The following is a 57,108-nucleotide window of genomic DNA, read 5'->3' as shown; positions in this document are numbered from 1 at the left end:
TCGCCTACCTGACCTGCAATTTCTCGCGCCCCAACGGCGACCGCGCAGCCGTCCTGACGCACGACGACGTCATCACGCTGTTCCATGAAACCGGCCACGCGCTGCACGCCCTGCTGTCCGAAGTGGACGAGCCCGGCGCGGCGGCCTTCGCCAGCGTGGAGTGGGACGCCATCGAGCTGCCCTCGCAGTTCATGGAGAATTTCTGCTGGGAATGGGCGGTGGTGCAGAAGCTGTCTGCCCACGTCGACACGGGCGAACCCCTGCCGCGCGCGCTCTACGACCGCCTGATCGCCGCCCGCAACTACCAGAGCGGCATGCAGACCGTGCGCCAGATCGAATTCGCGCTGTTCGACATGCTGATGCACGACCGCGCCAAGGGCGCCTCCGTTGCAGAAGTGCTGGCCCTGCTGCAGGAAGTGCGCCAGGAAGTAGCCGTGCTGTTCCCGCCGGCCTGGCATCGCCTGCCGCACGCCTTCTCGCACCTGTTCGCGGGCGGTTACGGCGCGGGCTACTACAGCTACAAGTGGGCGGAAGTGCTATCGGCCGACGCCTACGAAGCCTTCGAGGAAGCGGCCGCCAAGCAGGCCGGCAACGCGTTGGGCACGCTGGATCCCGAGACCGGCGCGCGTTTCCGCCGCGAAGTGCTGGCGGTGGGCGGTTCGCGCCCGGCGGCTGAATCCTTTGCCGCCTTCCGCGGACGCGCCCCGCGCATCGACGCCCTGCTGCGCCACAGCGGCATGACGCCCGCCTGAGCGCGCCCGGCAGCGCCCTGGACGGCCCGCCCTGGCGGGCCGTTTTCTATTGGACGCCGGGATCGCTGACCGGCCGGCGCGCCGACATCACCAGCCAGCGGCCATGCACGGACTGGTCCGAACCGGCCTGCTTCCAATACCGCCGGCTCTCTTCGTCTTGCGCCTGCCTGAGCCGGCGCCCGTAGTACAGCCGCGACGGCACCGCCAGCACATGCTCCGCCATGCGCTTGGGCTTGTTCTCGTCCACGTCGTGCAAAGTGATGTCCGTAAAGCCGTAGTGCTTCAGCAGCAGGTGCAGCTGCGGAAAGCTCCAGGGGAAGTAGGTGACGTAATCCTCGCCGCGCTGCCGGCCCACCATGGGCCGGAACCCTGAATGGAAGCCACGCAGCAGGAACTGCAGGCGCGAACGGAAGTACCAGGTGTTGGGCGTGGTGACGATCAGCGTGCCGCCCGGCCGCAACGCGCGATAAAAGCTCTGCACCAGCACACCGGGGTTGGTCAGCAGGTGGATCGCCTCGCAACAGACCACGGCGTCATACGGTGCGGGAACCGCCAACGGCGTTTCCAGGTCGTGCTCCGTCACGTGGCGGTAGCCGCCATCCGCCGAGGGAAACTCCCACAGGCCGACGCCGTCGATATCGACCTGCCGCCCGCTGACTGCGGGCAGCATATCGCCCAGCCAGCCCAGTCCGCAGGGCGCGTCCAGCACTGAATCCGCCAGGCGGCTGCGCAGGATGTCGAGCACGACGGGGTAGTACGGATAATAGGGGTAGCCCAAGGAATTCTTGGCCGGCATGTCCATGTGTGGCGCCTCTAGACTCTGAAATCTGACTTGGACCTGAATGTAGCGGGAGCCATGGCCCTCAATCAGGCGATTTCGCCACTTCCAAACAATAAACAGACAAAGCTTTACAAGTGGCCGGGCCGCTCCTGGCTCCTGCGCTTGCGCCAGCACAAGCCGCCCTCAGGTTCCCTCCCCTTGCGCGCTCTGCCCTGCCCGCGCCTTGCGGGTAGAATCAAAAGGTTTACCTCCTACCGGCCCTTGGACTCATGCGACACCTCATTTCCGGCCGCGCCCTGCGCAGCCTGCTGTTGACCCTGTGCGTGTTTCTCGCTGCCTGCGGCGACAGGAACGTCGATTGGACCCTGTACAACGTCAAGGGTCACCTGCCCGACCTGAAGTTCTCGCTGCCCGGCGCGGGCGGCAAGACGGTCAGCAGCGACGACCTGAAGGGCAAGACGGTGCTGCTGTTCTTCGGCTACGCCAGTTGCCCGGACGTCTGCCCCACCACCATGGCGCAATTGACGGCCGTGCTGCAGAACCTGGGCGACAAGGCCCGCGACGTGCGCATCCTGTTCGTCAGCGTGGACCCGCACCGCGACACGCCGGACATCCTGCAGGCCTACGTCAACGCCTTCAACAACAGCGCCATCGGCGTGACCGGCGATGAAAAGCAGATCGCGGACCTGGCGCGCCGCTACCGCGTGGCCTACCAGATCGAGAAGCCGCGTCCTGGCGACGACGCCGATATGTACGAAGTCACGCACAGCCGCGGCGTGTATATATTCGACAAGGATGGCAAGGCGCGATTGCTGGCTTCGGATACCGACAGCATCGAGGCCATGACCAAGGACGTGCGCCAGCTGATCGACCTGACGTCCTGAGCGCCAGCGCCGCGGAATGTTGCCCGCGCGCGCCATACACCAGTTGTTACAGCCGCTGTGCGCGGGGCGTGAGTATTATCTAGCCACACTGCCCCCTTTTACTTCCAGCAAGGAGTACGCGCATGAGCATCATCATCATGATCATCGTCGGGTTCGTCGTGGGCCTGATCGCCCGCGCCATCATGCCCGGAGACCAGAACATGGGGATCATCATGACCACCATCCTGGGTATCGTCGGCGCGGTCGTCGCCGGCTTCCTGGGCCAGTCCCTGGGCTGGTACGCCCCGGGCGAACCCGCAGGCTGGATCGGGTCCGTCGTCGGCGCGATCGTCGTGCTGTTCGTGGTGGGCCTGATCGCCAAGAAACGCGCCTGACGCCCTGCTGGATCAGGAATGAAAACGGGCCGATCTTTCGATCGGCCCGTTTTTTTGCCCGCCCTTACTGCTGCTGGGCTTGGGCGGTTGCCGTGCGTTCGGTCCAGCCGCCGCCCAGCACCTTGTACAAGGTGACCAGGTTGGACAGCCTGGCCCGGCGCGTGTCGACCAAGGCCTGCTGCGCGGTGTACAGCGAGCGCTGCGAATCCAGCACGCTCAGGTAGTCGTCGATGCCCTGGCGGAAACGCTGGTCCGAGGCGTCGTAGGCGCGCTGGTTGGCGGCCACCAGGAGTTGCTGCGCCTGGATCTGCTCGTCCAGCGTGCCGCGGCCGGCCAGGGCGTCCGCCACTTCGCGGAAACCGGTCTGGATCGACTTCTCGTACTGCGCGACCTGGATGTTCTTCTGCACCTTGGCCAGGTCCAGGCCGGCGAGCAGCGAGCCGCCGGCGAAGATCGGCACGGTGATCTGGGGCACGAAGCTCCAGGCGCCTGAACCGCCTTCGAACAGGCCGCCCAGGCTGGCGCTGGCGGTGCCGGCCGAACCGGTCAGGCTGATGGTCGGGAAGAACGCCGCGCGCGCCGCGCCGATGTTGGCGTTGGCGCCCTTCAACTGGTGCTCGGCCGCGCGGATGTCCGGGCGGCGCGCCAGCAGGTCCGACGGCAGGCCGGCGGGCATGGTGGTCGGCAGCATGGCGTCGTCAAGCTTGACCGCGTTGTCCAGTGCCGCCGTGATCTCGGGCGACAGCGGCTGGCCCACCAGCAGGACCAGCGCATTGCGGTCCTGCGCGGCCTGGCGCGTGTACTGCGACTGGTTGCGCTCTGCCGTGCGCAGCGACACTTCCGCCTGGCTCAGGTCCAGCGCCGTGGACAGGCCCTGGTCGTAGCTCTGCTGCGTGAGCTTGAAGGAATCCTGCTGGCTCTTGAGCGTGTCGCGCGTCAGGCTCAGGAGCTCCTGGTCGGCGCGCAGGGTCAGGTAGGCGTTGGCCACTTCGGCGATCAGCGTCAGCTGGGTCGCCGTGCGGGTTTCATCCAGCGCCAGATAGGATTCCAGCGCCTTGTCGCTCAGGCTGCGGATGCGTCCGAACAAGTCCAGCTCCCAAGCCGACATGGCGGCGCCGACCTGGTAGCTGTGGCTGGTGGTGGCGCGCCCGCTGGGCGACAGGTCGGCCGGCGAACGCTGCGCCGTTTCCTGGCCGGCGATGCCGACGCTGGGCATCAGGTCGGCGCGCTGGATGCGGTACTGGGCCCGCGCCGCTTCGACGTTCAGGGCCGCCACGCGCAGGTCGCGGTTGTTCGCCAGCGACTGTTCGATCAGTTGTTGCAGCAGCGGATCCGAGCCGAAGAAATCGCGCCAGCCGATGTCGGCGGTCATCAGGCCGCCCGCGTCGGCGGGTTGGGCCGCCTGGTAGGACGGTCCCGTCGGATAGGCCGCGTCGACCGGCGCGTCCGGCCGCTCGTAGGTAGGGGCCAGCGAGCAGCCCGCCAGGGCCGCCGCCAGGGAAACAGACAGCAAGGTTCTCATCGGGAATGTCATTGCGGTTGGCCCTCCGTCGACACGTCCTGCGCACCGTTGGCGCTGGTGTCGTGCTTGTCGACGTTTTCGCTCATGCGCTTGACCTTGAAGACGCGCAGCATGATCACGAAGAAGGCCGGAACGAAGAAGATGGCCAGGAAGGTGCCGGTCAGCATGCCGCCGATCACGCCCGTGCCGATGGCGTTCTGGCTGCCCGAACCCGCGCCCGACGAGATCGCCAGCGGGGTCACGCCCAGGATGAACGCCAGCGACGTCATCAGGATGGGGCGCAGACGTTGCCGCGCGGCGTGAATGGCCGACTCGGTCAGGCTGGCGCCCGCCTCGTAGTGCTCCTTGGCGAACTCCACGATCAGGATGGCGTTCTTGGCCGCCAGCCCGATGGTAGTCAAGAGGCCCACCTGGAAGTACACGTCGTTGGACAGGCCCCGCGCCAGGGTGGCGAGCAAAGCCCCGATGATCCCCAGCGGCACCACCAGCATCACCGCCGACGGAATCGTCCAGCTTTCGTACAGCGCCGCCAGGCACAGGAACACCACGATCAGCGAAATGGCGTACAGCGCGGGCGCCTGGGCGCCGGACAAGCGTTCTTCGAACGACAGGCCGGTCCACTCAAAGCCCACACCCACCGGCAGCTTGGCCGCCAGGCGTTCCATTTCCTCCATCGCCGCGCCCGAGCTGTAGCCCGGCGCCGCCTGGCCCTGGATGTTGTACGACGGCACGCCGTTGTAGCGGTTCAGCTTCTGCGGACCGTAGCTCCAGGTGGCCTTGGCGAACGCCGAGAACGGCACCATGTCGCCCGCGTTGTTACGCACGTACCACTTGTTCAAGTCTTCCGGCAGCATGCGCGAGGAAGCCTCGCCCTGCGCGAACACCTTCTTCACGCGGCCTCGGTCGATGAAGTCGTTGACGTACGACGAACCCCAGGCGGTGGCCAGCGTGCTGTTGATGTCCGAGACGGCCACGCCCAAGGCACGGGCCTTTTCGCGGTCGATGTCCAGCTGGTACTGCGGCGCGTCTTCGATGCCGTTGGGGCGCACGCCCCGCAGGACCGGACTCTTGCCCGCTTCGCCCAGCAGCTGGTTGCGCGCGGCAAGCAGCTTCTCGTGGCCCACGCCGGCACGGTCCATCAGTTGGAAGTCGAAGCCGGTGACGTTGCCCAGTTCCATCACGGACGGCGGCGGCACCACGAACAGTTGCGCGCGGCGTTCGGTCTTGGCGAAGTGCGCGTTGGCGCGCCCCGCCACGGCGCCGGCCTTGAGGCGGGCGTCGCCGCGTTCTTCCCAGTCGCGCAGCTTGATGAACAGGATGGACGCGTTCTGGCCGCGGCCGCCGAAGTTGAAGCCGTTGACCGCGAACACCGAGGTGACGGCGTCCTTTTCTTCGGTCAGCAGATACTTGGTGGCCTCGTCGATGACGGCCTTGGTGCTTTCAGCCGTGGCGCCGGCAGGCGTCTGGATCTGGGCGAACAGGATGCCCTGGTCCTCGTCCGGCAGGAACGCGGTCGGGATGCGGGTGAACATCCAGCCCATGGCGATGACCAACGCCAGGTACACCACCATCAGACGCTTGGTGCGGTTCAGGCCGCGCGCGACGGTGTTGGCATAGCCGTGGCTGCTGCGGTCGAACATGCGGTTGAACCAGCCGAAGAAACCCTTCTTGGAGCCGTGATGGCCCTTGGGAATGGGCTTGAGCAAGGTCGCGCACAAGGCCGGCGTGAACACGATGGCCACGATCACGGACAGCACCATGGACGACACGATGGTGATCGAGAACTGACGATAGATCACGCCCGTGGAACCGCCGAAGAAGGCCATGGGAATGAACACGGCCGCCAGCACCATGGCGATGCCGATCAGGGCGCCGGTGATCTGCGACATGGACTTGCGGGTGGCCTGCTTGGGTGTCAGGCCCTCTTCGGCCATCACGCGCTCGACGTTTTCCACCACCACGATGGCGTCGTCGACCAACAGGCCGATGGCCAGCACCATGCCGAACATGGTCAGCGTATTGATGGAATAGCCGAACGCGGCCAGCACGCCGAACGTGCCCAGCAGCACCACCGGCACCGCCAGCGTGGGGATGATGGTGGCGCGGAAGTTCTGCAGGAACAGGTACATCACCAGGAACACCAGGATGATGGCCTCAACCAGCGTCTTGAACACCTCGTGGATCGACAGGCTGACGAACGGCGTGGTGTCGTACGGATAGACGACGTCCATGCCCGGCGGGAAGTAAGGCTTGAGGTTGTTGATGGTGTCGCGCACCGCCTGCGCCGTATCCAGCGCGTTGGCGCCCGGCGCCAGCTTGACCGCCAGGCCCGAGGCCGGCTTGCCGTTGTAGAAGCTGTCGATGGCGTAGGTCTGCCCGCCCAGCTCGATGCTGGACACGTCGCCCAGGCGCACCTGGGAACCGTCCGCGTTGACCTTGAGCAGGATGCGGCTGAAGTCTTCCGGCGTCGACAGGCGCGACGGCCCGATGATGGTGGCGTTCAGTTGCTGGCCGCGCACCGACGGCAGGCCGCCCAGCTGGCCGGACGACACCTGCACGTTCTGTTCCTTGATCGCCGCAACGACGTCGACCGTGGTCAGGCCGTAGTTGACGAGCTTGGCCGGATCCAGCCAGATGCGCATCGCATACTGCGAGCCGAACAGCTGGAAGTCGCCCACGCCCTGCGTGCGGCTGATGGGATCCTGGACGTAGGACGCGACGTAGTCGGCCAGGTCGTCCTTGGTCATCGAGCCGTCGGTGGACACGAAGCCCGCCACGATCAGGAAGTTCTTGGTCGCCTTGGTGACGCGGATGCCCTGCTGCTGCACTTCCTGCGGCAGGAGCGGCTGCGCCAGCGACAGCTTGTTCTGCACCTGGACCTGCGCGGTGTCAGGATTGGTGCCCTGCGTGAAGGTCAGGGTGATGGACATGCTGCCGTCGGAGTTGCTTTCCGAGGAGATGTACTGCAGGCCGTCCAGGCCGTTCATTTGCTGCTCGATCACCTGCACCACGGTGTCCTGCACGGTCTGCGCGGACGCGCCCGGGTAGGTCACCGCGATGCCGATGGCCGGCGGCGCGATGTTGGGGTACTGGGAAACCGGCAGCTTCAGGATGGACAGCGCGCCGGCCATCATCAGCACGATCGCGATCACCCATGCGAAGACCGGTCTATCGATAAAAAACTTTGCCATGCAAGGCTCCTGACTACTGCTGCTTGGCCGCCGCGGCGGCTGCTTGCGGCTGCGGCGCAGCAGCGCTGGCTTCGGTGGCGACGACTTCCGCGCCCGGGCGCACCATCTGCAAGCCTTCGACGATGACCTTGTCGCCGGCGGCCAGGCCGTCGGTGACCAGCCACTTGTCGCCAATGGCGCGGTCGGTCTTCAGTTCACGCAATTCGACCTGGTTCTTGGCGTTGACCACCAGCGCCGTCGGAACGCCGCGCTGATTGCGAGTCACGCCGCGCTGCGGCACCAGCAGGCCGTCGGCGGCCACGCCGTCGGCCAGGCGGGCGCGCACGAACATGCCCGGCAGCAGGCGGCGGTCCGGGTTGGCGAACACCGCGCGCAAGGTGACCGAACCCGTGCCCTGGTCCACCGTGACTTCCGAGAACTGCAACTTGCCCGGCTGGCTGTACTGCGAGCCGTCTTCCAGGGTCAGGGTCACCAGCGCGGCCTGCTCGCCGTCGGCCTTTTTCAGCAGGCCACTGGCCAGCGCGTTCTGCAGGCGCAGCAGCTGGACGCTGGATTGGGTCACGTCGACGTAGATGGGATCAATTTGCTGCACCGCGGCCAAAGCCGTGGTCTGGTTGGCCGTGACCAGCGCGCCTTCGGTCACCGCCGAACGGCCGATGATGCCGTCGATGGGCGACAGCACCTTGGTGTAGACCAGGTTGATGCGGGCCGTGTCCAGCGCCGCCTTGGCCGACAGCACGTCGGCGGCAGCCTGGTCGCGCGAGGCGACGGCATTGTCATAAGTCTGCTGGCTGACCGCGCGGGTGGCGACCAGCGGCTTGTAGCGTTCGGCCAGCAGCGCGGCCGTCTTCTGCTGCGCCTGGGCGCGCGCCAGGGCGGCCTTCTGGCTGTCGAGGCTGGCCTGATAGAGGGCGGGATCGATCTGATAGAGCTGCTGCCCTGCCTTGACTTCGCCTCCTTCGGTGAACAGGCGCTTCTGGACGATGCCGTTGACCTGGGGACGCACTTCGGCCACGCGGAAAGGCGAGGTGCGGCCGGGCAGTTCGGTGGTCAGCGAAACGGGCTGCGTGGCGAGCGTCACGACCGTTACCTGGGGCTTGCCCGCCTGGGGAGCGTCTTGCTTCTTGCCGCAAGCGGCCAGCGTGAGAGCCGATGCCGTCAGCGTGACGACCGCCGCGCTGCGCCACATAGCGCTTTTCTTATCCATAGATTGCATTCCCGATTTCAACAAAAAAAAGGCCCGCCCCGGATCGCATGTATGCGTTCCGCGCGCATCGATTGGGTGGATTTGCCTCGAACACGCAGGCTGGGCTTTGTCGCATTGCTGCATTGCAGAACCCGCATTCTGCGTTATCCCGCCCGAGAAACAAAGAGGCATGTTGAGAAAACATCATTCCATTTATGGGACAATAGTCCGACCACTGAATATGACAAAACCCGCCATGAAACGTTTGCAAGGCATGGAACTTTTTGTCGAGGTCGCCAAAACGCGCAGTTTCAGCCGCGCGGCCGCGATGCTCGGCATGCCAAAGTCGACACTGTCCCGCCAGGTGGCTGAACTGGAGCGCTCCGTCGGCTTGCGGCTGCTGAGCCGTACCACTCGTAAGGTCGAACTGACCGACGCCGGGCGGCTGTACTTCGAACGCTGCCAGCGCATCGTGGCCGAGGCGCAGATCGCCCATGAGGAACTGCAGAAGCTGGTCGATACGCCGACCGGGCCGCTACGGGTGAACATGCCTGCGGATTTCGGCACGGACTTCCTGGCTGAATCGTTCATGGAATTTTCCCGCCGCTACCCCGACGTCACGTTTTTCCTTGATCTGGCCAATCCGGACCATGCGCAGCGCGTGTTCCAGACCTGCGATATTTCAATCGAAATCGGCGAACTGCCCGATTCGTCACAGATTGCGAGGCTGCTGGGCATGCTGCCCGCCCATCTGTACGCCTCGCGCGAATACCTGGAGAAGCACGGCGAACCGCAGCATCCCAGCGACCTGACCCGGCACGAGTGCATCGAGTTCCGCGCCAAGGGCGCCGGACAAGTGACTCCCTGGCCCTTGACCGACGGTCGCCAGCACATCGAATTCACGCCAGGTAACCGCTTTTCCGTCAACGGCGTGGCCATGGCCCGGCGACTGGCCATGCTGGGCGCGGGCATTGTGGTGCTGGTGGGCGGCCAACAGGCAGAACAGCAGTCCGGCCAGTTGCAACTCGTGCTGCCCGACTGGCAGCTGGGTCCGCTCCCGGTCTACGCGGTGACGGAAACAAGGCTGCTGCCCGCCAAGACCAGGATCTTCATCGAGTTCCTGATGGAGCGGCTGGGCGGCAGCGGGCAGGCGAAGGATACTCCGGCTTTCATGAAATAAGCCGGAGTCGGAAACAGACTGAAAAACCTGGGAATCGCCGACAACAGATGTCGGCTACACCGGCCAATCAGGGCCGGATCGGCAATTCAAAAGCGTTCGTCTTCGCGCAGGTAACGCCACTGCCCGAGCGGCAGGTCGCCCAGCGACACCCGCCCGATGCGCACGCGCTTCAGGCCTATCACTTTCAGGCCGACCAGCTCGCACATGCGGCGGATCTGGCGCTTCTTGCCTTCGCGCAGCACGAAACGCAGTTGGTCGCTGTTCTGCCAGCGCACCTGGGCCGGCTTGAGCGCCTTGCCGTCCAGGGACAGGCCGTGGTTCAGCAACGCCAGCCCGCTGTCGGACAGATTGCCCTGCACCCGCACCAGGTATTCCTTGTCCACGCTGGAATCTTCGCCGATCAGGTGCTTGGCGACGCGGCCGTCCTGCGTCAACACCAGCAGGCCTTGCGAGTCGATGTCCAGGCGGCCGGCCACGGCCAGTCCATCCAGGTGCGCCCGCTCGAAACGCTGTGGCGCGCGGTCGCCGGCGTAGCGGGAGCGGGAGTCGATCAGGGCCACGGCGGGCGTATAGCCCTTTTCGGCCTGGCCCGACACGTAGCCCACGGGCTTGTTGATCAGGATGGTGACGCGCGAGGTCTGGCGCGCCTGCGCGGCGCGCTCCAGCGTGATGACCTGGTCAGGGTAGGCCCGGGCGCCCAGTTCGGACACCACCACGCCGTCGACCCGGACCCAGCCGCGCTCGATATAAGTGTCGGCCTCGCGGCGCGAACACAGGCCACGCTCGGACATGAGCTTGGAGATACGTACTTTTTCCATGGCCGGTATTGTATGCGGACGCCATCCGGCCCCAGCGCCTCAGGCCGCGGGGCCGTAGTCCGACGGCGCTTCAGTACATTCTGCCGTTCTGGGACGGCCCCGTGCGCGGCATGCCCAAGCCGACCTTTTCCATGGCTTCGCTGGCCTCCACTATCATCGCGGCCACTTCCGCCACGCTGACGCGCAAGCCCGTCGCCCGGGTCCGCATATGCTCGTAGGCGGCGCGCTCGTCCAGGCGCTGATGGTCCATCAGCACCCGGATGGCCTTCTCGATGACGCGCCGCGCCTTGATCGTGTTTTCCAGCTTGATGATCTTGGACTGCTGGCGGCTCTGGAACTGCTTGGCCGAACGCGCCAGCACCAGCGTGCTGAGCACGCCCGCAGAGCGGAACGGCCGAGTCAGCACGCCGTGCGCGTTGGCCTTGAGCAATTGCTTCAGCGTGGTCGGGGTTTCGTACTCCGACAAGGCGATCAAGGTGGCCTCGACCTCGCTCGCCGACCAGGCGGCGCTGTTGCGGCCGCATTGCGACACCTGAAAGAAGATGACGTCCACCCCGGCGGGCGGGCCATCCGGAAACGGCCACAGCAGATGGATGCGGCAACCGATGCGCTTGAGCTGTTCGACCAGCAGATCGCGGTCCTCGCCGGGCGGATACACCACGGCGACGGCCACACTGCGCAGGTCCTCGTAGAGGCGGCGTAAGCTATGGTCCATGGCTATTTCAACCAAAATTCATCCAATCCGAATGCAGTGAGGTAAGGGTCCGGCTTTACCGGTTCGCCGCTTTCCCAGACGATGTCGAAGCGTCCGTCCTCGCGGCACACGCCTATGCGAGGCGTCAGCACGCTGTGATTGTTTTCAGCCAGCACGGACATCTGCCCGTCCGGCGCGTCGAACCGCACCTGGTGCACCGCCCGCACCAGCTTGTGGGTGTCCATGCTGCCCACGTGTTGCAGGGCGCGCGCGAACAGGTGCATCTGGCTATAGCTGGTTTCGGCATAGACGCTGGCCGGATGCTCGCCAAAGCGTTCGCGCCAGCGCTCCAGGAAATGCGCGTTGGCGGCCGTGTCCACCGTGTTGAAGTAGGTGGCCGCAGTGATGTGGCCCACGCAGCGCTGCGGCCCGATCTCCGCCACCTCCGATTCCGCCATCGTCAGGCTGGCGATCGGAATATGAACGGTTGCGGGTCCCTCTTCCTGGCAGATCTCGTGGTAGCGCTGGTAGAAGCGTTGCGCATCCGAGCCGATGAGGGTGGAAAACACCACGTCCGGCTGGATACGGCGGATGTCGGCGACGACCTCGTTGATCTCGCAGTCGTCGCAGCCCAACGGCAGATAGGTCTCGTCCAGGATCTCGCCGCCTTGCTCCTCGACCGTCTCGCGCATGATGCGATTGGTCTCGCGCGGATAGATGTAGTCCGCGCCCACCAAAAAAATGCGCGAGCCGCAGTTCTGGATCAGGTAGGCCGCCAGCTGCATGCTGCCCTGGTTGGGCGCCGCGCCGGTGTAGATGACGTTGGGCGAATATTCGAAGCCTTCATAGACCGAGCCGTACCACAGCAGGGAATTGCTGCGTTCAACCACCGGCAGCATGGCCTTGCGGCAGTGCGAGGTGCAGCCGCCGAAGATCACGCTGACCTCGTCGTCCAGCAGCAGGCGCGCCGCCAGGCGGCGGTACTCCTCGGCGTCGCTGCGCGGGTCGTACGCCACCGGCGCCAGCGGCCGGCCCAACACGCCGCCGAGTTCGTTGATTTCTTCCACCGCCAGCACCGTGCCGTAGAAATGCTGCGATTCCGTGGTGCCGGTAACGCCGCTGCGCGAATAGAGCACGCCGATGCGCCAGCCCGGCCGCTCCGCGTCCTTGTCCTGGGGCGAGGTCATGATGGGATCCTTGAGCGAGTATTGCGCATATGCATCCTTCCGAATTCGTACCAGGCGGCGTTCATACTTTCAGATGAGAAATGATATTGCCGGCGGCCTCGGGCGCGCCAGCCTCGCCTTCGTCTACGATGGTGCCCTGCTTGAGCACCAGATAGCGGTCGGCCACGTCCAGCGCGAAAGCCACGTTCTGCTCGACGATGAACATCGTCGTGCCGCGCCGTTCGCGCTCCCTGTTCAGCGCGTGGCCCAGGCGCTCGATCACCGAGGGTTGCAGTCCTTCCGTGATCTCGTCCAGCAGCAGAAGCGCAGGCCGCTGCATCAGTCCACGGGCCACCAGCAGCATTTTCTGCTCTCCCCCCGACAAGGTCCCGGCGGGCTGGCGCAGCCGGGTCGCGAATACGGGGAATAGCTCGGTAATCTCGGCGAAGCGCTCATCGAACAGCTGCTCGCGCGGCAGGCCCAGGCGCAGGTTGTCGCGGATCGCCAGGTCCGGAAACAGCGGCTGTTCCTGGGCCGCGTAGGCGACGCCGCAGCGCGCCACTTCGTGCGGCCGCAGCCGGGTGGCATCCACCCCGCCCAGGCTGACGCGGCCACGCTGCTTGGGCAGATAGCCCATGACGGTCTTAAGCAAGGTGCTCTTGCCCATGCCGTTCTTGCCCACCAGCGCCACGCAGGCGCCGCGCTCGACCGCGACTGACACGTCGTGCAGCACCATGGCCCTCTTGTAGCCGCTGGACACGCCTTCCAGGCCCAATGCCGGCGCGATGCTCGTCATTGCGTTGCTCCTTGCGCGGCCGGCGCGTTGCCGGCGTAGATGGCGCGCACCAGTTCGGATTCGACGACTTCGCGGAAACCGTCGTCCATGACGATACGCCCCTGATGCAGGACCACGATGCGCGTCGCGATCTCCTTGATGAAATCCAGGTCATGCTCCACCAGCAGACAGCACAGTCCATAGCGGTGCGCCAGCGACGACAGCACGTGGCCGATCTGCAGGCGCTCGGCCTTGCTCAGCCCGGCCGTGGGCTCGTCCAGCAGCACGATGCCCGGTTCCAACGCCAGCACCATCGCCAGTTCCAGCGCCTGCTGCTGTCCGTGCGACAGGTCGCGCGCCACGCTGTCCAGGCATTGGTCCAGGCCAGTCACGCGCAGCGCCTCCAGCACGTAGGGCGGCAGGTCCAGCCTGGGCGATCGGCGCCACCATGACGGCCGTTCGCGCAGCGTGGTCGCGATGCGCAGGCTTTCGGCCACCGTCAACGTGTCAAACACATTGGCGTTCTGGAACTTGCGGCCCAGCCCATGGCGCACGCACTGCTCGGGCCCGTCGTCCAGCACCTCGTGGCCATAGAGCTCCAGCCTGCCCAGGGAACGTTCGCCGCCGTCGGCAATGCAGCGCATCAACGTGGTCTTGCCCGCGCCGTTGGGGCCGATCAGCCCGACCAATTCGCCGCCGCAGGCCTTCAGGTCTATGCTCTCCAGCACCTTGAGGCTGCCGAAGTGCTTGGATACGCCTGTCAGGCTCAAGGCCCAGGCCGCGCCGCCCGAATGCCGCGGCGGCACGGCGCGCACGTCCAGCGTGGGCGTTGGCGCCCTTGCGGCGCGTCGGCGCCATGGCGCCGTCAACAGAGGCAGGAACCCGCCCGGCAGCAGCAGGATGACCAGGACGAAGGTCACGCCCAGCAGCAGTTGCCAGACGAACGGCATGCTCCCGCTGAGATAGGAACCGGCAACATTGATGAGGATAGCCCCCAGCAGCGGCCCCCAGATGGTGCCGCGCCCGCCCAACGCTACCCAGACGATCAGTTCCGTGCCGAAGACAAAGCCCGTGAGCTCCGGCGCCACCACGCCACTGAATGCGCCATAACCGAAGCCCGCCAGGCTGGCCACCGCGCCACAGGCCACCAGCAGCGCCATGCGCCATTGCGCGGTGTTCAGTCCCAGATAGCTGCAGCGCGCCTCGTTGTCGCGCAACGCGACCAGGATGCGGCCGCCGTCGCTGCGCACCGCCACCCAGGCCATGAGCGCCACCGCCGACAGGCCGCCCGCCGCGATCACGTACCAGGTTTCCAGCGACAGGTCGGCAGTTTCGTAACCCGTCAGGCCGGAAGACGATCCGGTGAAGGTGCCGCCGGACAGCACCAGCTGCGTCAGCACGATGGGCAACACCAGCGAGATCACCGTGGCGAAGAATGGCGAAGCCCCGCGGTAGAACGACAGCCATCCGGTCGCCAGCGCCAGCAGCGCCGCGCCGCCCGCCGTCGCCAGCGCGGCCGCCGCCGCTATCGCCGGCGAGAATCCGTAGTGCGTGAAGGCCAGGCCAGCGGCATAGGCCCCCACTCCGAAAAAGGCGGACTGGCCAAAGGTCAGGTAGCCGGTGTAGCCCCACAGCACATCCACGGTGACCGCCGCCATGGCGAAGAATGCCGCCTTGATCAATACATTCAACAGATAGGTGTCGAACAGCCAGGGACCCGCTACCGTCAGGACCAGGCACAATGCGGCCAGGCCCAGCAGGCTGCGGCTGCGCGCAGCCCGCACGGAGGCCTCGACGGCGCCCCCGGCCGGCGTCTGTTGAGTCAATGCGCGATCAGTCATGGGCGAATCCTTGAGGGCATAGCCGTAGCGTGAGCGCGGCCAGCACGGCAATGGTCACGCCGCCCAGGATCGGGCTGAGATAGACGCTCACCAACACCTGACAGGCGCCGTAGACCAGGCAGGTCAGCAGCAGCGCGGTAATCGAATGGCCAGCCACCATGACCAGCATGAAGGCGCTGACCAGCCACGGCAGCCCCATGTTTGGATCGACGCTGGACAAGGGCGTAATCAGCGCGCCGGCCAGCGCGCCCAGGCCCGCGCCCAGGCCGAAGGTGGTGAAGCGGATGCGCTCGGCGTTGATGCCCAGGCCGCGCGCCAAGTCCTCGTTCATGATCACCGCGCGGGTCCGCACGCCAAACGGCGTGCCGCTCAGCAGCCAGGTCATGGCGGCGTACATCAACAGCGCCGCAGGCACCAGGAACAGCCGGTACGCCGAATATTCCGTGCCCAGGAAGGACACCGCGCCATGTATGGGCGCATCCGCGAACTTCGCCTCGCGCCCGAACGCCATGGTGATGAGCTGACCGATCACGATGCCCAGCCCCCAGGTGGCCAGGATGGCGTCCAGCGGCCGCTTGTACAGCGGCCGCATGATCAGACGTTCCACGCCCATGCCCACCAGCACGCCGACCGCCAGCGCGAACGGCAGCGCCAGCCAGGGATTCAGCCCCAGTTGCGTCACCACCAGGCTGCCATAGCTGCCCAACGTCAGAATCGCGCCGTGCGCGAAGTTGACGATTTTCATCACCCCAAAGATGATCATCAGCCCGGCCGTCACGATGAACAGCATGGCGGCCGTGCTCAGGATGTCCAGCAGCAAACCCATTTCGCTCTCCGGCGCCGCCGGCATGACCGGCGGCGCGTGTCATGGCATGTCGGTCACTTCAGCGCCGGGCATTGCGCGCCCGGATCGACCTTGTCGAAGGTCCGCAGTATCTTGATGGAACCGTCCTGCTGCACCTGGCCCAGGCGCATGGTCAGCGCCGCGTGGCGCTGGCGGTCCATGGTCACGGGGCCGCGCGGGCCGTCGAACGTGACCTCGCTCAGAGCCTGCACCACCTTGGGCGCATCGGCGCCGCCGGCCATTTCGACCGCCGCCTTGTACAGGTAGAAGGCTTCATACTGCGGCACGGAGAATTCATTGGCGGTCTTGGCGTCGTTGCCAAACTTCGCCTTCAGCGCCTCCAGGAATTTGCGGTTCTGCGGCGTGTCGATGCTGGTCAGGTACGAAGCCGACATGTACATGCCCACCGCCGCGTCGCCCATAATCCTGGCCGTGCCCTCGTCTATCGCCAGATTGCCGTAGGGCATGGACAGGCCTGCCGCCTTGATCTGCTTGGCCAGACTCACGTTGGGTCCGCCGCCCGCCGTCGAGCTGATCAGCGCATCCGGGTTGACCCTGCGTATCTTGGAGACCACCGGCGTCCAGTCGGAGCCGTCGATGGGCAGGTATTCCTCGCCCAGCACGCGCCCGCCCTGGTTCTCGATGTACTGCCGGGTGAACTTCAGCATGCCGCGGCCGAACGCGTAGTCGCTGCCCACCAGGAAGAAGGTCTTGGCCTTGCGGTCCTGCCTGAAGTGATCCACCACGGGTGCGATCTGCTGCTCCGGCACCCAGCCGTTCGCATGGAGCCAGCGGTTGCACGCCCGACCTTCGTAGAAGGAGGTGTAGATGTAGGGCACCTTGCCGCGCGACACGATGGGCAGCGCGGCATTGCGCGCCGCGCTGGTTTCCATGGCGATGATGGCGGCGACCTTTTTCTGGAACACCAGCGTGTCATAGGCTTTCTGGGCCCCCACCGCTCCCGAGGCGTCATCGGCAATCTCCAGCACGATCCGGCGGCCCAGGATGCCGCCAGCCGCGTTGATCTCTTCGACGGCCAGCTGCGAGGCCTGAATCACGCCGGGCGCGACCACGCTGTTGGCGCCGGACAAGCCGACAGGCACGCCTATGCGCAGCGGTTCGGCAGCATGCGCGCCAGCGACTACGACCAGCAACGCGACAAACGACAGACGGATCCGGCCGCTATCAAGTAGGCTCTTCATGGGTTTTTCCTCAAGACGGAAACGGCGGTGGATCGTCATTCAGCGTTGCCGCAAACCTGCCGTGGCGCCCGACTGCTCGTCATAGATATCGGGGCGCCTGTCGCGCAGCAAGTGGTTGAAATCATTCAATTGGCGCGCGCGGCGCGTAGCCTTCACGTCTATGGGCGCCAGCAACACTTCCTCCTGGTCGACGCTGGCCGGCCCGGCGGCAGTCCAGCCTTGCGAATTCACGATCACGCTGCGGCCCACGAAGGTCTGCCCGCGCTCGGTGCCGATGCGGTCGGCGCACACCACTGTCAGGCCGTTGCTGTGGGCGCCGCCCATGGTCAGCGCATGGGCTATGACCGCTCCGTCGCGCGTCTGGCCCGGCATCGGCACCCAATTGGTCGGCACCGCCACGATATCCGCCCCGCGCAGCGCCAGCCGCCGGTAGACCTCGGGAAACCAGCCGTCGTAGCAGATCGCCACGCCGATGCGGCCCAGCTCGGTGTCGAACACCTGCAATCCCAGGTCGCCGGCCTCGAAGTACAGGTTCTCGTCGCCCCACAGATGCAGCTTGCGGTAGGTGCCCAGATAGCCGTCCGGCCCCGTGACCAGGGCGGAGTTGTAGAGCCGCCCGCCCGCCCGCTCGGAGATGCCCGCCACCAGATAGATGCCCAGGCGCTGCGCCAACGCGATCCATGCCTGCGAGCTGCGGCCTTCCGGCACCGGTTCGGCCAGGGCGTACGCTTCCTCGCGGCTTTCGAACATATAGCCCGTGTTGGCCAGTTCAGGCAGCACCACCAGCTGCGCGCCCTGGGCCGCGGCCATCTCCACCAGTTCGATGGAACGCGCAAGGTTGGCAGCCACCGCGCCGATCGCGGGCTCCATCTGCACGCTGGCCACCCAGGTCGCGGAGGCGGATAAACGATACCGATCCGACGCTTGCATGCGAGCTCCATACTCAGAAATTGAAAACAAAAAAGCCCCCGACCACGCATTGCGTGCAAGTCGGGGGCTTCCATAGCCAGACGATCAATTCAGACAGCAATTATTGCTGCGGGGTACTGCAAGCTGCTCAGGTCAATGTTGACCTTTCGCAAATAATAGGGAGGCGTCGCCTCCCAAAACAATCAGGGTTTTCCCGGATATAAAATCAGGGACCGGCCCGCCCTGAGCGGGCTCCCTAGGCGGGTCATCGGGGCGCTGCGTCAATGCGACGCAGCGGACTGTCCCGCGCGGCTTGGCATAATACGCGACCATGACCAAACCCGCAACGCATCACCCTCCTCTTGCCGCAGGCTGGCTGGCCAGCGCGCCCCCCATCCTGCCCCCTGCCCCGCGCCATTGGCTGTTCCGCCCGGGCGCGCTGACCGCCGGCTTGCGCCAGGTCGGCCAGGTGCGCCTGCGCGTGCTGGCCGAATACGCGGATGGCGCGCCGCTGGACGAAGCCCGGGCGATGGGCATCGCGCCCGGCACGCCGGTATGGATCCGCGAGGTGCTGATGTCGGTGAATGGCGTGGACAGCGTGCCCGCCCGCAGCCTGACGCCGCTGCGCGCGTCCCACGGCGCCTGGCAAGGCATGCGCCGCCTCCTGACCCGCCCGCTGGCGGACATGCTCTATCACGACAGCACGGTCGTGCGCTCGCCGTTCGCCTGCCGCCGCCTGGCCTCGCCGGTGCCGTTCCATGCGACCGCGCTGGGCGTGTTGCCCGCCGGACCGCACGACCGCGATGCGGGCCGCATCTGGGCGCGCCGCTCCGTGTTCTGGCGCCAGGGCCAGCCGCTGCTGGTGGCCGAGTGTTTCCTGCCCGCGTTCTGGGAGCTGGTGTCCGATCAGCCGGTGCCGCCGCTGGTGCCGCACCAACGCACGCCGCGCTGAGGAGCCGGCCTCAGCCTTCGTAGCGGCGCCCGCGCTCCAGCAGCTCGGGCGTGCCGATCACGGCGTTCAAGCCGTCGAAATCCAGCATGCCCTCGCGCCATGGCGCAGTGGTGCCGTGCGCGCGCAGACTGGCGTAATAGCCTTGCAGCGTGTGCGCCACGGCGCGCGCCGTGCCGCCCGGGAAGATCACGATGCGGAATCCCAGCGCGGTCAGGGCATCGGCGCTTTGCACCGGGGTCTTGCCTCCCTCCACCATGTTGGCGAGCAACGGCACGCGGTGCGCGAAGCGGCGGCAGGCCGCCTGCATCTGTTCAGGTGTGCGCAGCGCCTCGATGAAGAGCGCGTCGGCGCCGGCCTCCAGATACGTTTCCGCCCGGTCCAGCGCGGCCTCCAACCCTTCCACTGCCAGGGCGTCGGTACGCGCCAGGATCAGCGTCGACGCCTCGGTCCTGGCATCCACCGCGGCGCGCAGCTTGCCGCGCATCTCGGCAGCGGGGATCACGGTCTTGCCGTCCAGGTGGCCGCAGCGCTTGGGAAAGGTCTGGTCCTCCAGCTGGATCATGGCGGCGCCGGCGCGCTCCAGGCCGCGCACGGTGCGCTGCGTGTTCAAGGCGTTGCCGAAGCCTGTGTCGGCGTCCACGATAACGGGCGTGGCCACCCGTTCGGTGATGCGGGCCAGCGTGTCCTCGACTTCGCTGTACGTGGTGAGGCCAATGTCCGAGCGGCCCAGCCGCGTGTATGCGATCGAGGCCCCGGACAGGTACAGCGCGCCGAAACCCGCCTGCTCGGCGATCAGGGCGGACAAGGCGTCGTAGACACCAGGAGCCAGCACGGCGCCGGCGGCCAGCTGTGTTTTCAGGTTTTGCTTCATATCGATTCCTATGCGAGTTCGCGCCCGAGCAGTCCGGCGGCGGTCGCCGCGGCGATATGGCCCCCGGCCACCGCGCTGAGCAGACCGTTGCCGGAGAGATAGCCGGACACGTCGTTGCCCGATACGCCACGGGCCGCGCCGCCCGCGGCCAGCAGGTTGGGCAAGGCACTGCCCGCCTGGTCCAGCACGCGGCAATGCGCGTCGATGTCCAGGCCGCCTTGCGTATGGAACAGCGCGCCGGTCACCTTGACGGCGTGGTACGGCGCGTGCAGCGCGCGCTCGAAACGCCGGCCATGCGCATCGACGGCGCCGGGCGCCACGCTCGCGAGCGTTCCGCGCAGCGTGTCTTCGTCGCAGCCGATCAGGGCCGCCAGCGCCGCGAGGTCCGCGCAGGTCTTGAGCGCCTGTCCTGCTTCGGCCTGGACGAAGTCCGGAAAGCCGCGCGCCAGCGCCAGCGTGCGGTCGTCGAATACGTTCCAGGCCACGCCGCCGGGCTGCGCCAGCACATGGACCGCAGCTTCGGAGTAGCCGTGGGTTTCGTCGTGGAACCGGCGTCCCGCAGCATTGACCTGCACACCGCCATCCATCATCACGGCCCAGGAAATCAACGCGCCTTGCGGCGTGGCCCAGGAGCCGTGGCCCTGATAGCCGCCCAGGTCCGCCAGCCGCGCGCCCAATTGCGCGCCCCACGCGATGGCGCTGCCGTCGTTGCCGACATGGCCGCCATAGACGGCCTCGCGCATGGCCGGCAGGTATTCGCGCACCATCGCCGCATTGCCGCCAAACCCGTTGCAGGCCAGGATCAACACGTCGCAGCCGATCACGTCGATGGATCCGTCCGGCCGTTCGCAGCCTACCGCCGTGACGCGGCCGTCATCGTCCGTCCAGATCTGCCGTGCCAGGGCGCGGGTCAGCAGATAGGCGCCGGCCTCGGTGGCGGCGCGCTCCAGCGCGGCGACCAGGGCTGCGCCGGTGCGCTCGGGCAAGGTGTGCATGCGGCGGGCGGTATGGCCCGGGTACAGAAAGCCATCCAGCACCTCGAACCCGAGACCGTGGCGCGCCAGGTTGTCGACGGCGGCCGCGGACGCGCCCGCGTAGGCGGCAACCAGATGCGGCGCGGCCGTGCCGCCAGTCTTGGACTGAATGTCCGCCGCAAAGCGTTGCGCGTCGTCCTCGATGCCGGCGGCCCGTTGCGCGGCCGATCCGGCCGCCGGAATGAAGCCGGAAGACAGCGCGCTGGAGCCGCTGGGCGCGGCATCTCGCTCGATCAGCACGGTCTCGATGCCGGCGTCGGCCAGACGCAGCGCAGCGGTCAGGCCGCAGGCGCCCGCGCCGATGATGGCCACCGGCACATGCATCGCATCCGCGCCTGGCGCGGCGCCGCGCAGGACCTGGGGCGCGCTCACGAGGCCAGCCTGTCCAGGAAGTCGCGGCAGGACAGCACATCCGCCACGGTGCGCAGGTCCGCCAGCGCGGCATCGTGCATGGCCGGCGTGGGCGCGGCGCAGCCGTCGGCCAGCACCGCCACGTGGTAGTCGCGCATGTGGGCATCGCGCGCCGTGCTGGCGACGCCGCCGTTGGTGACGATACCGGCGATCACCACGCTGGAAATGCCCGCGCGCCGCAGCACCCAATCCAGCTGGGTGTTGAAGAAGGCCGAGTACGCCACCTTCCAGACCGACACGTCCACCAGGCCGTCCAGTTCGGCCACGTTGGCCTGTCCCTGCGAGCCGGCGACGAAATCGCCCTTGCGCAGGAACGGACGCAGCTGCCTCAGGTGAGGCGAGATCATGGGTTCGCCGTGCGCGTCCGGCCACAGGGTGAACTGGCTGGCCGCCACGAAGCCGCCCTGCTTCTTGAGCGCGCGAGCCACCGGCGCCACGCGGGCGGGCAAGGCGCGCGCCTGCGGGCTGACCGCGCCGCCGCGGTCGTAGGCGCCGCCTGGCGCGAGGAAATCGTTCTGCAGGTCGATGATGACCAGCGCGGTGCTGCGAGGATCAAAAGCGGACATGATGCGCTCCTATGCGGCCTGGCGGGCGATCAGCAGATTGCCCAGGGAATCGACCTGGCCGGCAAAGCCGGGCTCGATCCAGATCGTGGTGTCCGGCTGTTCCAGAATGGCGGGCCCCGCCACTTCGGCGCCCACCGGCAGGTCCAGCCGCGCATAGCGCACGGCGTCATGCCATTGCCCGCCATGGAAGACGGCCTGCGTGCCCAGCGCATCCGGCATCACGGTGCTGGTGGGCGCCAGCAACGCCAGATCGAACTTGGGCCGCTGGCCGATGCGTGCATAGCGCAGGTTCAGGATGCGCACCGCAATGCCTTCCAGGCTGCGGCCGAAGGCGGCGCGGTAGGCGCGCTCGAACGCAGCGCCTATGCCTGCGCGGTTCAGTTCACCTCGACCGATTTCGACCCGCACGGTGTGGCTCTGGCCCACGTACAGCATGTCCAGTTCGATGCTCTCGCGGATGCCCTCGAAGCCCACGCCGGCGGAATCCAGCCTTTCCTGGCAGGCCAGCGCCAGGCCGTCGATGCGTGCCAGCAGGTCGTCGGCGTCCAAGGCCGCCAGCGCCACGTTCAGGGTCTGCACGCCATCATGCCGCATGTCGGCCATGACGCAACCCAGGGCCGAAGTCACGCCGGGGTAACGCGGCACGATGCCGCGGACCGCGTCCACCTCATTCATCATGGCGCAGACGTGCAGCGCGCCGCCGCCGCCGAACGGCATGTAGGCGAACTTGCGCGGATCGTGGCCGCGCTCGATCGACACAACGCGAATCGCGCCCGCCATCTTGGCATTGGCCACGGTCAGGATCGCCTCGGCCGCGGCATGCACGTCCAGCCCCAGCGGCCTGGCCACGTGTTCTTCGATGGCGGCCCGCGCCAGCGCCACGTCCATGGTGGCGAGCAGCCCGCCGCCCAGCGGCCGCTCGGCCGCGATGCGGCCCAGCAGCACGTTGGCGTCGGTCACGGTGGGCCGGGTATTGCCCCGGCCGTAGCAGGCCGGTCCGGGCACGCTGCCGGCGGACTCGGGGCCCACCTGCAACAGGCCGCCCGCGTCCACGCTGGCGATCGAACCGCCGCCCGCGCCTATGGTTTCGATCTGGATCATGGGCGCGCGCACCACCATGCCAAAGTCGATGGCGGTCTGCGCCGACAACGAAGCTTCGCCGTCCGCCACCAGCGACACGTCGAAGGACGTGCCGCCCATGTCGCCGCTGACCACATTGGGAAAGCCGGCGGCGCGCGCGATGGCGGCGCAGGCGATGACACCCGCGGCCGGGCCGGACAGCGCGGTGCGCACCGGCACATCGCAGGCCGTCTGGCGCGACATCACGCCGCCGTTGCTCTGCACCACCAGCAGTTCGCCGCCGAAGCCGTTGTCCTTCAGGTCCGATTCCAGCCGGGTCAGGTAGCTACCGACCACAGGCTGCAGCGCGGCATTGAGCACGGCCGTGGAGCAGCGCTCGAACTCACGGATCTCGGGCAGCACCTCGGTGGCGGCAGTCACATTGCCGTTGGGCCACAGCGCGCGCACGCAGGCCGCGGCCTGGGCCTCGTTCGCCGGATTGGCGTAGGCATTGACGAAGAACAGGCAGACCGCCTCGCAGCCCTGCTCCAGCAACTGCCGGGCCGCCGCCTCGACCTGGGTCAGGTCCACGGGCGTATGCACGGTGCCATCCGCCAGCACCCGCTCCTCGACCTCCAGGCGCAGGTCGCGCGGAACGATGGGTTCGTAATTGCCGCGCAGGCCCCAGGTCTGGGGCCGGTCGCGCCGGCGCATTTCCAGGACATCGCGGAAACCCGCCGTGGTGATGATGCCGGTGCGCGCCACCTTGCGTTCCAGCAGCGCATTGGTGCCGACCGTGGTGCCGTGCACGATGGTGGCGATGGCGTCGGCGCCATCAGCCACGCGGGCGATGCCGTTCATGAAGCCGCGCGCTTCCTCGCCGCGGGTGGACGGCACCTTCACCACGCGAGCGCTGCCGCCCGCCTCGTCCAGCACGAATATATCGGTGAACGTGCCGCCCACGTCCACGCCTACGACCAAACCTTGTGCCGCGCTCATGCCGACTGCTCCTTCAGATTTCCACTTACGTAACCCATCTTGCGGTCGTGCTCGCGCGCCGACTGCGTGCGCGCGGCAGGCTCGCCATAGCCGCCCCCGCCGGGCGTTTCCAGGCGCACCCGGTCGCCGCGTTTGAGCTGGATGCCCAGCATCTTCGAGCTCATGGGCGGAGTCTGCCAGCCGCCGTCCTGCTGGTAGCGGAACACGTTCAACGCGGCCTCCTTGCCGCCGGCGATGCCCTTGGGCGCACTCCTGCCGCGTTCACCGAAGATGAAGGCCTCGGCGCTGTCTTCCAGCAACTCGATTTCATAGATGGCGCCCAAGCCGCCGCGATGCGCGCCGTCGCCCGCCGAATCCGGCCGCAGCGCCCATTGCGTAAAGCGCACCGGATAGGCCGCTTCCAGGATTTCCAGCGGCGGGATCGTCGCGGTGGAGATCGGCGCGTTGCCGTGGCTGAGCCCGTCGCCATCCGAATGGCCGCCATGGCCGCCGCCGAAGAAGCTGAACATCACCCAGCGCTGACCGCGCCGGGCCTCGTCGCTGCGGTAGCCGGCGATCGACAAGGCGTTGATGGTGCCGTAGGCCTGCGCCAGCGCGCGCGCGGGTTCGGCCTGGGCCATGGCGCAGAAGATCACGTCGATCATGCGCAAGATGGTCTCGGTATAGCCGCCGACCGGGCGCGGCCGGTCCGCCGAGATCACCAGGCCATCCGGCAGCACCACGTCCACCGCGTCCAGCACGCCGGCGTTGGCCGGCACGTCCGGGAACAGATGCTTCAAGGCCACGTAGCAGGCCGCGATCGCCGTGGCGCGGGAAATGTTCACCGGGCCGGCGCAGGCCGGCGAGGTGCCGGTGAAATCCAGCGTCAGGCTGTCGCCTTGAATTTTGAGCTTGAGCGCGATGCGCAGCGGCTGATCGCGCACGCCATCGTTGTCCAGCATGTCCTCGAAGGCATACTCGCCGTCCGGCAGGCGCGAGATATGGTCGCGCATCAGGCGGCGGGCGCGTTCGCGCAGCGTGCCCAGGGATTCCAGCACGGTGGCGTCGCCGTATTCATCGAGCAGGCTGTCCAGCCGGCCCGCGCCCAGTTCCAGCGCCGCCAGTTGCCCGTTCAGGTCGCCCCACAGGCTGTCGGGCAAGCGGGTATTGGCCTGCAGGATGGCGAGCACGTCCAGGTCCAGCACGCCCGCGCGCACGATGCGCACCGGCGGAATCTGCACCGCCTCCTGCCAGCATTCGGTGGCGGCGGGGTTGTAGTTGCCCGGCACCGCGCCGCCGACGTCGTGCCAGTGGGCGGCCGACGCCAGGAAGCAGAACAGCTTGCCGCCGCGGAACACCGGCCGCACCAGCTTGAAGTCGTTGGCGTGGGTGCCGCCTTCGTACGGATCGTTGAACAGCCAGACGTCGCCGTCGACCATGCCGCCGCGCCCCGCTGCCGCCTTGACCGCGGCCTTGACGGCAAAGGCCATCGCGCCGACGAACACCGGCAGGCCGGACTTGCCCTGCACCAGGGTGGCGCCGGTGGCCGCGTCGTACATGCCGTGGCAGGCGTCGTGGGCCTCGGCGATGATGGGATTGAACGCGCTGCGGTAGAGCGTGGCGTCCATCTCGTCGGCGATCTGTTCCAGGCGGCCCTTCAGGACCGCGAGTGTGACGGGATCAAGCATGATGTGATTCCTAATGAGTCTTGCGCTGTTTCAGCAGATTCAGCAGTCCGCCCGCCTGCACCATTTCCAGCAGGAAGGCGGGCACGGTGTCGCAATGCAGTTCCGAAGGTTCGCCCGCGGCGCGGCGGATGTGGCCGGCGACGGGATCCAGGGCGATGCGTTCGCCCTCTTGCAGGGTTTCGGCCTGCTCGCAGGTCAGCAGCAGCAGGCCCACGTTGAACGCATTGCGGAAATAGAGGCCGTTGAAGGATGGCGCCACCACCGCGGCGATGCCCAGGCGCACCAGCGCCGCGGCGGCCTGCTCGCGCGAGGAGCCGATGCCGAAGTTCGGCCCCGCCACCAGCACGTCGCCCGGTTGCGCGTTGCCGGCGAACTCGGGCCGCACCCGCTGCAGGCAATGGCGCGCGATCTCGTCAATGCCGAATTTCATGTAGGCGCCGGGCGCCAGCGCGTCGGTGTCGATATCCGCGCCCACGCGCCAGACGCGGTGCGTCGTAGACTGCTTGGTCATGCCATGAACTCCCGGGGGTCGGCGATGCGCCCGGCGACGGCGGAGGCCGCCACCGTGTAGGGCGAAGCCAGATAGACCTGGGCGGTTTCGGAGCCCATGCGCCCCTTGAAGTTGCGCGCCGTGGTGGCGATGACGCTGGCGCCGTCCGGGATCGAACCGCCATAGCCCGCGCAAGCGCCGCAGGAGGTCGCGAGTACCTCCGCCCCTGCCTCGCGCAGCACCTGCATCACCCCCTCCTGCTCGGCCTGGCGCTGGTCCTGCTGGCTGGCCGGCGCCACCATCAGGCGCATGCCGGCAGCCAGCCTGCGGCCGCGCAGCACGCCGGCCGCGGCGCGCAGGTCCTCCAGCTTGGCGCCGGTGCAGGCGCCGATGTAAGCCACCTGCACCGGCACGTCGCCATACTGGCCTACGTCGCGCGCATTCGCCGGACTGTGCGGCGCGGCGACTTGCGGCGCCAGCGCCGCGGCATCGAAATCGTGCCACTCGGCCTGCGCGCCCTCGTCGCTGCGCCAGCGCGCCAGATCGATTTCGTCCGTGACGCCCGCCTCGCGCAGATAGGCCGCGGTGGTTTCGTCCGGAGCGATCAGGCCTACCTGCGATCCCAGTTCGGCGCTCATGTTGGACAGGGTCATGCGTTCCTGCATCGACAAGGCGCGCACCGCCTCGCCGCAGAATTCCACGGCCTGGTAGCGCCCGCCGTTCATGCCGTAGCGGCCTATCATGCGCAGCATCATGTCCTTGGCGGTCACGCCCTGGGACAACTGGCCGTGCCAGCGCATCATCAGGGTCTGGGGCACCTTCACCCAGATCTGGCCGGTGACCGCCACGCCCAGCATCTCGGTGCTGCCGATGCCGAACATATAGGCGCCGAACGCGCCGCCGGTGGGCGAATGCGAGTCCCCGCCGACGCAGAACATGCCGGGCCGGATATGGCCGTGCTGCGGCACCACCACATGGCAGATGCCTAGCGAGTCGTAGACATTGGGCAATTGCTGTTCGGCCGCCCAATCGCGCGCGATGCGCACGATGCGGCGCGACTCGTCGTCGGATTCCGGCACGTAGTGGTCGATGACCAGCACGATCTTCGACGGATCCCACAGCGTGGCGCCCAGCTCCTGCAGCATGGGCTGCAGGCGGCGCGGACCGCTGGAATCGTGGAACATGGCCAGATCGACCGCACAGGTGACGATTTCGCCCTCGGCGACAGAAGCGCGGCCAGAGGCCGCCGCGATCAGCTTCTGGGCCAGCGTTTGAGGCTCGGCCATGGCTACATCCCGAGATAGGCCCGGCGCACGTCGTCGCTGGCCAGCAGTTCCGGGCAGGCGCCGCTATAGCGCACCGCCCCGTTTTCCAGCACGTAGGCGCGCTGCCCCATTTCCAGGGACTGGCCCACGTTCTGCTCCACCAGCAGGATCGCCAATCCCTCGCCATGCAGGCGTCCGATCAGGCCGAACAGCTCTTCGACCATCAGCGGCGACAGGCCCAGCGAGGGCTCGTCCAGGATCAGGAGGCGCGGCTCGGCCATCAGGCCGCGGCCGATCGCCAGCATCTGCTGTTCGCCGCCCGACATGGTGCCGGCCAGCTGCGCCAGGCGTTCGCGCAGGCGCGGGAAGATGTGCAGCACCTTCTCCAGATTGGCCGCGCGGCGCTCGCGCGCCCGGGTGAAGGAGCCCAGTTCCAGGTTCTCGCGCACGCTCAGGTTGGGAAACACGCGCCGGCCTTCGGGCACCTGGATCAGGCCGGCCTTGACTACCTCGCGATAGTGGCGGCCGGTCAGATCCTGCCCTTCGAAGCGCACCGTGCCGCCCCAGGGCCGGCACAGGCCGCACACCGTGTTGTTCAGCGTGGACTTGCCGGCGCCGTTGCTGCCCAGCAGCACCACGATCTCGCCCTGGTCCACCCGCAGGTCGACGCCGCGCAGCACTTCCATGCGGCCATAGCCCGCCCGCAACCCCTGGACTTCCAGCAACGCGCTCATGCCGGCGCTCCCTGCGCGGCCAGCCTGGCCGCCGCGCCCTGACCCAGATAGGCCTCGACCACCGCCGCATCGCGGGTCACTTCGCCCGGCGTGCCGGAGGCGATCAGCCGGCCTTGCGCCAGCACCCATACATGTTCGGCCAGGCTCATCACCGCGCGCATCACGTGTTCAATCATCAGCACCGTCACGCCGTCGTCGGCCAGCTTTTTCACCACCGGTATCATCTCGTCGATCTCGCTGGGGTTGAGCCCCGCCAGGACTTCGTCCAGCAGCAGCAGGCGCGGCCGCGTGGCGAGCGCGCGCGCCAGCTCCAGGCGCTTGCGCCCCGCCACCGTCAGGTCGGCCGCCGGCCGGTCCAGCAAGGCATGCAAGTTGACCCGCGCCGCGACCTCTTCGGCCGCGGCCAGCGCCTCGCGGCGATTGCCCAGGCGCAGGTGCGCGCCCACGGCGATGTTCTGGCGCACCGTCTGCGCGCCGAAGGGCTGCACGATCTGGAAGGTGCGGGTCAGCCCCAGCCGCGCCGATTCGTGGGGCGGGCGGCCGGTGATGTCCATGCCCGCGAAATGCACCGAACCGGCACCCGGCTTGAGAAAGCCGGACAGCAGGCCGAACAGCGTGGTCTTGCCCGCGCCGTTGGGACCGACCAGCGCGGTCAGCGAGCCCTGGCGCACGTCCAGGCTGACGTCCTGGACCGCTTTCAGGCCGCCGAAGGTGATGGACAGATTGCGCGCTTGCAGCAGGATCTCAGGCACGGGCGCGCTCCTTGGCACTGAACAGCCGGCCCAGCGCCTGGCCGCCGCCGGTGATGCCGCGCGGCAGGAACATCACGATCACGATGAGCACCACGCCGTATATGACCATGCTGATGCCCGGCAATTCGCCGAACAGGTTGCGCGTCAGGTCGCTCAAGGCATGCAGGGTCACCGCGCCCAGCAGCGGCCCCCACAAGGTACCCAGGCCACCCACGATGGCGCCCACTAGCGCCTCCACCGACACCGCCGAGCCAAACGCGATGCCTGGATCGATGTACTGGAACACCTGCACGTAAAAAGCGCCCGCCGCGCTCATGAAAGCCGCCGACAAGGCGATGCCGCCCAGCTTGACCCGCAGCGGATTCACGCCGATGGCGCGCGCCGCATCTTCGTTGTCGCGCACCGCCTGCAGATAGGCCCCGAAGCGCGAATGGCGCAGCCACGCGGTCACCACCAACGCCAGCAGCACGAAGCCCAGCAGCAGATAGATATAGCCGCGGCGCGAACCGAACTGCATGTTGGCCACGCCCTCTTGCAGCGGCACCATCAGCCCCACCCCGCCCCCGGTGAACGACACCGACAGCGCCAGGATGCGGAACACTTCGGCGAACGCCAACGTCACCAGGGCGAAGTAGGAGCCCTTCAGGCCGTAGCGGAACGTCAGCCCGCCCACCGCCAGGCCGACCAGCGCGCCCAGCGCGATGGCCATGGGCAAGACCAGCCAGGGATTGATGCCCAGGTTCAACTGGCCCAGCGCCTGGGCGTAGGCGCCCACGCCGAAGAACAGCGCGTGGCCGAACGACAGCTGGCCGCCATAGCCGCCCAGGATGTTCCAGGCCTGCGACAGCAAGGCCGCGTACAGCGACATCATCACGAAGGTCAGCGCCACGCCCGAGTTCATCAGTGCGGCGGCGGCGGCCAGCGCCGCGCCGAACAGCGCGATAGTCAAAAGATCCTTGCCCATGGTCAGCCCCTCGCCCCGAACAGCCCCTGCGGGCGAAACAGCAGCACCGCGATGAAGATCGCGAATATGCCCATCTGGCCCAGCGAGTCGCCCAGGAACAGGCCCCCGATGGACTCCACCACCCCGATCAGCAGGCCGCCGACCAGCGCGCCGACAAAGCTGCCCATGCCGCCCAGCACCACGATGGTGAAGGCCACCAGCACGAAACCGCCGCCGACCTGCGGATTCACGTAATAGGCCGGCAGCAGGAAGCAGGCCGCCGCGCCCAGGCAGGCCATGCCGATGCCGAAAGACAGCGCGTAGACTTTCTCCACGTCGATGCCCATCAGCTTGGCGCCCTGCTTTTCCTTGGCCACCGCGCGGATCGCCCGGCCCAGGTCGGTGCTGCGGATGATCCAGAACAGCACGGCCGCCACCGCCAAGGCGCCGCAGAAGGCGATGACCTTGGGCAAGGCGATCATGGCTGGCCCGATCTCCACCGTGGACAGCGTGTAGGCCGTGTCGATGGTGCGCGTGTCCGACTTGAACCACACCAACGCCAGGTTTTCCAGCACGATGGCCAGCCCCAGCGTCACCAACAGGATGTTCTCGTCCTTGCCATGGCTGGCACGGTTGATCACATAGCGCTGCAAGGCATAGCCCAGCGCGAACATGCCGGCCACCACCAGCGGCAAAGCCGCGTAGGGATCGATGCCGAGGCGGTCCTTCAGCAGGTACACGGCGTACAGCGCCACCATCAACGCCGCGCCATGGGCGAAGTTGATGATGTGCAGCACGCCGTAGATCAAGGTCAGACCCAGGGCGATCAGCGCGTACACCGCGCCCGTGGTCAGACCGTTGAGCACCGAGGAAAAGAGGATGGCGGGATCGAGCACGCTCAGGCCTTCAGCGGGAAGATGGCGTCAGCCTGGCGGTAGTCGGCCGGAATGACGACCTTGATGTCGCCGCCGATCACCTGCGTCAGCAAGGGCTGCGCGCCCGTGTTCTGGCCGTTGACGAACTTGGTCGGGCCGTAGGGCATGATGTGGTCGGAGAACGTGCTGGAACCCAGCGCGTCGATGATGGCGGCGCGGTCGGCCGACTTGGCGCGTTCCAGCGCATCGGCCAGCAGCAGCACCGAGGTGTAGGTCATGAAGACCTCGTAGCTGAAATACGCGCCCTTCTCCTCGACGCGCGCCTTCAGCGGCGCGACGCGCGCGTCCTTGGGGTTGAACCAGTGGTTGCAGTCGAGGATGCCGTTGGCGATGTCCGGGAATTCCTTCAGGAACTTGTAGCTGGAGGCCGCGCCGCCCAGCACCGAGTAGATCGCCTTGGGCTGCACCTTCTGCTGCTTCATGGCGCGCAGCAGCAAGGCGTATTCGTTGTAGTAGTTGGCCGGGATCACGATGTCCGGATTGAGGGACTTCATGCGCAGCACGATGTTGTTGAAGTCGCGGGTCGGATTCGGGTGCTTGACCACGTCCTTGACCTCGAAGCCGTGCTGCGGCAACGCCTTGGACAGCAGCGCCGCGGTGCCGGTGCCGAACAGCGAGTCCTCGTGCACGATCATCACGGTCTTGGCCGGCTTGCCCGCCGCGTCGTTGAGCGCCGCCAGGTCGGTGATGGCGCGTTCGCTACAGGCGCGGTAGCCTGGGCCGAAGCGGAACGTGTTCTTCAAGCCGCGCTCGACGATCTGGTCGGCCACGCCCACGTCCACCACATGCGGCAGGTTGTACTTGGCAGCGGTCTGGGTGGTGGCCAGGCAGATCGCCGAGGCGTAGGCGCCGACGATGGCCGACACGCCCGCCTCGTTCATCTTTTCGACCTCGGCCGAACCCGCCTCGGGCCGCGACTGGGCGTCGCCGAGCACTGCCTCCAGCGGCGCGCCGCCCAGCGACTTGATGCCGCCGGCCTTGTTGATGTCCTCGATCGCCAGCAAGGCGCCCAGGCGGCATTGCTGGCCCGAATAGGCCAGCGCCCCGGTCACCGGATGCAGGATCCCGACCTTCACCGGCTTGGCGCCCTGGGCGCGGACCACCCACGGCGCCGACACCATGGCGGCTGCGGCGGCGGATTGATAGAGGAAAGTGCGGCGCGAATTCATGGGCGATCTCCGAGGGTTCAATGGAATTGGGCGGACAGCTCTTCGCTGACCCATACCTTGGCGTCGATGCTGCCGACGCGTGACAGCTGCAATTGGTACTGATAGCGATCCGGCCGGTACAAGCCCTGCAGCAGCTGCACGGGCCGGTCGTTCACGTCGCGCACGATGCGCGTCACGGCCAGCAGCGCGGAGCCCACGGCCACGTCCAGATGACGGGCCACCTGGGCGTCGGCCAGCCGCGCCGAAATGGTCTGGGTGGCGCCGCCGAATTCCACGCCGGCGGCCTCCAGCAGCATCAGCAAGGGCTCGCGCTCCAGGTCTTCGCGGGTGAAGTCGGCCACGGCCTGCGGCACGTAGGTGGTGATGTGGGACAGCGGCCCGGCCTCGGTGCTGCGCACCCGCAGGCTCTTGTGCACCGGCGCGCCGGGCGCGAGGTCGAGCGCCTCGGCCACCACGGGCGGCGCCGACACCAGGGTGCTGTCCAGCACCTGCACCGAGGTGCGCAGGCCCATGTTGACGATGTTTTCCAGCAGGCCGGTCAGATGCGCCTTCTGCGGCGGATTGGCTTTGGGCGCGCTGGCCGGGTTCGCCGCCGCGCGCAGCGGCCAAGTGCCCAGGCCGGGCCGGCGCGACACCAGTCCGTCGGCCACCAGCATCTCCATGGCCTTGCGGATGGTGATGCGGGCCACGTCGAACTGGTCGGCCAGCGCGTGCTCCCCGGGCACGCCGTCCTGATCGAAACGCCCCTCCTGCACCTGTTCGCGCAGGACGAGATAGATCTGGTGGTACTTCGGTAGCGGTAGTGAGGTTCCCATGACGGGAACTCTAGGAGTGTCCTAATGTACCGTCAATGGAACAAATGGCATTGGCGGTTGTTCTATCGGGAAAACACTGAGGGCGCGGACTCGATGCGGTTGCGCCCGCGCTGCTTGGCGTAATAGAGCGCGCGGTCGCTGCGGCTGAGCGCCAGCTCGGCGTCCGCATCCAGGGTGTGCATGGTCGAGATACCGATGCTGACCGTCAGCGGAATGTGCCGGTCGTCGCCCAGGGAAAACGGCGCGGCCGCGATGCGCTGCTGCACGCGCGCAGCGAAAGCGTGCGCGCGTTCGATGTCGGTGTCGGGCAGCACCACGGCGAACTCCTCGCCGCCGATGCGTCCCACCAGGTCGACCGCCCGCAGCTGGGCCCGCAGCGTGTTGGCGAAATGCTGCAGCACGCCGTCGCCGATGGCGTGGCCCCAGGTGTCGTTGATGCGCTTGAAATGGTCCAGGTCGCACATCAGCACGGCGGCGCAATCGCTGCCCTGCCGCTTGATCCGCGCCAGTTCCGCCGCGATGCGGGACATGAAGTGGCGGCGGTTCGGCAGCGTAGTGAGGGCGTCGGTAGCGGCGAGTTCACGCAGTTCAAAGTCGGCGCGCTTGCGGTCCGTGATGTCGGTCACGAAGCCGTGCCACACCACGGATCCGTCTGGTCCCTTGCGCGGGCTGGCCTCGCCCTGGCGCCAGCGCAGGCCCTGCTGCGGCAGGCAGACGCGGAACTCCAGGTGCCAGGGCGTCTGCGCCGCGGCCGCGGCCTGCAGCGAGGCGTGGTAGATGGCCAGATCCTCGGGGTGGACGCGCTGTTCGATCGCCGCCGGGCTGGTGCGGACATCGTAGGGCGTCAGTTCGAACATGTCCCAGATACCGGCGCTGACGTACAGGAAGCGCGACCCGCCCTCGGGCCGCTGGCCGCACTGGAACACCATGCCCGGCACGGCGTCGGTCAGGTTGACCAGCAGATCCGCCGTGCGCCGCAAGCGTTCCGACATCGCGCGCATGGCGCTGATGTCGGTAGTGGTGCCCATCATGCGCAAGGCCCGCCCCTGCGCATCCCGGCTGACGACCTTGCCGCGGCTGCAGATCCACTTGTAGCTGCCGTCCTTGCAGAGGATGCGATGCTCGACCTCGTAGCTTTCGGTCTTGCCTTCGAAATGCGCCTGCATGGCGGTGCGCACGTAGTCGGCGTCGTCCGGATGCAAACGCTTGTAGGAGTCTTCGATGCGGTTGGTGACTTCGGATTCGGCGTAACCCAACAGGGCCTTCCAGCCCGGCGAATACGTGATTTCACCGGTTACGACATTGCGGTCCCAGATGCCCGTGCCGCTGCCGGCGATGGCCAGGGACAGATTGCGCGCCTCGGTGCGCCAGCTGTCTTCCGCCGCCCGTTCCGCCGCCAGGGCCTGGCGCTTCTCGACCGCCGCGACGGCCAGTTCGGCAAAATCGTGAAGGGCATCCAGGTCCTCGTGGCTGAAGTCCCGCGGCTGGCCGTGCAGCAGGCGGAACGTGCCCAAGCGGCGGCCATCGCAGGCGCGCAGCGGGCTGTCCACGGAAAAAGGGATGGATCCGGGCTCGGTAGCGGCCGCAGGCAGAGCGCCTGCCTGGGCCTGCCAGACGCCGTCGGCGTCGCTGCAGGCCACCAGCGCCATGTCCACGCCGAAATGCCGCTGCGCGAGACGGGCGAGCCGGTCCAGGGGACCGTCGAGCCCGGTTTGCACACTTTCCGCGCCGCCGGCGGGCGCGCATGCAGGGGGAACGTCACCTGTAGCTGGCATTTCTGGACCTGATTCAACACTGGGTTCATCGACATGGCCATGCCGGTGGCCATGACTGACATTTTGTCACGCTCTGCACCAAAATAGCATCATTTTGAACGATATGATCACCGGCCTATGGAACACCCTATCCGCGTGCCCCCAGGCTGGCTGCAACGCGCCTGGCTTCTGCTCCTGGCCTTCCTGATTACCCTCTACTGCGGCGCTGCCAGCGCCCAGGCGTTCGACCGCCAGGCGGAGAATGCGCGCTACCGGCAATGGCTGGAGGACTTCCGCTCCGACCTGCAGCGTCTGCGGCAATCGCCCGATCCGGCCAATGCCGATATCGACCGCCTGTTCGCCAACACCGTCGCGCCCGGTTCGCGCGGCACCCAGCTGGTCAAGACGCTGGCCGCCGCCCCGGGCGACTCGACCAGCGGCGAGATCCACTACGTGGGCTTCCAACGCGTCTTCCTGGCCGCCCTGGCCGATGCGGTGGTGGCAGGCGACGGCGGCGACTACCCGGAGACGCAGGCCAAATACCAGCAACATGTACTGCGCGTGCGTTACATGCATGTGGACGGCGGCGGCCGTCTGGAGAGCTATTTCAACGACCCGGAGGTCTTCAAGCCCTACCGCCTGCCCGCTCCCGGCACGCTGGAGCGCGATGCCTATCCCTTCCTGCTGTTCGAGGAACACGAGGGCAAATTGCGGTTGGGCGGCGTGTCCAAGGAATTCTGGGACCTGGTGAGGTTCATGGATGCGCTGCAATATGCATAAACGACTGGTCCTGATGCTGGCCGCCATCGCGCATGCCGGCCCGGCGCTGGCGGCCTGCGGCCCCGCTTCCGTCGATTTCACCGCGCCCGTGGCGCTGACGGCAGTGCCCGTCTCGGTCGGCCTGGGCGGCGACCGCGTGCTGCTGGGCCGCCAGGGCGAACGCGTTGCCGCCCGCAACCACCCCGTATGGGTCGAGGAAACGGGCGACCCGCTGCCCCGGACCTGGCTGGACAAGGTCGATTGGTCCGCCTACCGGCTGGACAGCGTCCAACACGCGCCCGCCAGGCTCTACTTCGACGGCGATGGCCGACTGTGCCGTGCAGAGTCCTACGACATCGCCCGGCGCGGTGACGCCACGCCCTTCCTGTCGGGCGGCTATACGCTGGAGTACGACGGCGCTGGCGCGCTGACTCGCGTGGTCGAGTACGAGCAGACCGCCGTCCGCCGGCCCGCCGCCTACGCGGCAAGCCGCCAGACCTGCCTGAAACGCGATGCCCGGGGTGCGTTGACTGCCTTCATCGATGACGCTTGCGACGACAAGCAGGAACCGGCCGCCGGCCGGTTCTATGCGCGCGATGCCACGGGCCGCTTGCTGCGCGCCATCGATACGACCTCGCAAGGCGGCGCGTTCCAGGTCCAGACCTACGATGTGCAAGGCCGGCCGCAACAGCGCTATCTGCGCCGCCATTCCCCCGGGGAAAACGGCAAATCCTACGCCTATGCCGAGATCGCATCGCGGGACTCCCGCCCCTATCCGCTGCGGCGGGAAGAGCTGAACCAGCTGTCCACCGAGGTCCCGGGCAATGAATGGCGCATCGTCAGCATCGCCGACGAGGTGCCGCTGGACGACTCCGACATGCAATCCTGGGATCCGAACACGCAAACCATCCTGGCCCAGGGGGTGACCGACGCGCAAGGCCGCTCGCCGCTGGCGGCGGACGCCCAGGAACGCGTGTGGCAGGCCATGCACGACAAGCCTGGCAGGATCTTCTGGTATTCCGACCTGATGAGCCGGGTGCTGCTGCTGCCCGCGATGGACGAGGCCCGCTGGCGCGCCTGCGCGGATCCCGCGAATCAGGCCGTCGACGCCTGCGGCTGAACCGCTCAGACCGCCCGCGGCGGCGTGTCCGCCGCCATGCGCAACAAGGCCATCGGCATGGGACCGCAGGCGACGAACACCACGAACCCGATCAATACGTGCCGCGCAGCGTCAACATCCAGTTGCGCGGCGCGCCATACCAGTTGCCGCCATCCGCCCCGCCTACGCGTTCGTAGTAGACCTTGTCGAACACATTGTTGGCGTTGAGCGTCAGGGTCCAGCTGGGATCGAACCGGTATTGCGCCATCAGGCCGAACACTGCGTGGCCGGACTCTGTGAACTTGTAGGGTGAGGCCTTGCCATCCGGCGCATAGACCGACCCGGAGACGAAAGTGGAACTCTGCATGACGGCATTGCCGCCGACGCGCCAGCGCGACAACGAGCCGGGCAGCGTATAGGCCGTGGAGAATTTGAACAGATGCCGCGGGGTGATCGAACTGAACACCGTATCGTCGCTCTTGTCCTTGGAATTATTGAAGGTGTAGCCCAGCGCAATCTCCCAACCCGGCGTGACTTCGCCGCCTATCTCCAGGTCCACGCCGCGGCTCACGACCTTGCCCTGCGCCTGGTAGCAGCAGCTGCCCGCCCAGACGTCGTAGGATTCCGGGTAGCGCCGATCGAGCACGCCAGTGCCGGTGCGCTCGACATTGAACAGGCTGAGCGTGGCATTGAGGCGGCCATCCATCAGTTCGCCCTTGATGCCGGCTTCGTAGCTCTTCCCCCTGATGGCGGGCAGCGACGTGCCTGGCGCCGGTCCGGATTTCAGCAAGCCCTGCGGCTTGTGGATGGCCGAATAACTGACATAGGCCGACCAGGCGTCGTCCAGGTCGTAGATGATGCCGCCATAGGGCGTGGTCTTGCTCGGCTCCTCATAGTCCGTGCGCGAAGTTACGGCCCAACTGGAACTGGCGTCCTTCCGGTTCGACACGGTCTGGAAGAACTTGTAGCGGCTCACGCGGGCGCCGGCGATCAGGTGCAGACGCGAGGTCGGGTTGAAGCGCACCAGGCCATACAGGCCTTTTTGCTCCTGGCCCCAGGGTTCGTAGCGCGTGGTCAGCGGCACGTTCATGTCTGGATTCCAGGCGTTGCGGTCGAACGCATTGACTGGCACCATCCAGTTGTCCACCGGCTTGCCGGTGTTCCAAGTGCCCTCCACGCGCTGCCAGTCCACGCCCAGCAAAATCTCATGGGCCTGTCCGAACAAATCGAAGCCGCCGCTGAGATTGGCGTCGAACAGGTTCTGCTTGTTGTCCATGACATAGCGGCCGCCGCCCCAGGTGGCCCCCGAGCCGTCCAGCGGACCGATGGCGCCATAGGCAAAAGCGGTGGTCGAACGCGTGTCGCTGCGCTCTTGCGTGTAATTGAGCCTGAGGCGCCAGCGATCCGAAAAGCGCTGATCGAGCTGAGCGAACATCTGCCTGGTTTCGGTCGATGCCAGCGCCCACGGCTGGGTCAGCGAAGCCGAGCGCGACAGGCCCAGGTCTCGGCCGTCGGCGTAGCGCGGCACGCCATCGCCATTGCCGCGCTCACGGTTTTTCGTGTAGCTGCCACCCACAGTCAGCAACGTGTTGCGCGTGAGATCGGCTTCCAGCACGCCATATACCTGAGGCGATTCCGTGCTCCGGTTATCCAGGAAGGAGTCGCTGTTTCCGTACACGGCCACGGCACGGCCGCGCAGCCGCCCGTCGAAACCTAGAGGACCGGTGGCGTCGATCATGCTTCGGTAGTTGTCCCAGCTGCCCGCCGAGGCCTCGACGATCACCTGCGATTCAGCCAGCGGCTTCTTGCGCACCAGGTTGACGATGCCTCCCGGATCGCCCATTCCTCCCAGCAGGCCCGAAGCGCCGCGCATGACTTCAACCCGATCGTAAAACGCAAGATCCTGGCCCGCGTCGTAGGTATACGCGCCCAATGCCAGCGGCGCGCCCCCGTCGATCTGCATGCTGGTGATCTGGAAGCCGCGGGAATAGAAATTGAACGAGTTGTAGTTGGCGCGCTGCACCGTGATGCCGGCGGCCTGCTCCAGCGCGTCGCTGACACTGACGAGATGCTGATCTTCGATCTGCTGGCGAGTGACCACCGACACGGACTGCGGCACTTCGCGGAAGGCCAGATCGGTCTTGGACGCGGTGCTGGTGACGCGGCTGGTATAGGAGCCGGTGCCTTCCGTGGTGCCGTCTTCGGCGCGCCGCGCGGTCACCGTGATGGCCGACAGCGTGGCGGCATCCAGATTGTCCGGCTCGCGCTCGATCACGGCCTTGCCGTTCTCCACCACGGCGATCAGACCGCTGCCAGCCAGCAGGCGGTCCAGCGCTTGCTGCGCCGTCAGCCGTCCGGCCACGGGCGGCGCTGTCTTGCCGGCAACCAGCGCGGGGTCATACAGGAGTTCCATGGACATCTGGCGTCCGACCTCAACCAACGCCTCATGCAGAGGTTGCCGGGCCGAATTGATGATGACAGCGGTCTCGGCAGCCGGCGCAACGGCGGGAACGGCCGCCATGGAAATCAGCGCGAGGGACAGCCGTCCCAGCAGAAAGCGTGCGCGCGCAGGCTGGCGGCGGGTGCGGAAAGACAAAGGGGGCATGAGAGATTTGTTCCAACGGATTCAACGCGGCTCGCGGTTGCAAGCCGGCACTCATCGATAACGAGTGCGGAACGATGGAAATCCCTGAAGCGCCAGAGCGCGAATATTGCAATATTCTGTAACTACGGCGCCGGCGTCAGCACGTGGCCGCCTTGCGCGTCAGTCCGCACGCGCACCGGCGCGATGCGGGGCAGCAGTTCAAGCAGGCTGCCGGGGGAGTCCACATTCAACGTGCCTGATACTCTGACCTGCGCCAACCGCGCGCCCTCTAGCCGTATGACAAAAGGGGCGTAGCGGTTCAACTCGGCCACCGCCATGGGCAACGGTGTGTTGTTGAAAACGATCCGGCCCTCGCGCCAGGCCGTGACGGAAGCCACATCGACTGCTGCGGCCGGCGTGAGCCCATCAGCGCTCGCGAGCAGCCCTTCGCCCGGCCCCAAAGTTTCCCGTCGCCAGAACGCCCAGCCGCCGGCCCGGACTTCGACCGAGCCGGCAGCTACCGCAACTTCGGTGACGTGGTCCCGCCTGCGGACATTGAACCGCGTGCCGGTCACCTGCACGGTCGCCCGGCCGGCGTGCACGATGAAGGGGCGCGACGCATCAGCGGACACCGAAAAACTGGCCTCGCCCACTTCCAGTTCGACCTCGCGGCGGTCCGGGTAAAAACGCACCACGGCCCGGCTGTCCGTATTCAAGTCAATTGAAGAGCGATCGGGCAGGAGCACGGTGCGGCGCTGCCCATGTGCGCTCGTCAAGACCTGTTCGAAGTTCGCCGGGCTCTGCCAGTGCATGCCTATGCCGAGGCCGCCGACGGCCAGCGCGCCAGCGCCGGCCAGGACCCAGAGCAGCGCGCGGCGCCCGCGTCCGGAAGATCTTCCAGACGATTCTGGCGGCACGCCGGCCAATGCACGCAAGCGCTCATGTCCCGCCTGGCCCGTGCTATCCCAAAGTTGCTCCAGCAGCGCATATTCCTTGCGGTGCTCCGGGTCGGCCTGCAACCATGCGTCGAATTCCCGGCGGTCCGCGCCGCCCATGCGTCCGGACCGCGCGCGCGCGAACCACGCCGCCGCGGCGTCGCGAGGGTCGTTGTAGAGGCGAGGATCCAAGGGAGCGTTCATCGGGGGAAGTGTTAGGCCGGATTCAGCCCGAGACACCGTTTTGCAGGACATCACGCAGATGGCGCATGGCACGCATGATATAGCGTTCGACGGTATTGAGTGAAAGCCCCAACCGGGCAGCGACCTCGGTTTGGGTCAGGCCGTCGATGCGGTGCCAGATGTATGCCTGGCGGCATTTTTCGGGCAACTGCCGCAACGCGGCGTCGATCGCATGCGCGAGCTGGATGCCATCGAGCTCGACAGTGACATCGGCCGACTGCGGATGCTCGTGCTCGGCCAGGTCGTGCAGCGGCACGCCGGCGCGCTGCCCGAGCTTGCGCAGATTGCTCACCAGATTGTTGCGGCTGGCTTGGTACAGGTAGGCGCAAGGATCGGCCAGCGCGGCCCCCTGCCGCTTCAGCATGCCCAGCGCGGCTTCTTGCAGCGCATCCTCCGCCTCTTGCGGCGACTCGCTACGGCGCGTCCAGTCGCGGAACATCGTCGCGTACTTGGCGAGCCAGGTACTGGGCTGGGGGGGCATCGGCACTTGCGGTGGGAGCAGTCGAAACAGGCTGCATCATAAATGATAACAACTCTCATTTCAAAATCATCCGCATTGCAGCGTTGCGTCCGGCGCGAGCGTGCGCTCCTGCTACCGCGCGTATGCGCTCATCCAGCGGCATGAGCGCCCTTCCTCACTCCGGCGTCAGCGCCAGGCTTGCGGCTCGACGCTGACCTCGCCCTTGTCGGCCGAGAAATACACCACGCCGTCGGAGATATTGGCGTTCAGCCGCATGGTGCGCTCGGCGAGCTGGGCCAGGGCCCTGGTCTGGTCCGACGGCAGGTTGACGATCTTCAGGTTGCGCGTGCGCTCCAGCTTGTTCTTCACGCCGTCCCACCAGATCTTGCTGGCGGAGCCGCCGTAGCAGTACACGATGACCTCGTCGGCGCGGCCGCAGGCGCGCAGGATGCGGCGCTCTTCGGGCTGGCCGACTTCGATCCAGAGCTTGACCGCGCCGGTCAGGTCCTTGACCCACAGGTCGGGCTCGTCGGTGTCGCTCAGGCCCTTGGTGAAGGCCAGATCCTCCTGCGCATGCAGGGCGTAGGCGACCAGCCGCACCATCATGCGCTCGTCGGTTTCCGAGGGATGGCGGGCGACCGTCAGCGTATGGCTGCCGTAGTAGTGGCGATCGGTATCGGCGACGTTGAGCTCGGCCTTGTAGATGGTGGCGCGCAGGGCCATGGCGAAAATCCGTTGTATGTGGCGAATTGCTGAAGGCCGCCATGATAACGCCTGCAGCCCTGCGGCACGGGGACGGACCGCTGCGCCCACCCTGGCGGCGCTACACTGGCCGCCTGTGCCCAGCTATGCCCGCCACCGGACCCCGCCCATGACCGCCACCGCCGCCCTGCTCGCCTTTACCCTGGCCGCCGCCATCCTGACCGTCACGCCCGGCATGGACAGCGCCCTGGTGCTGCGCACCGCCGCCGTCGAAGGCAGCCGCCGCGCCCTCATGGCCGGCCTGGGCGTGGCCACGGGCTGCCTGGCCTGGGGCGCGGTCGCGGCGTTCGGCCTGGGATCGCTGCTGCTGGTCTCCACCCTGGCCTACGACGCGCTGCGCCTCTGCGCGGCGCTGTACCTGTTCTATCTGGGCCTGAAACTGCTGTGGGGCACCTGGGCCGGAAAGCAGGCCGACAAACAGGCCGCGCCCGATGCAGCCCGGCCCGCGCCGGCCGCCGCCAGCGCCGGCGGCTGGTTCGTGCGCGGCTGCCTGACCAATGCCCTCAATCCCAAGATCGGGATCTTCTACATCACCTTCCTGCCGCAGTTCATTCCCGCGGGCGAGAACGTGCTGCGCTTCAGCCTGCTGCTGGCAGGCATCCACGCGGTGCTGGGCATACTGTGGTTTGCGCTGCTGGTGGCCGCGACGCGCCCGCTGGCGCGCTGGCTGTCGCGGCCAGCCGTGATGCGCGGCCTGGACCGCATGACGGGCGCGGTATTCATCGCCTTCGGACTGAAGCTGGCGCTGGAGAAGCGCTAGTATCAGCCCCCGCTGAGGCCATCCGCGCACACCCGCGCGGATATTTCCAGCCGCCAGCACCCAGCCGGCGGCTTTCCGCCTCAGTAGACGCCGATGGGATGGCGGGCCACGAAGTGGCCCTCGCCCACGGCGACCAGCGGCTCGACCAGCGGATCGTCGCCCAGCTTGCGCATCGGGCTGGGGATCTCGTCGACCAGCAGCGAGCGCTCGCGGTGGCGGCGCTGCGGATCGGCAATGGGCACCGCCGCCATCAGCTTCTTGGTATAGGGATGCTGCGGGTTCTCGAAGATGGCCCGGCGCGGACCGATCTCGACGATCTGGCCCAGGTACATCACCGCCACCCGGTGGCTGACGCGCTCGACCACCGCCATGTCGTGCGAGATGAACAGGAACGACACGCCCAGCTCGCGCTGCAAGTCCAGCAGCAGGTTGACGATCTGCGCCTGGATCGAGACGTCCAGCGCCGACACCGATTCGTCGGCGATCACCACCTTGGGGTTCAGCGCCAGGGCGCGCGCGATGCAGATGCGCTGGCGCTGGCCGCCGGAGAACTCGTGCGGATAGCGGTCGATCATTTCCGGCAGCAGGCCGCACTTGTCCATCAGCCAGCGCACCCGGTCCTGCGCCGCCTGGCCGCGTGCCACGCCATGGATCAGTAGCGGCTCCATGATGGAATAGCCCACCGTCATGCGCGGATCCAGCGAGGCGAACGGATCCTGGAAGATGAACTGGATGTGCTGGCGCAGGGTCTGCATGGCGCTGCCGCGCAGCGCGCCGATGTTCTTGCCGTCGAATTCGATGCTGCCGGCCTTGCTCTTGACCAGTTGCAGCAGCGAACGGCCGGTGGTGGTCTTGCCGCAACCCGACTCGCCCACCAGCGACAAGGTCTCGCCCGGATACAGGTCGAAGCTGACCTTCTCCACGGCATGCACGCGCTTCTGCACCCGGCCCAGGATGCCGCCGGTGATGTCGAAGCTGGTGGTCAGGTCGCGGACCTTCAGCACCGGGCCGTTTTCGCGGCGCACGGTGGAAGGCGCCGCGACGGGCGCGGCGGCCGCTTCCGGCAGGGCCTTGGCGTCGTCCACGCGCAGCAGCGGGAACGGCGCGGGTTCGTCCGTGCCGTGCATGGCGCCCAGGCGCGGCACCGCCGACAGCAGCGCGCGCGTGTAGGCGTGCTGCGGACGGGCGAAGACCTGGTCCGAGCCGCCCTCTTCCACCTTGTCGCCGCGGTACATGACCAGCACGCGGTCGGCCACTTCGGCCACCACGCCCATGTCGTGCGTGATGAAGATCACGCCCATGTCCATTTCTTCCTGCAGCTGGCGGATCAGCTGCAGGATCTGGGCCTGGATCGTCACGTCCAGGGCGGTGGTCGGCTCGTCGGCGATCAGCAGCTGGGGCTTGCACGACAGCGCCATCGCGATCATGACGCGCTGGCGCATGCCGCCCGAGAGCTGGTGCGGATAGCGGTCCAGGATGGCGCGGGCCTCGGGGATGCGCACGCGCTCCAGCATGCGCAGCGTTTCGGCGCGGGCCGCGGCCGCGTCCAGCCCCTGGTGCAGCTGCAAGGCTTCGGCAATCTGGTTGCCGGCCGTGAAGCTGGGGTTCAGGGACGTCATGGGCTCCTGGAAGATCATGGCCACGTCCGCGCCGCGCACGCGTTGCAGCGTGCTGTCGGGCGCGTTGAGCAGGTCCAGCACGTCGCCGTTGCGCCGGCGCAGCAGCATGCCGCCATTGACGATCCGGCCGCCGCCGTACTCGACCAGGCGCATCAGCGCCAGCGAGGTCACGGACTTGCCGGAGCCGGATTCGCCCACGATGGCCAGGGTCTCGCCGCGGTCGACGTGGAAGGAGACTTTGCGCACCGCTTCCACGGTGCGCTCGGGGGTCTTGAAGCGCACGGTCAGGTCATTGACCTGGACGACGCGCTTGGGGTCCATTGTTGTTGCCATGGTGATTACTTTTCCTGACGCGGATCGAGCGCGTCGCGCAGGCCGTCGCCCAGCAGATTGAAGCCCAGCACCACCAGGAAAATGGCCGATCCGGGGAAGATGGACATCCAGGGCGCCTGGGTCATGAAGTTCTTGGCGGTGTTCAGCATCGAGCCCCAGGACGGGTTCGGCGGCTGCAGCCCCAGGCCCAGGAACGACAGGCTGGCCTCGGCGATGATGGCCGTGGCGATGGTGATGGTGGCCTGCACGATCAGCGGCGGCATGACGTTGGGGAACACGTGACGGCCGATGATGCGCAGGTCGGACGCGCCCAGGGCGCGCGCGCTCTGCACGTAGTCTTCATTCTTGACCGCCAGCACCTGTCCGCGCGTGAGCCGGATGAACTTGGGCGCGGCCGAGACGCCGATGGCGATCATGGCGTTGGTCAGGCTGGGTCCGAGGAAGGCCGCCAGGGCGATGGCCAGGATCAGGAAGGGAATCGCCAGCAGCGCTTCGGTGGCGCGCGAGATGATGCTGTCGGTCCATCCGCCGAAATAACCGGCAGCCAGGCCGAACGGCACGCCCACCGCCAGCGCGATCAGGACCGACACCAGGCCCGCCATCAGCGAGGCGCGGGCGCCATAGACCATGCGGCTGAAAATATCCCGGCCCAGTTCGTCCGTGCCCAGCCAGTAGGACGCCGAGGGCGCCTTGCGGATGGTGGTGAAGCTGGTCTGGAACGGATCATGGCTGGCGATCAGCGGCGCCAGGATGGCCAGCAGGACGAAGAACAGCACGATCCCCAGGCCCAGCATGGCGATGTGGTTGCGCTTGAATTTGCCCCAGGCGCGGTTGCGGCTGCGGGGCGGCGTGACGGCTGCGGCCGTTGCAGGAATTGCGCTCATGAGTGCCTCAGGCGGGGATTGACCAGGATGTACAGGATGTCGGCCAGCAGGTTCATGATGATGAAACCCACCGCCACGCAGAGCACCACGCCCTGCACCACCGCGTAATCGCGCGTGAAGACCGCGTCGACCACCAGCTTGCCGAAGCCCGGAATCGTGAAGACCTGCTCGGTCAGCACGGCGCCCGCCAGCAGTTCGCCGAACAGCAGCGTCACCAGCGTGACGATGGGCATCAGCGCGTTGCGCAAGGCATGGCGCAGCACCACTTGGCGCGGCGACACGCCCTTGGCGCGCGCGGTGCGCACGTAATCGGCAGACAAGGCTTCGAGCATGGCCGAACGGGTATGGCGCATGAGATACGCGGCGATGGCCGTGGACAGCACCAGGGACGGCATCAGCATGGTCTTGATCGACAGCCAGAAGTCCTCGGACGGCGACACATAGCCCGAAGCCGGCAGCAGCTTCCATTGCACCGACACCACCATGATGAGGATGATGCCCAGCCAGAAGTTGGGGATGGACATGCCGGACAGCGCGGCGATGTTGGCGCCCATTTCGACCGGTTTGCCTTTCTTCACCGCGGCGATGATCCCCATGGGAATCCCTATCAGCAACGCGAAGAACATGGCCATGGCGGCCAATTGCAGCGTGACCGGCAGCTTCTGGCCGATCAGCGTGGTGACGGGCACGTCGGTGCGCAGCGATTTGCCCAGGTCGCCTTGCAGGACTTGCGTGGCCCAGGCGGCGTATTGCACGGGCAGCGGATCGTTGAGGCGGTATTTGTCCCGCAGGTAGTCCAGGACGGCCGGATCGCGTTCTTCGCCGGCCAGGGTCAGCACCGGATCGCCGGGCAGGATTTTCTGCAGCATGAAGACGATCATCGACACCAGTATCAGTGTCGGTATCGCGACGATCACGCGGCGCAAGATGAGTTTAAGCATATGAGAAACCGTAAGACAGGAACGGCGGACGGGGGGCCGGGAGGATAAACCGCGGCGCCCTGCCGCCGCAAACAACAACCGGACGCGCTAGGCGCGTCCGGTTGGCGCGGCGCGTAACTGCCGCGCCGCGATCACTTCTGCGCGTAGGTCACGCCTTTCAGGCGGATCATGCCGTCCGGATAGGGCGTGAAGCCTTTGACCTTCTTGGCCAGGGCGAAGGGCCAGGGCTGGTAGTAGTTATACACCCCGGGCAATTCGTCCTGGATGATGGTCTGCGCCTGGTCGTAGATAGCCTTGCGCTTGGTTTCGTCCGGCACCGTGCGGGCCTCGTTCAACAGCTTGTCCACTTCCGGATTGCAGTAGTGGCCGTCGTTCAGCGCGCCCTTGCAGGTGACGAAAGCGTGGATGTTGCCGTCCGGATCGACCCGGCCCGACCAGCCCAGCATCACGACCTGGAAGTTGCCGCCGGCGGATTCCTTCTGCAGGGCCGCGTACTCGGTCGGGCGCAAGGACAGGTCGAAGCCCGCCTCGGACGCCATGGCCTGCACGATCTCGGCGATCGACGACGTCGTGGTGTTGTTGCCGAACATGACCTCGGCCTTCACGCGGTCGAAGCCCGCCTGCTTGAGCAGCGCCTTCGCCTTGGCAACGTCGCGCTGGGTCGGCGGGAACTTGTCGCTGTGGTAGGGGCTGGCGGGCGGGAACGGCTGCTGCGCGGGATCGAAGATGCCGCCGCCGGCCACGTCGCTGATGGCCTTGCGGTCGATGGCGTACTGGAACGCCTGGCGCACCAGCTTGTTCTTGAACGGGTTGTCTTCGGCGCGCTTGCCGTTGGCCACGTTGAACATGAATTGCTGGAAGCCCAGGCCCGCCACCGGGGCGAACGTCAAGCTGGCGTCGGACTTGACCTGCGGCACGTCGGAAGGATTCAGGCGTTCCAGCATGTCCAGGTCGCCCGCGCGCAGGTTGGACAGGCGCACGGTGGTGTCCGGAATCGGCAGGAAGGTCACGCGCTTGAAGGCGAAGTCCTTGGCGTCGTAGTACTGGTCGAATTTCTCCAGCACGATGCGGTCGTTCTGGATGCGCTCGACGAACTTGTAGGGACCGGAGCAGACCGGCTTGCGGCCCACGGCGGCGACGTCGTCGGTGAAGGTCTTGGGCGACAGCATCATGCCGGCGCGGTCCGACAGCTGGGCCAACAAAGTGGCGTCGGGCTTCTTCAGCGTCAACACCAGGGTCGCGGCGTCCGGCGCATCGACCTTTTCCACCGAGGCCAGCTCGCCCTTGCGCAGGCTGTCCGGCAGCGACATGGCGCGTTCCAGGTTGGCCTTGGCCGCGGCGGCGTCGAACTTGGAGCCGTCATGGAACAGCGCGTCCTCGCGCAACTTGAAGGTCAGCACCTTGTTGTCGGGGCTGAAGGTCCACGAGGTGGCCAGCTGCGGCACGAAGTGCAGCTTGGGATCGATGTCGATCAGCTTGTCGCATAGCGACGTGAAGACGATGCGGCCCACATAGGTGCGCGCGCGGTGCGGGTCCAGCACGTCCGGATCTTCCTGCAGGCCGATCCGGATGTTCTGGGCGCTGGCGGCGCCCGCGGCCAGCGCCAGCAAGCTGGCGCCGAAGGTCAAGGTCAAGCGTTTCATTGTGTTTTTTCCCCTTGAGGCTGCAATACTGGGTGTTTAGAAGCCGACCGCCTGACCGTCGCGCCGGCTGTCGCTGGCAGCGACATAACCAAGCTCGTTGTCGCTTTCGGACATGCGCCAGATGAACTGGCCCGCGCCGAAATCCATGTACGGATCGTCGACCGACTTCAAAGCATGTCCGAGGTCTTTCAGGCCCGCAATGGTAGAAGCCCTCATATTGGTCTCGATGTCCAGCGTGAAATCGCGGTTGACCTTCCAGCGCGGCGCGCAGCAGGCGGCCTGCGGGTTCTGGTGGTAGTCCAGCATGCGCACCACGGTCTGCATGTGGCCTTGCGGCTGCATGTCGCCGCCCATCACGCCGAAGCTCATGACCGGCTTGCCGCCGCGGGTCAGGAAGCCCGGGATGATGGTGTGGAACGGACGCTTGCCGCCTTCGACCACGTTGGCCGACTTCGTATCCATCGAGAAGCCCACGCCGCGGTTCTGCATGCTGATGCCTGTGCCCGGCACCACCACGCCCGAGCCGAAGCCCATGTAGTTGGACTGGATGAACGAGATCATCATGCCGTTCTCATCGGCGGCGGTCAGGTAGATGGTGCCGCCGGCATGCGGACGGCCCGCCTCGAAATGGGTGGCGCGGTCCAGGCGGATCAGCTTGGCGCGGCTGTCCAGGTAGGCGTCGGACAGCATCTGCTCCGGCGTCACCTGCATGGAGCGCGGGTCGGCCACGTACTTGTACAGGTCGGCGAAGGCCAGCTTCATGGCTTCGATCTGGATGTGCTGCGACTGCACCGAGTCCACCGGGATGTCGGCCATGTCGAAGCGTTCGACGATGCCCAGCGCGATCAGCGCGGCGATGCCCTGCCCGTTGGGCGGGATCTCGTGCAGCTCGTAGCCGCGGTAGGACTTGGAGATGGGCTTGACCCATTCCGGGCGGTAGTTGCGCAGGTCTTCCAGCGTCATGGCGCCACCGCATTCCTGGCTGAAGGCGGCGATGCGCTCGGCCAGTTCGCCTTCATAGAAGTCGCGGCCCTTGGACGCGGCGATGCGGCGCAGCGTGTTGGCGGCGTCGGGAAAACGGAAGTGTTCGCCGACCTTGGGCGCGCGGCCCTCGGGCAGGAAGGCCTGGGCGTAGCCCGGCTGCGATTTCAGTTCCTCGGCCGCGGCGGCCCACTTGTGCGCCACCACCGGCGGCACGGCGTAGCCGCGCTCGGCGATCTCGATGGCGGGCTCGAACAGCTGTTCGAACGGCAGCTTGCCCAGCTTTTCATGCAGCGCTGACCAGCCGGCCACCACGCCCGGCACCGTCACGGCGTCCCAGCCGCGCTTGGGCTGGATCGCCAGGCCGTCGGCGCCCACGCCGTGCTTGCGCTTGAAGTATTCGGTGCTCCAGGCCGCCGGGGCCACGCCCGACGAGTTCAGGCCGTGCAGCTCCTTGCCGTCCCAGACAATGGCGAAACAGTCGCCGCCCAGGCCGCAGGACACGGGTTCGACCAGGACGATGGTGGCGGCCGCGGCGATGGCGGCGTCCACGGCGTTGCCGCCCTTGAGCAACATGCGCAGGCCCGCCTGCGCCGCCAGCGGATGCGATGTGGACACCACATTGCGGGCGAACAGCGGAATGCGGACGGAAGGATACGGGTTGCCCCAGTCGAAGGATTTCATATCGCTAGTCTCATAACGGGTAAGCGGCCGAAGTTACTCCCGTGCTTTAATTAAATCAATTTGAAATTTTGTTCCGTCATAAAAGAGATTTTTGTGAGTACCATCCGCTTTCTGCGCACTTTCCTGGCGGTCGCACACCACGGTTCCTTCTCTGAAGCGGCCGAACAGGTGGCGCTGACCCAGGCCGCCGTCAGCTTCCAGATGCGCTCCCTGGAAGCGGAATTGGGCCGCGAGCTTTTCGACCGTAGCGGCCGCCTCGCCATCCTGAATGCCGCCGGCCGGGAATTGCTTCCTGAAATCAAGCACTTGCTGGATCTTTACGATCGCATGCGGCTGCCGCGCACGGTGCCCGGCGAGCTGGCCGGATCGGTCTCCGTGGGCAGCATCGTGTCCTGCATGGGCACCCTGTCCAAGGTCGTATCCGGCATGAAGAAGCAGCACCCCAAGCTGGACGTGCGCATTCTGTCGGGCAAGGCCAGCGAGCTGGCGGGCAAGGTGGAGGACGGCGAACTGGACGCGGCCTTCCTGGTGGAAGCCGGACGCAAAATGGCCAGCACGCGCTGGACCGCGCTATATGAAGAGCAGTTGGTCGTGATCGCGCCGCGCTCGGCGCCCGGGGCAGACGCGCGCCAGGTGCTGGCGCAGAACCCCTTCCTGCGCTTCGACCGCACCCAGCGCACCGGCCTGCAGATAGACCGGCTGCTGCGGCGCCTGGGCGTGCCGCTGAATGAATTCCTGGAGCTCAACGCCATCGAGACGCTGGTCGAGCTGGTGCGCCAGGAGGTCGGCGTGACGCTGCTGCCGTTGATCAACGGTTCCAATTGGCAGCACAGCCCGGAACTGCGGATTCTCACCCTGCCGCAGGACCTGGGGCCGATGTCGCGCGCCATCGGCATGCTGGAACGGCGCGAGCATGCGCGCCAGGGGATCACGGCGGCGATCTGCGAAGCTTGCGCCACGGCCTTCCGGGCGCGCGAACCGCAGACCGCCGCCTGAGGCTTACTGCGCCATGGCCGGGTCCGTCACCGAGGCACGGCCGGTTTCGACGCGGCCGGCAAAGCGGCGCAGGTAGGCCGGGTCTTCGGCCAGGCGCACGGTGAAGTCGTACCAGCCCTGGCTGCCTTGCAGCGCCCAGTGCTGTTCGAGCTGCCCGCCCGCGGGCACCGTGAACTTCCAGCGCTCGTGGTTGGCGTAATAGGCGTTGGGCGCGACCTCGAAGGTGCAGGGATCCTTGCCGCCGTTGATGAAGCTGACGTAGACGTCGCCCTTGGCGATTTCGTAGCAGACGCGGATCTCGGGAGCCAGCACCGAAGTACGGGCCAAAGCCAGGTCGCCGGCGAAATGGCGGTGGTAGCCATTCGGGCCCAGCACCCACAGGTCGTACTTGCCGCCGTCGGCCGCCGTGTCCCAATTGCCTTCCAGCTGCTTGTCCGGCTCCACCGTGTAGCGGCGCGGCAGGCGGTCCAGGTGCAGGCGGTCATAGACGTGGAACACCGCCGCCTGCTTGCCCGTGTTGGAGAACACCAGGCGCATGGCGCCCGTGCCGGGCTGGGCGCGGGCGCTGGTGTGCAGTTCGTAGGGCAAGGCGCGGGAATAGCGCACGCCCTGCTCCTGCACCGGCTTGGCCTGGGTGCTGGGATCCGGCAGCGGCACGGCCTTCAGCGCTTCCTGCGCGCTGCGCTCGCTGTCGGAACCCGCGCGGGTCAGCAGATTCAGGTCGGGCAGCTTTTCGCTGTTGGGCGTGGCGAAGTTGAAAGCCGAGGTCAGGTCGCCCAGCACCGCGCGGCGCCAGGGGCTGATGTTGTCTTCGGCCACGCCGAAACGGGCCTCCAGGAAACGCAGCACCGAGGTGTGGTCGAAGGCTTGGGAATTGACCCAGCCGCCGCGGCTCCACGGCGACACCACGTACATGGGCACGCGCGGGCCGGGGCCGTAGACGCGGTCGTCGGCGGCGTCCTGGGCGGAGGCGTTGGTGTGGCGCTCCAGATCGGTGTTGACGGTGGAGGCGCCGGCCATGGAACCGTCCGCGTTCAACGAGGGCGCGGCCGGCGGCGGCAGGTGGTCGAAATAGCCGTCGTTCTCGTCGAAGTTGATCAGGAGCACGGTCTTGCTCCAGACCTCCGGATTGGCCGTCAGCGCGTCCAGCGTTTCCTGGATGTACCAGGCGCCCTGGATCGGGCTGGACGGGCCGGGGTGCTCCGAATACGTGGCGGGAGCCACGATCCACGACACCTGCGGCAGCGTGCCGTTGACGGCGTCCTCGCGCAGCGCTTTCAGGAAGCCGCCGTCGGGCATCGTATTCGCCGTGCCCTTGTAGAGGGGGTTGGCGCCGTCCATGGAAGGCGTCCAGGCCGGGTACGGCGCGCCGTTGGCGCTATTGCCGGCCAGTTCGTTGGCGCGGCGGTACTGCTTGAAGCCGGCCAGCGGGTTGTCGCCGAAGTTCTCGGGCAGGTTCTGGTAGACCTTCCAGCTGACGCCCGCTTCCTGCAGCCGTTCGGGATAGGTTTTCCAGGTCCAGCCGGTGGACGAGGCGCCCAGGCTGTCCCACTGGTTGCGGGTCGAGGGGCCATTGCCCAAGGACAGCGGATCGTTGGTGCCGGTCCAGTGGAACAGGCGGTTGGTGTTGGTGCCGCCGTGCGTGGAGCAGTGGTAGGCGTCGCACAACGTGAAGGCTTCCGCCAGCGCAAACTGGAACTCCACCTCCTTCTTCTTGTAGTAGCCCATGGACTGGTTTTGCTTGTAGCGCGGCCAGTGGTCCATGCGGCCGCCGTCCCACGCCATCTGCGCGTCCAGGTAGTCATGCGGCGTGCCGGCCACGCGCTGGGCGTTGCCCTGGGTGCTGTCCAGGTGATACGGCATCACCACGCGGGTGCCGTTGCTCTGCTCCCAGACCGAACGCTTTTCGGGCAACGGAATGGTGATGCGGTCGCCGAAGCCGCGCACGCCCTTGAACGTGCCGAAGTACATGTCGAAGGAGCGGTTTTCCTGCATCAGGATGACCACGTGCTCGACGTCGTTGATGGTGCCGGTGCGGTTGTTGGCGGGGATGGCCAGCGCGCGGCGGATCGCCGGCGGGAACATCGACAGCGCGGTCAGGCCTGCGGTCGAGGCGGCCGCGTTGCGCAAGAAGCGGCGCTTGCCGGCGTGGACCTGGTCTTTATCGAACGTCACGGATTCTATTCCTATGGATCGGGTGGGAACGCGGCTCAGGGCGCGCAACGCAATTCGGGTTTGGTCGGCTCGGGCTTCGGCGTTTCGGGCTGGCCGGTGCCGGGGTCCTTGCCGCCGTCGCTGTCGCCGTCATCGCCGCCGCAGGCGGCCAGCGTGGCGCTCAGCATCAGCACCGCGCCCAGGCGCAGGAAACCGCGCAGGATCATGGACATGTTCATTTTTCTATCCTCGGTACATCAGGGAAACAGTTCGGAAACGGACTTGCCGGACATGGCGAGCGACTTCAACTCAGCTTCAGTGAGCGCGCGCGACCAGTAGGCCAGGTCGTCGAAATACATCGTGTAGGGGCCCTTGGTGCCGGCGCAGCAGACGCCATAGGTGCCGCGGCCGTCTTCATTCAGGCCGATGTGCGGCCCGTAGACGCCGGCGATCTTGCTCAGGTCGACCGAGCCCGTGCCGATGGTGCGCTGCGAGAATCCGAGCTCGCTGTCGTAGACGGAAGCCGTCAGGGTCTTGGCCGTCTTGTTCACGGTCATGGCGACATAGACAGGCTTGTTCGGGGTGAACTTGACGTTGTTGATGTCGACCCGCGAGCCGCCGCCGGCCAGGTTGAAGTACAGCACCGGGCCCGCCCATTGCGCGATGGTGATGCCGGGGTTGCCGCCCGAGTTGTAGTCCTTGTTGCCCAGGATGGAACGGTCGTTGGCCGTGCCGTCGGACTGGTACCAGAAACCGATGGTGAAGGCCTGGGCCGCGTCCAGCATGCCTGCCGGGTAGTCCAGCTTGAAGCCGCCCAAGGCAGCCGCGCTGCGGTCGTTCTTGAACATCTTGCCGAACACGCCCGCCTCGGCGTAGGCCGGCGCCTGGGTGCCGTCGAACGGCGTGATGGCCCCGCCGCCCGCGGCGACGTCGGTCATGTTGCCTTCGAACGGGAACAGCATCGTCAGGCCGGTGCGCAGCGTAGCCAGCAGCGGCAGCGGCTTCGTATAGGCCACCGTGGTGCGCGCGGCGCTGACCGCGCTGCCGACGGCGACGCTGTAATTCAGCGTGTGCACGCCTTCGGTCTCGAACTTGAAGCCCTTGTCGACGTACTCGGCGGCCGTGCCGGGCACGCGCGCAATCTCCACGCCGTCACGGCTGACCACGATGTCGCCGGCGGGTTCGCCCACGCGCACCCAGCTCAGCGTCACGCTCTTGTTATCGGTCGAGGTGCGGGCCGCGGTGTGGCGCAACGCCAGCTTGCCGGCGAGCGAGGTGCCCGCCATGTCGTACTTGGCCGCGGCCGGCAACGCTTTCAGGTGGTCCAGCACCGTCGGCGCCACGTCGGCCGCGCTGGGCAGCGCGTACCAGTTGTTGTCCCACAGTCCGTCGAACGAAGCGTCATCGGCGCTGCCGCCCAACAGCGCGGGCTGGTTCGCGGCCAGCAAGATGGTCTTGTTCGAGGACATGGGACGGCCATCGCTGGCGCCGGTCTTGCCCAGGCCGTGGCTGGCAGCCACGATCACCAGCCACTTTTCGCCCGGATGCTCCGCCTTGCGGTCGGCGATCTGCTTGGCCAGCGCGCCGATGGCCGCGTCGGCCTGGCGGATCGCGCCGTCATAGGCCGAACCGAAGCCGTTTTCCGAGGCAACGCGCTCCGGCGCGCCGAACTGCGCCACCACCACGTCATAGCCTTCGGTGATGCGGTCGCGCGCCTGGGCGGCGACGCAATCGTCCGCGCCGGCACAGTCGGTCAGGGATTGCAGATAGCCCGCGTCGCGCTGGCCGGCGATGAGCCCGGCCAACACCGTCGAATTGAAGGCGGCAGCGCTGCGCGCGGCGGGACGCGCCTGCTTGACGCGCTGGAACAGGGTCGGCGTTTGCAGCGTCTCGCCCTGCACGCTGTAGCGCACGCCGTGCTGATCGGCCCATTGTCCGGTCAACAAGGTCGCCCAGCCCGGCGCCAGCAGCGTCGGCTGCTGCGTCGGCGCGTCCGTCACGCCGCCGGTCCAGGCGCGCGTGGCGTTGAGTTGCGCAATGTTCGGCAGGAACTTGTCGGCCACGCCCCGGCGCATCGCGTCGTAGGTCAGGCCGTCGACGCCGATGAACAGCACCTTGTCGGCGGGCGTCGGGTCCGGCTGGGTCACCGGCGGCTGGGTCGGCGGGGCTTCGGTGTCGTCGTCATCGTCGCTGCCTCCGCAGCCCGCAAGGGCGCTGGTCGCCAGCAAGGCCGCGCACCATCTTCTCCAATTCAATGCTTGCATGCTTCTCTTCTCTTGTCATGAACAGGGTTTTACGCTGGGGCACATGATGGCCAGCAAAGGTGAAAGCCCCGTGAAGCAAAGAGAAGAAAGCCTGATCGACGGATCAGGATTCTTTTGCGCGGAATCTGCAAAAAAAAGGCGGCCTCCCGAAGAAAGCCGCCCCGCAGCGAGAGGCAGGCCGCGAGCCTAGGCGCCGATCTTGACGCCAGTCAGATAACCCACCGACGCGCCAAAGCCGTCCTTGTAGTTGGCCTTGACCAGCGGTTCCAGCGTGGGCCGTACCACCGAGTGCACGCTGCCCCAGTCGGCCGCATGCTGGAAGTTGCTGGTGATGTAGGTCCAGCCGTTGATCTCGTCCACTGCCTGCAGGCCGGTGGATTCCGCGGCTACCGGGCAGGACAGCAGGCGCGACAGCTGCTTGGTATCGACGTTGTAGGCCCACAGGAAGTTGTTGACGTGGCCGCCGCTGTCCTCGCCCACGAACAGCGTGCGCAGCTTCTCGGAGAACTTGAGGTTGTCGGGGTTGGAGATCTTGTCGGCGCCGTGGGTGTTGCCGAGCGCATCGCGCGCCGCCAGCACTTGGCCGACCAGCTCCGGCACCGCCGCCATGTCCACCGGCACCCAGGCGCTGTCGATGGCACGGCCGTCGCTATCGACCTGGCCTTCCTTCATGTGCAGCTGGTAGACCGCGCCGGCCGCGGGACCTTCCACCTTGAAGCCGGGCGACAGGCCATCGGTCATCGAAGTGTCCACGCGCGACATCGCGCTGTAGGCGATCTTGTCCTTGACGTTGACGGTGGTGCCTTCCATCTTGGAGAAAGCCAGCGTGCCGCCGACCATGGCGGCGTAGCGGTGGGTTTCGAGAAAGGCCCCGGCCACATTGCGGCCGGGCTGCAGCTTGACCCAGCTGTCCTTGCCGGAGTAGCGGATCTTGGTGAAGGCGGCATCCAGCGGATCGGCCCCGCGCACGTCCATGATGTCGGCGGCGTTCAGCTGATCGGCCAGCGCTTTCACTTCCGCGCTGGTGGCGTGGCCCAGCTTGATCCAGGTCAGCGTGCCGGCGCCCGGGCCGGTGCCCGAGGTCTGCGCCCACTTGGCCACGTACAGCGTGCCGGAGGAAAGATCGGCCTTGCGGTCGGCCACGAACATGAACAGGCCGCCGTTGGTGGCGTCGTCGCCCATCAGCGCGGTGCGCTGGTCGGGCATGACCTGCACCAGTTCATGCGAGATGCGGCCCATGCAATAGTGCTTCTTGATGGTGCCGGTGCCGTCCGGGTTGACGGTGACTTCAGGCATGTGGCCGTAGTGGTACGGATTGGCCTTGGCGGGGTCGCCGTAGAGATTCTGGCTGTAGGCCTGGAACGAGGACGAAGCCTTGGCCGTGGTGGCGTCGGGCTCGTACTCCTCGCTGGACAGGTGGGTGTTCCAGGGCGACAGGCTGGCGCCACAGGTGATCCACAAACCGTGCACCGACGAGGTGTCCACGGTGTGGTACTTGACCAGGCTGAGCTTGCCCGTATTGGGGTCTTGCGACAGCGTCAGCACCGCGATCTGCGACGGCAGCAGGCCGTACATGTCCTTGCCGGCCTGGTCCATGGACTGGTATTCGAACTGCACCACGGCGTACAGCGCGTTACCGGCCACGCCAGCCACCTTGGTCGGTTCCGACAAGGACAGCAAGGACATGCCGTCCGGACAGTTCGAGAAGAATTGCCGCGCCTTGGCGGGCACGGAGTTATCGACGATGGGCGCGCCGGCCAGGTTGTAATAGCCGCCGGCGACCACCGTGCCGCCCTTGCCGTCCGGCACCGCGTCGCCCGTCATGAAGAAAGGCTCGTAGCCCAGTTCGACGCTGCGCTTGGAGCCGTCGCTGAACGTCAGCTCCAGCGCCGAGGCGACGGTGGTGCGCGCCATCAGTTCAGGCTGGGACAGCGAGGGCGCGGCCATGGAGGTGAAGGAGGCGGACTTGAAAGTGACCGGCGCGACGGGCGGCGCGCTGTCGTCGTCATCGTCATCGCCGGAATTACAGCCGGCCAGCAGCGCGGCCAGGCTGACGCCGCCGATCGGCAGCATCGGCGCGCCTCCCAGCATTTTCAGGAGTCGGCGGCGATTGGCTTGGTTCAGGTCTAGCATGCGGGGTCCCTTGTTGGTGAGGAGGTCTGCCCGGCTTCGGCAGCCGGACTTGAGCGCATGCTAGACACGGGGCATGTACGAACGATGACAGCAAGCCGCGCGGCGGTTGGGCCATGCAGGACGTCGGCAGGCCATCGCAAGCCTGTCATGTAGCGCCGCTATAGTCGGCCGGTCGCAATCCGCCCTGCCTGCCAGTTCCATGCCCTTGTCCTTGCGCCCGACCCTCCCTGCCGCGTTCCGCGTTCTTGCCGTGCTGGCCCTGGCCGCCGGCCTGGGCGTCTGGGCGTCGATCCTGCTTGCGCCCAAGGCCGGCCCCCTGCCCCCGGCGGTATCGGCCGC

48 protein-coding genes (1 of these 48 only partly in view) are annotated in these 57,108 nt (G+C 67.0%); 9 read left to right on the top strand and 39 right to left on the bottom strand.

The features are described from left to right. Positions 1 to 752: the final stretch of a M3 family metallopeptidase gene (locus WBB14_RS14000; RefSeq protein ID WP_424240365.1), read on the top strand. Its footprint begins 1,315 nt before the window's first position; only the last 752 of its 2,067 coding nucleotides appear in the window; its start codon lies off the left edge, out of view; it ends in the stop codon at positions 750 to 752. Positions 753 to 798: 46 nt separating this feature from the next. Here WBB14_RS14000 and WBB14_RS13995 read toward each other — a convergent pair whose 3' ends face one another. Next, a complete protein-coding gene (locus tag WBB14_RS13995; RefSeq protein ID WP_424240364.1) occupies positions 799 to 1,554 on the bottom strand; it encodes a class I SAM-dependent methyltransferase in 756 nt (251 codons plus the stop codon). A 248-nt stretch (positions 1,555 to 1,802) separates the two neighbouring features. On the opposite strand from WBB14_RS13995, the gene WBB14_RS13990 reads away from it, so the two are divergent. Together WBB14_RS13990 and WBB14_RS13985 are read left to right on the top strand one after the other, a co-directional pair. Beyond that, complete coding sequence (locus tag WBB14_RS13990; protein ID WP_424240363.1) at positions 1,803 to 2,417, top strand: SCO family protein; 615 nt, start codon at positions 1,803 to 1,805, stop codon at positions 2,415 to 2,417. A 122-nt stretch (positions 2,418 to 2,539) separates the two neighbouring features. Then, complete coding sequence (locus WBB14_RS13985) at positions 2,540 to 2,791, top strand: GlsB/YeaQ/YmgE family stress response membrane protein (protein WP_424240362.1); 252 nt, start codon at positions 2,540 to 2,542, stop codon at positions 2,789 to 2,791. A gap of 64 nt (positions 2,792 to 2,855) precedes the next feature. On the opposite strand, the gene adeC is transcribed toward WBB14_RS13985, so the two are convergent. From adeC to WBB14_RS13970, 3 genes are read right to left on the bottom strand one after another with little or no spacing between them, the layout of a single operon-like run. After that, the gene (gene adeC / locus WBB14_RS13980; protein ID WP_424240361.1) at positions 2,856 to 4,325 is read right to left on the bottom strand and encodes an AdeC/AdeK/OprM family multidrug efflux complex outer membrane factor; all 1,470 of its coding nucleotides are present in this window, start codon (positions 4,323 to 4,325) and stop codon (positions 2,856 to 2,858) included. Continuing rightward, positions 4,322 to 7,504, bottom strand: coding sequence for an efflux RND transporter permease subunit (locus tag WBB14_RS13975; protein ID WP_424240360.1), 3,183 nt, complete (start codon positions 7,502 to 7,504; stop codon positions 4,322 to 4,324). The genes adeC and WBB14_RS13975 overlap by 4 nt, the downstream gene beginning before the upstream one ends. A 13-nt stretch (positions 7,505 to 7,517) precedes the next feature. Continuing rightward, complete coding sequence (locus WBB14_RS13970) at positions 7,518 to 8,711, bottom strand: efflux RND transporter periplasmic adaptor subunit (protein WP_424240359.1); 1,194 nt, start codon at positions 8,709 to 8,711, stop codon at positions 7,518 to 7,520. A gap of 253 nt (positions 8,712 to 8,964) precedes the next feature. On the opposite strand from WBB14_RS13970, the gene WBB14_RS13965 reads away from it, so the two are divergent. Next, positions 8,965 to 9,870: a LysR family transcriptional regulator gene (locus WBB14_RS13965; protein ID WP_424240370.1), complete on the top strand. Its 906-nt coding sequence runs from the start codon at positions 8,965 to 8,967 to the stop codon at positions 9,868 to 9,870. 86 nt (positions 9,871 to 9,956) lie between these two features. On the opposite strand, the gene WBB14_RS13960 is transcribed toward WBB14_RS13965, so the two are convergent. From WBB14_RS13960 to WBB14_RS13925, 8 genes are all read right to left on the bottom strand, one after another. Then, complete coding sequence (locus WBB14_RS13960) at positions 9,957 to 10,688, bottom strand: pseudouridine synthase (RefSeq protein WP_424240358.1); 732 nt, start codon at positions 10,686 to 10,688, stop codon at positions 9,957 to 9,959. Positions 10,689 to 10,758: 70 nt separating this feature from the next. Beyond that, on the bottom strand, positions 10,759 to 11,403 hold the full coding sequence (locus WBB14_RS13955) for an ANTAR domain-containing response regulator (RefSeq protein WP_424240357.1): 645 nt from the start codon (positions 11,401 to 11,403) through the stop codon (positions 10,759 to 10,761). Positions 11,404 to 11,405: 2 nt separating this feature from the next. Then, entirely contained in the window at positions 11,406 to 12,569 is a 1,164-nt protein-coding gene (locus tag WBB14_RS13950; RefSeq protein WP_424240356.1) for a transporter substrate-binding domain-containing protein, read from the bottom strand. Between the two features lie 61 nt (positions 12,570 to 12,630). Beyond that, positions 12,631 to 13,344: an ABC transporter ATP-binding protein gene (locus WBB14_RS13945; RefSeq protein ID WP_424240355.1), complete on the bottom strand. Its 714-nt coding sequence runs from the start codon at positions 13,342 to 13,344 to the stop codon at positions 12,631 to 12,633. Continuing rightward, entirely contained in the window at positions 13,341 to 15,164 is a 1,824-nt protein-coding gene (locus tag WBB14_RS13940) for an ABC transporter permease subunit (protein WP_424240354.1), read from the bottom strand. The genes WBB14_RS13945 and WBB14_RS13940 overlap by 4 nt, the downstream gene beginning before the upstream one ends. Then, on the bottom strand, positions 15,157 to 15,990 hold the full coding sequence (locus WBB14_RS13935; RefSeq protein ID WP_424240353.1) for a branched-chain amino acid ABC transporter permease: 834 nt from the start codon (positions 15,988 to 15,990) through the stop codon (positions 15,157 to 15,159). Before WBB14_RS13935 ends, WBB14_RS13940 begins: the two co-directional genes overlap by 8 nt. A 53-nt stretch (positions 15,991 to 16,043) precedes the next feature. Next, entirely contained in the window at positions 16,044 to 17,210 is a 1,167-nt protein-coding gene (locus WBB14_RS13930) for a substrate-binding protein (RefSeq protein ID WP_424240352.1), read from the bottom strand. A gap of 39 nt (positions 17,211 to 17,249) precedes the next feature. Beyond that, positions 17,250 to 18,140 carry a nitrilase family protein gene (locus WBB14_RS13925; protein ID WP_424240351.1) on the bottom strand — a complete coding sequence of 297 codons (891 nt, stop codon included), beginning with the start codon at positions 18,138 to 18,140 and terminating at the stop codon, positions 17,250 to 17,252. Between the two features lie 310 nt (positions 18,141 to 18,450). Here WBB14_RS13925 and WBB14_RS13920 point away from each other — a divergent pair, with 310 nt between their 5' ends. Next, entirely contained in the window at positions 18,451 to 19,071 is a 621-nt protein-coding gene (locus WBB14_RS13920) for a chorismate--pyruvate lyase family protein (protein WP_424240350.1), read from the top strand. Between the two features lie 10 nt (positions 19,072 to 19,081). Here WBB14_RS13920 and WBB14_RS13915 read toward each other — a convergent pair whose 3' ends face one another. From WBB14_RS13915 to WBB14_RS13850, 14 genes are all read right to left on the bottom strand, one after another. After that, positions 19,082 to 19,942 (bottom strand): isocitrate lyase/PEP mutase family protein, encoded by an 861-nt coding sequence (locus tag WBB14_RS13915; protein ID WP_424240349.1) that lies wholly within the window; start codon positions 19,940 to 19,942, stop codon positions 19,082 to 19,084. 8 nt (positions 19,943 to 19,950) lie between these two features. Next, positions 19,951 to 21,348: an FAD-dependent oxidoreductase gene (locus WBB14_RS13910; RefSeq protein WP_424240348.1), complete on the bottom strand. Its 1,398-nt coding sequence runs from the start codon at positions 21,346 to 21,348 to the stop codon at positions 19,951 to 19,953. Further along, positions 21,345 to 21,953: a cysteine hydrolase family protein gene (locus tag WBB14_RS13905; RefSeq protein ID WP_424240347.1), complete on the bottom strand. Its 609-nt coding sequence runs from the start codon at positions 21,951 to 21,953 to the stop codon at positions 21,345 to 21,347. The genes WBB14_RS13910 and WBB14_RS13905 overlap by 4 nt, the downstream gene beginning before the upstream one ends. A gap of 9 nt (positions 21,954 to 21,962) precedes the next feature. Continuing rightward, positions 21,963 to 24,011, bottom strand: a complete 2,049-nt coding sequence (locus tag WBB14_RS13900) for a hydantoinase/oxoprolinase family protein (protein ID WP_424240346.1) — start codon at positions 24,009 to 24,011, stop codon at positions 21,963 to 21,965. Then, complete coding sequence (locus tag WBB14_RS13895; protein WP_424240345.1) at positions 24,008 to 25,678, bottom strand: hydantoinase B/oxoprolinase family protein; 1,671 nt, start codon at positions 25,676 to 25,678, stop codon at positions 24,008 to 24,010. Before WBB14_RS13895 ends, WBB14_RS13900 begins: the two co-directional genes overlap by 4 nt. Positions 25,679 to 25,688: 10 nt before the next feature. Continuing rightward, positions 25,689 to 26,189, bottom strand: a complete 501-nt coding sequence (locus tag WBB14_RS13890) for a 3-isopropylmalate dehydratase (RefSeq protein ID WP_424240344.1) — start codon at positions 26,187 to 26,189, stop codon at positions 25,689 to 25,691. Beyond that, entirely contained in the window at positions 26,186 to 27,454 is a 1,269-nt protein-coding gene (locus tag WBB14_RS13885) for a 3-isopropylmalate dehydratase large subunit (RefSeq protein WP_424240343.1), read from the bottom strand. Before WBB14_RS13885 ends, WBB14_RS13890 begins: the two co-directional genes overlap by 4 nt. Positions 27,455 to 27,456: 2 nt before the next feature. Further along, a complete protein-coding gene (locus tag WBB14_RS13880) occupies positions 27,457 to 28,167 on the bottom strand; it encodes an ABC transporter ATP-binding protein (RefSeq protein ID WP_424240342.1) in 711 nt (236 codons plus the stop codon). Next, positions 28,164 to 28,919 (bottom strand): ABC transporter ATP-binding protein, encoded by a 756-nt coding sequence (locus WBB14_RS13875; protein ID WP_424240341.1) that lies wholly within the window; start codon positions 28,917 to 28,919, stop codon positions 28,164 to 28,166. The genes WBB14_RS13880 and WBB14_RS13875 overlap by 4 nt, the downstream gene beginning before the upstream one ends. Beyond that, a complete protein-coding gene (locus WBB14_RS13870) occupies positions 28,912 to 29,883 on the bottom strand; it encodes a branched-chain amino acid ABC transporter permease (RefSeq protein WP_424240340.1) in 972 nt (323 codons plus the stop codon). Before WBB14_RS13870 ends, WBB14_RS13875 begins: the two co-directional genes overlap by 8 nt. Before the next feature lie 2 nt (positions 29,884 to 29,885). Further along, positions 29,886 to 30,758, bottom strand: a complete 873-nt coding sequence (locus WBB14_RS13865) for a branched-chain amino acid ABC transporter permease (protein WP_013393327.1) — start codon at positions 30,756 to 30,758, stop codon at positions 29,886 to 29,888. Between the two features lie 2 nt (positions 30,759 to 30,760). Continuing rightward, positions 30,761 to 31,966 (bottom strand): ABC transporter substrate-binding protein, encoded by a 1,206-nt coding sequence (locus WBB14_RS13860; RefSeq protein WP_424240339.1) that lies wholly within the window; start codon positions 31,964 to 31,966, stop codon positions 30,761 to 30,763. A gap of 17 nt (positions 31,967 to 31,983) precedes the next feature. Next, on the bottom strand, positions 31,984 to 32,781 hold the full coding sequence (locus WBB14_RS13855) for a GntR family transcriptional regulator (protein ID WP_424240338.1): 798 nt from the start codon (positions 32,779 to 32,781) through the stop codon (positions 31,984 to 31,986). Between the two features lie 62 nt (positions 32,782 to 32,843). Next, positions 32,844 to 34,556: a sensor domain-containing diguanylate cyclase gene (locus tag WBB14_RS13850; RefSeq protein ID WP_424240337.1), complete on the bottom strand. Its 1,713-nt coding sequence runs from the start codon at positions 34,554 to 34,556 to the stop codon at positions 32,844 to 32,846. Positions 34,557 to 34,673: 117 nt separating this feature from the next. Between WBB14_RS13850 and WBB14_RS13845 the strand changes: the two genes are divergently transcribed. Both WBB14_RS13845 and WBB14_RS13840 read left to right on the top strand, forming a co-directional pair. After that, positions 34,674 to 35,315, top strand: a complete 642-nt coding sequence (locus WBB14_RS13845; protein ID WP_424240336.1) for a hypothetical protein — start codon at positions 34,674 to 34,676, stop codon at positions 35,313 to 35,315. Then, positions 35,308 to 36,414 (top strand): hypothetical protein, encoded by a 1,107-nt coding sequence (locus tag WBB14_RS13840; RefSeq protein WP_424240335.1) that lies wholly within the window; start codon positions 35,308 to 35,310, stop codon positions 36,412 to 36,414. Before WBB14_RS13845 ends, WBB14_RS13840 begins: the two co-directional genes overlap by 8 nt. 91 nt (positions 36,415 to 36,505) lie before the next feature. On the opposite strand, the gene WBB14_RS13835 is transcribed toward WBB14_RS13840, so the two are convergent. From WBB14_RS13835 to WBB14_RS13820, 4 genes are all read right to left on the bottom strand, one after another. Continuing rightward, the gene (locus tag WBB14_RS13835) at positions 36,506 to 38,998 is read right to left on the bottom strand and encodes a TonB-dependent siderophore receptor (RefSeq protein ID WP_424240334.1); all 2,493 of its coding nucleotides are present in this window, start codon (positions 38,996 to 38,998) and stop codon (positions 36,506 to 36,508) included. A gap of 122 nt (positions 38,999 to 39,120) precedes the next feature. Beyond that, the gene (locus WBB14_RS13830; protein ID WP_424240333.1) at positions 39,121 to 40,104 is read right to left on the bottom strand and encodes a FecR family protein; all 984 of its coding nucleotides are present in this window, start codon (positions 40,102 to 40,104) and stop codon (positions 39,121 to 39,123) included. A 34-nt stretch (positions 40,105 to 40,138) separates the two neighbouring features. Then, positions 40,139 to 40,636 carry an RNA polymerase sigma factor gene (locus WBB14_RS13825; RefSeq protein ID WP_424240332.1) on the bottom strand — a complete coding sequence of 166 codons (498 nt, stop codon included), beginning with the start codon at positions 40,634 to 40,636 and terminating at the stop codon, positions 40,139 to 40,141. Between the two features lie 165 nt (positions 40,637 to 40,801). Beyond that, on the bottom strand, positions 40,802 to 41,338 hold the full coding sequence (locus WBB14_RS13820; protein ID WP_424240331.1) for a YaeQ family protein: 537 nt from the start codon (positions 41,336 to 41,338) through the stop codon (positions 40,802 to 40,804). Positions 41,339 to 41,486: 148 nt separating this feature from the next. On the opposite strand from WBB14_RS13820, the gene WBB14_RS13815 reads away from it, so the two are divergent. After that, positions 41,487 to 42,137 (top strand): LysE family translocator, encoded by a 651-nt coding sequence (locus WBB14_RS13815; protein WP_424240330.1) that lies wholly within the window; start codon positions 41,487 to 41,489, stop codon positions 42,135 to 42,137. Positions 42,138 to 42,217: 80 nt separating this feature from the next. Here WBB14_RS13815 and WBB14_RS13810 read toward each other — a convergent pair whose 3' ends face one another. The 5 genes from WBB14_RS13810 to ggt form a co-directional block, all read right to left on the bottom strand. Continuing rightward, entirely contained in the window at positions 42,218 to 44,077 is a 1,860-nt protein-coding gene (locus WBB14_RS13810; protein WP_424240369.1) for a dipeptide ABC transporter ATP-binding protein, read from the bottom strand. A gap of 17 nt (positions 44,078 to 44,094) precedes the next feature. Then, positions 44,095 to 44,973, bottom strand: a complete 879-nt coding sequence (locus WBB14_RS13805; protein ID WP_013393318.1) for an ABC transporter permease — start codon at positions 44,971 to 44,973, stop codon at positions 44,095 to 44,097. After that, entirely contained in the window at positions 44,970 to 45,914 is a 945-nt protein-coding gene (locus tag WBB14_RS13800; RefSeq protein ID WP_424240329.1) for an ABC transporter permease, read from the bottom strand. The genes WBB14_RS13805 and WBB14_RS13800 overlap by 4 nt, the downstream gene beginning before the upstream one ends. A 131-nt stretch (positions 45,915 to 46,045) precedes the next feature. Continuing rightward, positions 46,046 to 47,557 (bottom strand): ABC transporter substrate-binding protein, encoded by a 1,512-nt coding sequence (locus WBB14_RS13795; RefSeq protein ID WP_424240328.1) that lies wholly within the window; start codon positions 47,555 to 47,557, stop codon positions 46,046 to 46,048. 36 nt (positions 47,558 to 47,593) lie between these two features. Further along, complete coding sequence (gene ggt, locus WBB14_RS13790) at positions 47,594 to 49,222, bottom strand: gamma-glutamyltransferase (protein WP_424240327.1); 1,629 nt, start codon at positions 49,220 to 49,222, stop codon at positions 47,594 to 47,596. Between the two features lie 93 nt (positions 49,223 to 49,315). On the opposite strand from ggt, the gene WBB14_RS13785 reads away from it, so the two are divergent. After that, positions 49,316 to 50,218 (top strand): LysR family transcriptional regulator, encoded by a 903-nt coding sequence (locus WBB14_RS13785; RefSeq protein ID WP_424240326.1) that lies wholly within the window; start codon positions 49,316 to 49,318, stop codon positions 50,216 to 50,218. Positions 50,219 to 50,221: 3 nt separating this feature from the next. On the opposite strand, the gene WBB14_RS13780 is transcribed toward WBB14_RS13785, so the two are convergent. From WBB14_RS13780 to WBB14_RS13765, 4 genes are all read right to left on the bottom strand, one after another. Then, positions 50,222 to 52,393 (bottom strand): phosphocholine-specific phospholipase C, encoded by a 2,172-nt coding sequence (locus tag WBB14_RS13780; RefSeq protein ID WP_424240325.1) that lies wholly within the window; start codon positions 52,391 to 52,393, stop codon positions 50,222 to 50,224. A 35-nt stretch (positions 52,394 to 52,428) separates the two neighbouring features. Beyond that, on the bottom strand, positions 52,429 to 52,611 hold the full coding sequence (locus tag WBB14_RS13775; protein ID WP_088140039.1) for a hypothetical protein: 183 nt from the start codon (positions 52,609 to 52,611) through the stop codon (positions 52,429 to 52,431). An 18-nt stretch (positions 52,612 to 52,629) separates the two neighbouring features. Next, positions 52,630 to 54,636: an alkaline phosphatase family protein gene (locus WBB14_RS13770; RefSeq protein WP_424240324.1), complete on the bottom strand. Its 2,007-nt coding sequence runs from the start codon at positions 54,634 to 54,636 to the stop codon at positions 52,630 to 52,632. 186 nt (positions 54,637 to 54,822) lie between these two features. Beyond that, positions 54,823 to 56,769, bottom strand: coding sequence for a PhoX family protein (locus WBB14_RS13765; RefSeq protein WP_424240323.1), 1,947 nt, complete (start codon positions 56,767 to 56,769; stop codon positions 54,823 to 54,825). Positions 56,770 to 57,108: the final 339 nt, after the last annotated feature.

The organism is Achromobacter sp. (assembly GCF_049647645.1).
Taxonomy (GTDB): domain Bacteria; phylum Pseudomonadota; class Gammaproteobacteria; order Burkholderiales; family Burkholderiaceae_B; genus Achromobacter.
Note: the sequence above shows the minus strand (reverse complement) of the source record. Positions and strands in the feature narration are given on the sequence as shown.

Excerpts from the sequence above, each read along its gene's own strand:
- WBB14_RS13995 (WP_424240364.1), bottom strand. The coding sequence starts at position 1,554 with ATGGACATGCCGGCCAAGAATTCCTTGGGCTACCCCTATTATCCGTAC.
- WBB14_RS13990 (WP_424240363.1), top strand. The coding sequence starts at position 1,803 with ATGCGACACCTCATTTCCGGCCGCGCCCTGCGCAGCCTGCTGTTGACC.
- WBB14_RS13985 (WP_424240362.1), top strand. The coding sequence starts at position 2,540 with ATGAGCATCATCATCATGATCATCGTCGGGTTCGTCGTGGGCCTGATC.
- adeC (WP_424240361.1), bottom strand. The coding sequence starts at position 4,325 with ATGACATTCCCGATGAGAACCTTGCTGTCTGTTTCCCTGGCGGCGGCC.
- WBB14_RS13975 (WP_424240360.1), bottom strand. The coding sequence starts at position 7,504 with ATGGCAAAGTTTTTTATCGATAGACCGGTCTTCGCATGGGTGATCGCG.
- WBB14_RS13970 (WP_424240359.1), bottom strand. The coding sequence starts at position 8,711 with ATGGATAAGAAAAGCGCTATGTGGCGCAGCGCGGCGGTCGTCACGCTG.
- WBB14_RS13965 (WP_424240370.1), top strand. The coding sequence starts at position 8,965 with ATGGAACTTTTTGTCGAGGTCGCCAAAACGCGCAGTTTCAGCCGCGCG.
- WBB14_RS13960 (WP_424240358.1), bottom strand. The coding sequence starts at position 10,688 with ATGGAAAAAGTACGTATCTCCAAGCTCATGTCCGAGCGTGGCCTGTGT.
- WBB14_RS13955 (WP_424240357.1), bottom strand. The coding sequence starts at position 11,403 with ATGGACCATAGCTTACGCCGCCTCTACGAGGACCTGCGCAGTGTGGCC.
- WBB14_RS13950 (WP_424240356.1), bottom strand. The coding sequence starts at position 12,569 with ATGACCTCGCCCCAGGACAAGGACGCGGAGCGGCCGGGCTGGCGCATC.
- WBB14_RS13945 (WP_424240355.1), bottom strand. The coding sequence starts at position 13,344 with ATGACGAGCATCGCGCCGGCATTGGGCCTGGAAGGCGTGTCCAGCGGC.
- WBB14_RS13940 (WP_424240354.1), bottom strand. The coding sequence starts at position 15,164 with ATGACTGATCGCGCATTGACTCAACAGACGCCGGCCGGGGGCGCCGTC.
- WBB14_RS13935 (WP_424240353.1), bottom strand. The coding sequence starts at position 15,990 with ATGGGTTTGCTGCTGGACATCCTGAGCACGGCCGCCATGCTGTTCATC.
- WBB14_RS13930 (WP_424240352.1), bottom strand. The coding sequence starts at position 17,210 with ATGAAGAGCCTACTTGATAGCGGCCGGATCCGTCTGTCGTTTGTCGCG.
- WBB14_RS13925 (WP_424240351.1), bottom strand. The coding sequence starts at position 18,140 with ATGCAAGCGTCGGATCGGTATCGTTTATCCGCCTCCGCGACCTGGGTG.
- WBB14_RS13920 (WP_424240350.1), top strand. The coding sequence starts at position 18,451 with ATGACCAAACCCGCAACGCATCACCCTCCTCTTGCCGCAGGCTGGCTG.
- WBB14_RS13915 (WP_424240349.1), bottom strand. The coding sequence starts at position 19,942 with ATGAAGCAAAACCTGAAAACACAGCTGGCCGCCGGCGCCGTGCTGGCT.
- WBB14_RS13905 (WP_424240347.1), bottom strand. The coding sequence starts at position 21,953 with ATGTCCGCTTTTGATCCTCGCAGCACCGCGCTGGTCATCATCGACCTG.
- WBB14_RS13900 (WP_424240346.1), bottom strand. The coding sequence starts at position 24,011 with ATGAGCGCGGCACAAGGTTTGGTCGTAGGCGTGGACGTGGGCGGCACG.
- WBB14_RS13895 (WP_424240345.1), bottom strand. The coding sequence starts at position 25,678 with ATGCTTGATCCCGTCACACTCGCGGTCCTGAAGGGCCGCCTGGAACAG.
- WBB14_RS13890 (WP_424240344.1), bottom strand. The coding sequence starts at position 26,189 with ATGACCAAGCAGTCTACGACGCACCGCGTCTGGCGCGTGGGCGCGGAT.
- WBB14_RS13885 (WP_424240343.1), bottom strand. The coding sequence starts at position 27,454 with ATGGCCGAGCCTCAAACGCTGGCCCAGAAGCTGATCGCGGCGGCCTCT.
- WBB14_RS13880 (WP_424240342.1), bottom strand. The coding sequence starts at position 28,167 with ATGAGCGCGTTGCTGGAAGTCCAGGGGTTGCGGGCGGGCTATGGCCGC.
- WBB14_RS13870 (WP_424240340.1), bottom strand. The coding sequence starts at position 29,883 with ATGGGCAAGGATCTTTTGACTATCGCGCTGTTCGGCGCGGCGCTGGCC.
- WBB14_RS13860 (WP_424240339.1), bottom strand. The coding sequence starts at position 31,966 with ATGAATTCGCGCCGCACTTTCCTCTATCAATCCGCCGCCGCAGCCGCC.
- WBB14_RS13855 (WP_424240338.1), bottom strand. The coding sequence starts at position 32,781 with ATGGGAACCTCACTACCGCTACCGAAGTACCACCAGATCTATCTCGTC.
- WBB14_RS13850 (WP_424240337.1), bottom strand. The coding sequence starts at position 34,556 with ATGCCAGCTACAGGTGACGTTCCCCCTGCATGCGCGCCCGCCGGCGGC.
- WBB14_RS13845 (WP_424240336.1), top strand. The coding sequence starts at position 34,674 with ATGGAACACCCTATCCGCGTGCCCCCAGGCTGGCTGCAACGCGCCTGG.
- WBB14_RS13840 (WP_424240335.1), top strand. The coding sequence starts at position 35,308 with ATGCATAAACGACTGGTCCTGATGCTGGCCGCCATCGCGCATGCCGGC.
- WBB14_RS13835 (WP_424240334.1), bottom strand. The coding sequence starts at position 38,998 with ATGCCCCCTTTGTCTTTCCGCACCCGCCGCCAGCCTGCGCGCGCACGC.
- WBB14_RS13825 (WP_424240332.1), bottom strand. The coding sequence starts at position 40,636 with ATGCCCCCCCAGCCCAGTACCTGGCTCGCCAAGTACGCGACGATGTTC.
- WBB14_RS13820 (WP_424240331.1), bottom strand. The coding sequence starts at position 41,338 with ATGGCCCTGCGCGCCACCATCTACAAGGCCGAGCTCAACGTCGCCGAT.
- WBB14_RS13815 (WP_424240330.1), top strand. The coding sequence starts at position 41,487 with ATGACCGCCACCGCCGCCCTGCTCGCCTTTACCCTGGCCGCCGCCATC.
- WBB14_RS13810 (WP_424240369.1), bottom strand. The coding sequence starts at position 44,077 with ATGGACCCCAAGCGCGTCGTCCAGGTCAATGACCTGACCGTGCGCTTC.
- WBB14_RS13805 (WP_013393318.1), bottom strand. The coding sequence starts at position 44,973 with ATGAGCGCAATTCCTGCAACGGCCGCAGCCGTCACGCCGCCCCGCAGC.
- WBB14_RS13800 (WP_424240329.1), bottom strand. The coding sequence starts at position 45,914 with ATGCTTAAACTCATCTTGCGCCGCGTGATCGTCGCGATACCGACACTG.
- WBB14_RS13795 (WP_424240328.1), bottom strand. The coding sequence starts at position 47,557 with ATGAAACGCTTGACCTTGACCTTCGGCGCCAGCTTGCTGGCGCTGGCC.
- ggt (WP_424240327.1), bottom strand. The coding sequence starts at position 49,222 with ATGAAATCCTTCGACTGGGGCAACCCGTATCCTTCCGTCCGCATTCCG.
- WBB14_RS13775 (WP_088140039.1), bottom strand. The coding sequence starts at position 52,611 with ATGAACATGTCCATGATCCTGCGCGGTTTCCTGCGCCTGGGCGCGGTG.
- WBB14_RS13770 (WP_424240324.1), bottom strand. The coding sequence starts at position 54,636 with ATGCAAGCATTGAATTGGAGAAGATGGTGCGCGGCCTTGCTGGCGACC.
- WBB14_RS13765 (WP_424240323.1), bottom strand. The coding sequence starts at position 56,769 with ATGCTAGACCTGAACCAAGCCAATCGCCGCCGACTCCTGAAAATGCTG.